The following is a 57,233-nucleotide window of genomic DNA, read 5'->3' on the forward strand; positions in this document are numbered from 1 at the left end:
GAGGTGGGGGAGGTGGAGGCGGTTTTGGCGGGGCATGCGGGGGTGGGGCATGCGGCGGTGGTGGTGCGGGAGGACGTGCCGGGGGAGCGGCGTCTGGTGGCGTATGTGGTGCCGGTGGCGGGTGTGGTGGTGGGGGGTGGTGAGTTGCGGGCTTTTGCGGGGTCGGTGTTGCCGGAGTACATGGTTCCGTCGGCTTTCGTGGTGTTGGACGTCATGCCGTTGACGGTGAACGGGAAGTTGGACGTGCGGCGGTTGCCGGTGCCCGAGGTGGCGGGTGTGGTGGGGGGTCGGGCTCCGAGGACGCCGCGGGAGGAGGTGTTGTGCGGGTTGTTCGCGGAGGTGCTGAACGTGCCCCGGGTCGGCATCGACGACAACTTCTTCGACCTCGGGGGCCACTCGCTCCTGGCCACCCGCCTGCTGAGCCGCATCCGGGAGACCTTCGGAACGGAACTCACCATCCGCAGCCTCTTCGAGGCCCCCACGCCGGCCCACCTGGCCGCGCAGCTGGAAGAGGGCACCGAGCAGGGCGGCCCACTGGACGTACTGCTCCCGCTGCGGCCCTTCGGCTCGCGTCCGCCGCTGTTCTGCGTCCATCCCGCCGGCGGCCTCAGCTGGTGCTACTCCGGCCTCATCAAGCACATCGGGCAGGAATACCCCGTCTACGGACTCCAGGCCCGCGGTCTGGACAGCGACGAGGCGCTGCCCGGGAGCATCGACGCGATGGCCGAGGACTACATCGCGCACATCCGCACGGTGCAGCCGGCCGGACCCTACCGCCTCGTCGGCTATTCCTCGGGAGGCGTCATCGCGCACGCCATGGCCACCCGCCTGCAGTCGTCGGGCGAGGAGGTCGACTTCCTCGGAATCCTGGACACGTACCCGGGACAACGCCTCCCGGACACCACCGAGCAGGCGATCCTCGCCGACCTGCTGCGCTGGGTCGGCTATGACCGCCGCTACCTGGGCAAGGGCCCGCTGACCCACGGACGGGTCACCCAGGTGCTCCAGCGCCTGGGCAGCGCCATGGCCAGCCTGGAGAAGCGCCACATCGAGGCGATCAGCCGGATCTACGCGAACAACAGCGCCCTGTTCAACGCCTTCGTCCCCGAACGGTTCACGGGCGACATCACGCTGGTCGTCGCGACCCTGGACAAGATCGACATCTCGCCGACCCCCGACACCTGGAAGCCCTTCGTCGACGGCGAGATCGTGACCCGCGACATCGACCGCAAGCACACCGACCTCATGAAGCCGGGCCCTCTGGCGGAGATCGGCCGCATACTCGCCGAGCGGCTGGAGACCATCGACGCCCGCCCGGCGCACCGGAAGGAAGACTGATGGAAGAGAACCGCCAGGCGGCCGCAGCGCACACACCCGAACCGGATGCGCAGTTCTTCGCGGAACTGCGGAAGATGCGGGAGGCGGAACCCGTCTTCTACGACCCGATGACGGGCCAGTGGGACGTCTTCCGGTACGCCGACGCACAGCACGTCATGTCCAGCAACCACATATTCCAGAACGACCTCACCGAGCTGACGCCGCCGCAGGAGGACTACGACCTCTTCTTCGTCGGCAACATCGCGGCCAAGGACCAGCCGCGCCACCGCCAGCTGAGGCAGCTCGTCGGCAAGGCGTTCAGCGCCCGCTACATGGCCGGCCTGGAACCCCAGGTCACCGCCATAGCCACCGGACTCCTGGACGAGCTCGGGGACAGGGAGGTCTTCGACCTCGCGGAGGACTTCGCCTCGGTCTTCCCGGTGTTGATGATCGCCGACATCCTCGGCACTCCCCGCGAGGACTCACGACTGTTCGCCCAGTGGGCCCACGCACTGCACACCGGAGTCCCCTCCATGAAGGGGATGCTGGACAACGCGAAGCACTACCGGGCCCTGAACTCCTACATGTACGACCTCATCCGGAAGCGGCGGACGGCCCCCAGGGACGACCTGATCAGCCTCCTCCTGGAGGCGCGCGTGGAGGGCGAGCGGCTGCAGGACGAGGACATCATCGGATTCGTCGGCATCCTGCTGCTGGGCGGGATCTCCACCAGCTCCGCCCTGGTGACCAACATCGCGCTGCTCTTCGACCGGGCCCCGGACGCCTGGCGCGAGGTGCGGGCCGACCGGTCGCTCGTGCCCGCCGCCATAGAGGAGGTCGTCCGCCTCAGGCCCTCCTTCACGAACGCCCGCCGGATGACCAGCCGAGAAACGGAACTGGGTGGCCACACCATCCCCGAGGGGGAGGTCGTCCGCGTGTGGATCCCCTCAGCGAATCGTGATGAGGCGCACTTCGAGAACCCGGACCGATTCGACATCCACAGGGCCGGAAACCGCCACATCGGTTTCGGCCATGGAATCCACTACTGCATCGGCGCCCCCCTTGCCAGGCTTGAAGGGAGCACCGCCTTCACCCTGTTGCTCGACAGGTACGCTGAACTCGAAGTTGTCCACGGCGACGGCGTCACCCTGCTCGACACCGGGAGCATGCTCGGCGCGGAGCGACTGCCGGTATCGGTGACCCGCGCCTGAGCGCGCGGCCAACGCCCGCTGCACACCGGGTTGTTGTCCTCCCGTAACGAGAGTTGGCACAGCATGACGGAGAAACTCCGTGGCCGAGCGGTGGCCAGATTCCGCACCTGGTTTCCTGTCTCGCTGTGGCACGGGTTACCCGCATTCATCGTGGGGGTGAATTTCCTCATCTATTCCACTTCCAAGGCGGTGTACGGAATGGAGGGGAAGCTGGGACTTCCCGGTGGCCCCGAAGTGACGGGCGACAACGGCCACACGAATCCGGCACTCGACCAGTTCGTGCTCGCCGCCCTCGGTTTTGCCGCCGCCGTCCTCGCGTTCGCCACCATTCACGCAGCCGGCCGCAAGGTCCCGCGCTGGCTGCTGCTGGCCGCCCTGCTCGCCGCCCTCGTGCCGATGGGCGCCGGCGAAGCGGCCATCGTCTACGACTCGACCCTCGGGGGCGGCGAGATCGGCTGGACCGCATCCGATGCCCTGACCTCGACCGTGCTCTTCGTCCTGTGGTGCGCGGTGGTCTGGGGCTACGTCCACCGCACCCGCCGACCCCGGACGGCGGCCGGACCGGTTGCAGACGCCACGGGCGTGCAGGAGGGGCGGGAGTGAGCGCGCCGACCCGGCGCGGGAGCGCCGGCGCCCGGTGGCGGCGCCTCGGCCTGCGGAGCACCCTCGCGTTCACCGGGCTCTACGGCGCCATGAAGGTCTACTGGGCGCTGGGCGGCTCACTGCTCCTGGCCCAGACCCCGGTGCCGGCCGAGGCCAGGAAGAAGCTCATCGCTCAGGACGCCGAAGCCATCACCAGCCACTGGCAGTTCGCGGCCCTGGTCGCCCTGGCGCTGGTGTACGCCGTTGCCGTCGCGGGCCCCTGGGGCCACCGACTGCGCCGGATACCCCGCTGGATCCTCCTCCTGCCCGCCGTCCTCGCCTTCCTCGCGATGACCGCACGGGCCGTGCTGCTCGCCGTCGGGGACGTGGGCGTCATCTGGTTCGGCTGGCAGGGCACGGTCCACCTGGCCTGGTGGGACCTGCTCCTGTGGTCCCCCTACTTCCTCCTATGGGGCCTGGCCTGGGGTCTGCTGGCGTGGGGCCACCGCCGGGCGGCTCCCGCATAGACCGTACGACCACCCTCCCGCGCACACCTCCCAGGAGCGGAGCACATGTCCCACATCGCACTCTTCAACATCCCGGGCCACGGGCACGTCAACCCCACCCTGGCCGTCGTCGCCGAGCTGGTGCGCAGCGGCCACCGGGTCAGCTACGTCATCACCGAGGAGTTCGCGCCGCAGGTGGAAGCGGCCGGCGCCACCGCGGTCGTCCACGAATCGACCCTGCCGCCCACCCACCGCGGCCAGGACTGGCCCCACGACGACATCGTCGCGATGTCCTCGCTCTTCCTCGAAGAGGCCGCCGCCGTGCTCCCGGCCCAGGAGAAGGCCTTCGAGGACGACCGTCCCGACCTCGTCCTGTACGACTTCACCGCCCACACCGCCCGGCTCCTCGCCCAGCGCTGGGGCGTCCCCGCGATCAGGCTCTCACCGACCCACGTCCCCTCCGAGGGCTACGCGGAACACCGCGAGCTGATGCAGGAGCTGATGGCCGAGGACCCCTCCTGGGTGGCCTACCGCCGCCGGTTCCGCGAATTCCTCGACCGGGGCGGCGTCACCATGTCGGTCAACGACTACACGGACGAGCCCGATCTGTGCGTGGTCACCCTGCCCCGCGCGTTCCAGTTCCGGGGGGACACGGTCGACGACCGGTACGTGTTCGTCGGCCCCTGCATCACCGAGCGCCCCCTGCAGGGAAGGTGGCAGGCGCCTGCGGGAGGCCGGCCCGTCCTCCTGGTCTCGCTGGGCAGCGTGCTCAGCGACCTGGAGTTCTACCGGCAGTGCATCGCCGCATTCGGCGGGCTGGACTGGCACGTGGTCATGGTCGTCGGCGGCCAGACCGACCCGGCCGAACTCGGGTCCCTGCCCGCGAACTTCGAAGTGCACCGCAGAGTTCCGCAGCTGGAGGTGCTCGCGCGCGCCGACGCCTTCATCACCCACGCCGGCATGGGATCGGTCATGGAAGCCCTCCACCACGCCGTCCCGATGGTCGCCGTCCCGCAGTCCGCGGACCAGCCCATGAACGCGCAGTCGATAGCCCGGCTGGGCCTCGGCTGCGTCCTGCCCCCCGAGGAAGTCGGTGCGGACACGCTGCGCGCCTCGGTGCTCACGCTGGCAGCCGACCGGGAGCTGCCCGGCCGGATGGCGCGGATGCAGGAGCAGGTGCGCGCCGCCGGGGGCCCGGCCGCCGTCGTGCGCCTGGTCGAAGAGCGGCTGCGGTCCGGCAGCTGACGGGCGCAGGGACCCGGGCGCAGCCGCCACCCAGGCGCAGCCGCCACCCGGGCCCCGCCGCCGCGGGCAGGTCAGCGCCGGTCGAAGCCCACGTTCCAGAACAGTTCGGCCCGGCCGGTGAGCCCGTGCGCGCGGGCGTGCCCGGCCGCATGCGAGTCGAAGACCGGCCGGAACTCGGGCTCGTTCGGCCAGAGCATGGTGAGCTGCGAATCGTAGGCCTCCACGGCGAGGTACTTCGCCTCCCAGGCCGGGTCCGCGGCGGTCCGGGCCACACTGCCGGTGAAGTGGACCCCGGGCGGCAGGGCGGGAACCTGCGCGGTGCGGTGCCCGTAGGGCAGGTCCTCCCAGCACAGGGTGGGTGTGCCGGGGCCGGCCGCGGCCAGGACCGCGTCGCGGGTGCGCCGGTGGTCCAGGTGGCCGCCGACCGCCGCGCAGGTGAGGACGGCATCGGGCCGGAGCTCGCCGACGAGGTCGGCGACCGTGCCCGCCAGCCGTGCGGCCAGTTCGGTTTCGTCCTCGCCCTCCGGAGGCGCGCCGTCCATCCCGATCAGCCAGCCGCTGCCGTCCGGCCTCGGCCGGTACACGGCGTCCAGGAAGGAGCCGTGCCGGGCGGTGGCTCCGAGCAGCGACACCGCTCGGCGGTCCTCGGCCTGGCGGTGCACGACGGGGGCGTCGCCCAGTCCCCACAGGCTGTGCAGGTAGTCGGCGACCGGCGAGAAGGGCGGCTGCGGCCGGCCGGCGAACACGGTGAACACCGTGACCTCGACGCCTTCCGAAGCCAGCTCGAACAGCCGCCCGCCGGCCGACAGCACGGCGTCGTCCAGATGGGGCGAGATGGCGAGTACACGACGCACGATGCTTGGTTTCCTTTGTCCTCTGCGCGGTTGCGGGCTGCCTGCCGCGGGTTGAGTGCGCATCATTCAAAGCCGCAACGGGCCCCGGACCGAGCCCGGTCATGGGATCTGGCAGGTTGCTGCGAGCCCCTTGAGCCCCGGAGCCCGGCCTTCCTAGGATCGGCGGCGGGGCACGGCGCGACGGGTGGTGGAAGAGATCGAAATGTTCTTCGGCGCGGCTTTCAGCGTCATCCTCTTCATCGTGGTCTTCGCTGCCGTGGCGCAGCGGCTGCTCGGCCTCCGGGTCGGCATCGTCCGTACCCTGCTCACCGGAGTCGTGGGCACGGTGGGCCTCGCCGTCTTCGGCGCCGCCATGCAGCGTCCCGAGCAGGGCGGCGCCATCACCACCGTGCAGATCGGCTGCACCTTCCTGCTGGCCACGGTCTTCCTGGCGGTCTCCGAGCTGGTCGTGCCGTCCGGCTCCTCGGGCTCGCCCGCCGGCTGGCTGCGGGCGGTCCGCTCCCGGGCGGCCAGGGCCTGCCGCTACTCCCACATCAGCACCATCGCCGTGCGCCACGGACTGCGTCCGTACCTGCGCCGCGGTCGGGACGCGGACGGGGCCCTCAGCACCGGCCGGGCCCGCCTCGCGCGGTCCCTGCGGCTCGCACTCGAAGAGGGCGGCGCGACGTTCGTCAAACTCGGCCAGGTGCTGTCGACCCGCCACGACCTCCTCCCCCCGGAGTTCATCACGGAGCTCAGCAGGCTCCAGTACCAGGTGCCGGAGGAGCCCTGGAAAGAGGTGGAGCGGCTGCTCACGCAGGACCTGGGCAGGACACCGGGAGAGGTCTTCGCCCATTTCGAGCAGAAGCCGCTGGCAGCGGCGTCGATCGCCCAGGTCCACCGGGCCCGCCTGCACTCCGGTGAAGACGTCGTCGTCAAGGTGCAGCGGCCGCACGTCCGGCCGCTCGTCGAGCGCGACCTCGACATCATCTGCCGGCTCGGCCGGATGCTGGAGGCGCGCACCTCCTGGGCCCGGGCCCTGGGGACGGCGGAACTCGCCGAGGGATTCGCCACCTCCGTCACGGAGGAGCTCGACTTCCGCACCGAGGCGCAGAACCTGGCGGCGGTGACCAGCGCCTGGGCCCGCCGGGACGAGCGCAGGATCGGGCTCCCCGTCGTGTACGAGGAACTGAGCGGCGAGCGGGTCATGGTCATGCAGCGCCTCCCGGGCCTGCCCATCAGCACCGCCCACAAGTCCATCGACGAACGCGTCACCAAACGGGCCGACATAGCCCGGGACCTGCTGTTCAACATGCTCCAGCAGGTCCTCGCCGACGGCATCTTCCATGCCGACCCGCACCCGGGGAACATCCTCCTCAGCGGCGACGGGCAGATCTCCCTGGTCGACTTCGGATCGGTGGGGCGGCTCGACGGACAGCTCCGTGCGGCGCTGGGCCGTTATCTGCTCGCCATCCACCACGGCGACCCCGCCGCCCTGTGCGACGCGCTGCTCGAACTGGTGGCCCGCCCCGACGAGATCAACGAGAGGGAGCTGGAGCGGGAACTGGGCCGCTTCATGGCCCGTCACCTGTCCGGCGGTTCGGTCCCCGACTTCCAGGTGTTCGCCGACCTGTTCCGGCTGGTGGCCCGGCACGGGATGGCCGTACCGCCGGAGGTGGCCGCCGTGTTCCGGGCGCTCGGCACCCTGGAGGGCACCCTTTCCAAGGTGTCACCGGGCTTCGACGTCATCGAAGCGGCCCGGGAGTTCGCGGACGGCGGGCAGACGGGCCGGGGGCGGTTCGGATGGGGGGACGGCCGGACGTTCAGCCCGAGTGCGGACCTGCACGCGGCGGTGACCCTGCTGCAGCGGCTGCCCCGCCGCCTGGACCGTGTCACCAGCGCGCTGGAACAGGGCCGGCTCGGCATGAGCGTCCGGCTGTTCGCCGATGCGCGCGACCGCACCTACCTGCGGTCGCTGGTGCACGAGGTGCTCATCACCTTTCTCGGTGCCACGAGCGGGGTGATGGCCGTCATCCTCCTGGCCATACCCGGCGGGCCGGACATCGCCGAGGACCTCAGCCTTTTCCGCCTGATCGGATACCACCTGCTGGTCATCAGCGCGGTACTCGTCCTGCGCATGCTCTTCACGGTATTCCGGGCCAAACGCTGAAGCCTCGGGCCCCGCAAACTCCCGCCTTTTCCGCCGCACTGCGGAATTCGCCCACCCGTGACAGGTTCCGGTCACGGCTCTGGGGCAGTGGCCGGGCCGCTGCCATCGTGGGGCGAAAGCCGACTTCTCTAGGCGGGGTACATGGACGCAGCAATAGAAGCTGAGGGAATGCGCAAGCGGTACGGGGACCACGAAGCACTGCGCGGAGTCGACCTCACGGTGCCGCGCGGTACGGTCCTGGGCGTCCTCGGCCCCAACGGCGCGGGGAAGACCACCACGGTTCGCATCCTGGCGACGCTGCTGCCCTCCGACGGCGGCCGGGCGAAGGTGGCCGGCTACGACGTGGCCGAGAAACCGATGGAAGTACGCAGGCGGATCGGACTGGCCGGCCAGTACGCGGCCGTGGACGAACGCCTCAGCGGCCGCGAGAACCTCGTGCTGATGGGCAGGCTCTACCGGCTCGGGAGGACCGGAGCCAGGAAGCGCGCCGTGGAGCTGCTGGAGAGGTTCGAGCTGTCGGACGCCGCGGACCGCGAGGTCAAGACGTACTCGGGCGGCATGCGCCGCCGCCTGGACCTGGCGGCGAGCCTGCTGGCCTCACCGGAAGTGCTGTTCCTCGACGAGCCGACCACCGGTCTGGACCTGACCAGCCGGATGACCCTGTGGGCCATGGTGCGCGAGCAGGTGGCCGAGGGGGTGACCGTCCTGCTCACCACCCAGTACCTGGAAGAGGCGGACCACCTCGCGGACCGCATCGCCGTGATCGACAAGGGGCTTCTGATCGCCGACGGCACGCCCGACGAACTGAAGCGCACCGTCGGCGGGGAAGTCCTCGAAGTGACGATGGCGGACCCGGACGACGTACCGCAGGCCGCACTGCTGCTGGAGAAGGTCGCCTTGGGCGCACCGGTGGTCGGCGCACAGGGCCGGAGCGTCAGCGCACAGGTGGAGTCGGGCATCGGCTCGATCGCCGAGGTGGCCAACGCCCTGCGCGAACACCGCCTGGACGTGGTGGATTTCGCGATGCGCCGGCCGTCCCTCGACGACGTCTTCCTCTCGCTGACCGGGCACGCACCCGGTACCGGGGAACCGGCGGACGCGACAGGGCGGCCCGTCACGGCCACGGCAGAGCAGGGAGCGTCCGCCGCATGAGCGAGCTCGTGAACGACACCATGGCCCTGACCGGCCGCCACATGCGGCACATCGTGCGCGTACCGGAGAAGCTGATCGGCGTGACCATCGCGCCGGTCGTCATGGTGCTGGTCTTCGGCTACCTCTTCGGCAGCGCCATGAGCGTGCCGGGAGGCGGGAACTACCGCGAATACATCATGGGCGGAATCTTCACCCAGGTCATGCTCTCCGCCGTCGGCACCACGGCCGCAGGTGTGGCGGACGACCTGCAGAACGGCCTGGTGGACCGGTTCCGCTCGCTGCCCATGTCGCGTTACGCCGTACTGCTCGGGCGTACGGTCTCCGACCTGGCCATGACGGCCCTCAGCTGTGTCGTGATGGCCGTCGTCGGCACCCTCATCGGGTGGCGCGCGCACAACAGCCTCGGCGAGACCCTGCTGGGCTTCGGCCTCCTGCTGCTGCTCGGCTTCACCATGTGCTGGGTGGGGGCGCTCATCGGCCTGGTGGTCCGCAGCCCCGAGGCCGTCAACACCCTGTCCACGCTGATGGTCCTGCCGTTCGCGTTCCTGTCCAATGCGTTCGTCCCCCCGGACGGCCTGCCGCGCTGGCTGCAGATCGTCACCGAGTGGAACCCCATCAGCGCGGTGGTCAGCGCCTGCCGCGAACTGTGGGGCAACCCCTCCCAGCCCGTCAGCGACGCCCTTCCCGCCCAGCACCCGGTGGCCGCGTCGCTCCTGGTCTTCGGCGTCCTGTTCTGCGTGATCGTCCCGCTGGCCGCCCGCGCCTACCACCGTGCGGCGGCCCGCTGAGCGAGGCGTGCGTTCCCGAACCAAATCCAAGAGGAGTGATCGGCTGTGAGCGGGATGGTCACCGCAGTACGTGGTCCTGTCATCACGGGATGGTCGGCGGTGTCGCCGTTCGGCATCGGCAGGGAGGCCTTCGCCGAAGGCGTCCGTTCGGGCCGCCCGGCCGCGACGGCGCTGGACGCCGAACAGTGGGGCGGCGCGGACGAACAGGCCTGCCTGGTACCGGATTTCGCGATCCGGGACGTCCTCGGGCGCAAGGGCACCCGGTCCATGGACCGGGTCACGGGTCTGGCGGTCACGGCCATCGGCCGGCTCATCGAGGAGTCGGGCGGGTCGGCCGCGGACCTGGGAGGCGAGAGCGCGGCCCTGGTGCTGGGCACCAACACCGGCAGCGCCCAGAGCATGATGGACCTGACCCGGGACACCTTCCTGCAGGAAAAGCCCTTCTACGTGGACCCGTCCCACTTCCCCAACACCGTGATGAACTGCGCGAGCGGCCAATGCGCCATCTGGTACGGGCTGAAGGGCCCGAATGCGACGGTGGCGGCGGGACGGGCCTCCGGTCTCATGGCGCTGAACTACGCCCGCCGGCTGCTGGCGGCGGGCCGGGCGCGCACGGTGCTGTGCGGCGCCGTGGAGGAGTATTCCGCGGCCCGGTCGTGGCTGGAGCTGCACGTGCGGGGCGCCGACGAGAGCGACACGGTCCTGGGTGAGGGCTGCGCGGTGCTGAAAGTCGAACCGGCGGACTCCGTCCCGCCCGGCGGCGGCCTGGCCGAGGTGCTGCTGGTGGAGGCCGGCATCGTGGGACCGCAGGGCGTGGCCGCCTCGCTGACCGCCTGCATCGAGCGGGCGGTGCGCCGCTCGGGGGTTCGCCCGGAGGACGTGTGGGCGGTGTCGCCGTCCTCACCTGCGGGTGCGGCCGGCGCCGAGGAACGGGCGGCGCTCCAGGCCGCTTTCGGCGCGCCGGCTCCCCGGTGGGTACCGCAGCCGGCCCGGATGGGCGACACGTCCGCGGCCACCGCCACCTTCCAGGTGGTATCGGTGCTGGCACTGGCCGCGGAGGACCCGGCAGCCCGCGGCCGTACGGCCGTGGTGACCTCGGTGGACCGCGACGGGGCGCTGGCCTGCGCCCTCCTGCGGCTGCGCTGACGGGACCGGCAGCGCCCGCTGCACCACCGGGAAACCGGTGGTGCAGCGGGCGCTTCGTGCTGCTGGCGGCCGCGGTGCGGCGCCCTAGGGGGCCGCACCGCCGGGAGGGGCCTTGGAGGGGTCACGCTCCGCGGACGGGGACGCGGACAGCAGGCCGAGTCGGGCAGCCCGTACGCCGGCCTGGAAACGGGAGTCCGCCCCCAGCATCGTCATGATCTCCGCCACGTACCGGCGGTAGGTGCGGACGGACACGGACAGCTCCCTGGCCGCCACCTCGTCGGTCAGCCCGAGTTTCAGGTACTTGAGCACCTGCCGGACGGTGTCGGAGTGGTCCCGGCGGCCGAATCCGCTCAGTCGGCTCGGTACGGCGGCGCTCCGCCAGATGCTCTCGAAGAGCAGCCGCAGCGTGCGGTTCACCGATTCGGCCCGGATGACCGAGGCCCGCCCGCCCACGGCCGACTCGGCACACACCAGGGCCGTCCGTCCGTCGACGATGACAGCCGTGAGCCGCGGCAGGTCGGACACCCGGACCCTGGGCGCGCCGGGCACGTCTTCTCCCTCCCCTTCGCCCGCTAAGCACCGCTGGTCGAGGGAGGCCCTCGTGCACAGGACGCGCAGGTCCATGCGCGGGCCGTGGCTGCGCATCCGTCCGGCGACGGCATTCCACACCGCCTGGGAGATCTCGGCCTCTCCCGCAAGGATGATCTCGACGTGCTCGGTCGCCCCGGCAAGGAGCGTGCGGACCTCGCCTGAAATGCTCTCCTTCTCTGCCTTGACTTCGGATATCAGCGTATTGCGCAGCTGACGGTCCCGCCGATTGGTGAGGGTGAATTCTATGAGTGCGCGCACTTCCATGAGTTCGAATTCGAACTCGTCCTGCATGCTCTTGAATCCAGTCTCCTCCTCGTCCTCCCGTGGACCACTGCTGCCGGCTGACTGTGATGAAGGCGTATCGTGCACAGCAATTTCCCCCGAAATGCGGCATGGTGATGTGTCTGCTATCCGCATTCGGGCAGCAGGCGGAGTTCCACGGCTCGGGCTCCTGCCTGGAACCGGGAACTCGCACCCAGGTCGCGCATGATCTCGGCGACGTGCCGGCGGTAGGTGCGCAGGGACACCTTCATCTCGCGCGCCGCGACCGCATCGGTGGACCCGGCGCACAGGCGCTCCAGGATGCGCTGGCCGAGGTCACTGCGGAGGCGGCCACCGAGCCGCAGGTAGTCCTTGAGGAGTACCGCCCGCCGCCATGCGCCGGCCAGGAGCAGTTCGAGGGTCCTCGCCGCGGCGGGGTCCTCCAGCATGACGATGCGGCCCTCCTGCGACCGGGGGCCGTTGTGGACGAGCGCTGTCCTCCCGTCCACCACCAGGGCTTCGACGAGATGGTCCTCGATGACGCGCACTTCCCACCCCGCAGAATGCGGGGCGACCGACCGGATGAGCCGCGTTTCCAGCGCCTTCGGTGTGCAGAGGAACCGGACGGCGAGCCCTTCCCCGGTCGTCTTGCTTCGCTCGATCAGCGCTTTGGTGACGGCCTCGGCCTGTTCCTCGTTTCCGGACAGGGCGACGCTGACCCGGTGCCGGGCCCCGCCGATGAGCTGCACGATGGAGTCCTCGGCGTCGCCGTTGCCGGACGTCATCCGTGCTGCGGAATCCGCCGGCGAGGCAGAGCGGTGCGTGAAGAGGGTCGAATTGATCAGATCCCGGGCCTGCAGAAGGGTTCGCTCGACATCGTCGGACCCTCCGACGGGTCCGAATATTTCAGCGGATATTTCCTGACCATTTTCCTGCTCCGCCAGCAGTGGCCTTTCCTGCATGACTGCATTCAACATCATTCCCCCGTTGCGGTCTTGCGAACTTCGGGCTCCCGCTGCAGCGAGGAACCCGGGCAGGCTGAGACAGCGGTGTCGGCTGGCTGCTCGAACCGTTGTCAGCAGTCGCCCTCAGGCGGGCGCGCCCCGTAGTGCGCCCGGGGCGAGATTAACAACCACGCGTCAATCGAGTCAAACAAAAGAGAAAGGTTAACGATCAACCTTCCGGTCCTGGATTGCCGGGCGTATGAGGCGTTCTCCACCACCTGCCGGGCAGCCGTCGCCGTCCTGTGGTGGCGGGAAATCGGACACCCGACTGGGAATGATCAATTCCGTTCGGAGGCCTGTTGCCTCATGGTGAAATTACGGTGGAAGTCGTGTGGAAGCGCCCCCGAGGTGCGAGGGGGCGTGCGGGCGACTGTGCCCGATTCGATGGGATGTGGGCCGCCCCCTCACGTCTCCGGTGCGGAACGCTGCTCGACGGTTCTCCGGCCGCCGTTCCGGGAGTACGGCTCGTGGAATGTGGGTGTAAATGCCATCGGAATGCGATTCCCGTACCCTGAATTCGCAATTTCCCGGCCCATGGTGCAGTCCTCGCGCCGCCCGCGGCCCGCGGGTGGCGCGGCAGGCGACGAATGCGGCCAACCTGGCCGGCTTGCGACGGGCGCCCGGGTCCTCCGCCCGTGGTGGTCGTGCCTACCAGAGCACCCCCGGCCATGTCGACGTATGTGGCAGCAAGCGGCCAAGGCGGAATACATTTCCCCGCCTGCCGGTAAGTCCCGAGCCCTCGCTGTCAGCAACCTGACATACGAGCCCGATTACTTCACCCTTTCCGGCTGACTGGTCCGGCCGTGCCGGCGTTTTCGCTGACGCCGCGCGGCTGGCCGAAAGGCGCCCCCTTGATGTGAGTACGTGCTGTCCTGTCGTCAGCCGGAGAGCAGCGAGGTCGTCCTGTCACGGTTATCGGACAGTATCGGAAATGATGGTGAAGGAGCTCCATGTTCGGACGAATAGGACGGTTCTCTGTCAACCGGCCATGGCTGACGATTATTGCGTGGATCATTGCGGCCGTTGCGCTGAGCGCCCTGGCGCCCACCTTGAAACCCACCAATGACCAGGCGGACTTCCTGCCCTCCCACTTCGAATCGGTCCAGGCAGCCAGAACAGCAGCAACCGCCTTCCCGCAAAGCGAGGAGTCGGCTGCCATCGCGGTGTTCCAGCGGGCCGACGGCGGCAAGCTGACGGATGGCGACAAGGCGGACGTCGCCAAGGTGGCGGCCGGGCTGCAGGACAAGAAGTACGAGAACATCAAGAAGGTGGAGACCAGCCCGGAAGCCGTCTCACCCAATGGCGAGATCGCCCTGGCCACCGTGGTCGCCTCCGTTGACGACCCCTATGACGAGGCCGTCATCGAGGCGGTCAAGAGCCTGCGGCAGGACGCCAGACAGCTCCTGGACGGAACCGCACTCACGCTGGGCGTCACCGGCCCGGCGGCGTCGGCACTGGACGCGGGCGAGTCCTCGGGCGACACGGACGCCATGATCATGATGGCCACGCTGCTGCTGATCATCGTGCTGCTCGCCGTCATCTTCCGCAGCCCGCTGATCGCCTTCCTGCCCGTCCTGATGATCGCGGTGATGTTCACCGTCGCCATGGCCCTGATCGCCATCGCAAGCGACGTGGCCGGGCTGCAGGCGGACAGCGGCATCTCCGCCATCCTGATCGTCGTGCTCTTCGGTGTGGGGACGGACTACATCCTCTTCCTGCTGTTCCGCTACCGCGAGCACCTGCGGGCCGGCCAGGAGCCCAAGGCCGCGCTGGCGGACGCCGTCGCCCGGGTGGGCGAGACCATCGCCTCGGCGGCCGGGGCCGTCATCGTGGCCTTCCTGGCCCTGCTGTTGTCCACGATGGGCAGCCTCAAGGCCATGGGCCCCTCGCTGGCCATTGCCGTGGCCGTCACGCTCGTTGCGGCGCTCACCCTGGTGCCGGCGGTCTTCTCGCTCCTGGGGACGAAGGCGTTCTGGCCCTCCCGGGCATGGAAGCGGACGCCGAAGAACCGGCTGGCCAACCGGCTGGGCGAAACGGTCTCGCGCCGTCCGGCCGTGGTCGCCGCCGTCTCCGCCGGCGTGCTGGTGGTACTCGCCGCGGGGGCGCTCGGATTCAAGGCCGAGTTCGACTCGGAGAGCTCCCTGCCGAAGAACCTCGAATCCGTCCAGGCGATGGAGGAGCTGCAGAAGGGCTTCTCGGCCGGCCAGACGGACCCGAGCCTGATCCTCGTCACCTCGCGGGGCGGGGCCAAGCTCGATGCGGCGGCCCTGGAGGACTTCCGCACCGAGGTGGCGAAGACCGAGGGCGTCGGCGAGGTGTCCCCGGCAGTCATGAGCGCGGAAGGCGACGTCGCCCAGTTCAGCGCCGTGCTGAAGCACCGGCCGGCCTCCGAGAAGGCGATCGCCCTCGTGTCCGGCGACCTCCGCGACACCGTCCACGAAGCGGCGCCCGAGGGGACGAAGGCGGTCGTCGGCGGGACCACGGCCGTACTGGCCGACATCGAGGTGGCGGTGAACCACGACTACAAGCTCGTGTTCCCGGTCGCCGGCCTGGCCATCATGATCATCCTCGGTCTGCTGCTGCGGAGCGTCGTGGCCCCCTGGTACCTGATGGTCTCGGTAGGCCTCGGCTTCGCCGCGACGCTCGGCGCCACGGTCTGGCTCTTCCAGGGCGTCAAGGGCGAGTCCGGGCTGCTCTTCATGCTGCCCGTCATCGTGTACCTCTTCGTCGTGGCCATCGGAACCGACTACAACATCCTCATGGTGGCGCGTCTGCGAGAAGAGGTGCGGCGGGGAACCTCCCCGAGGGAAGCGGTCAAACAGGCCGTCGCCCAGTCCGCGCCGACCATCGGTTCGGCGGCGGTCATCCTCGCCGGCACCTTCGGAGTGCTGATGCTCGCCAACAACTCCCTGCTGCAGCAGATGGGCTTCGCCGTGGCCTTCGGCATCCTGCTCACGGCCTTCGTCATGGCCCTGCTCCTCGTGCCGACGGTGACCATGCTGCTCGGTGCGAAGGCCTGGTGGCCCGGACACCGCGCCGACCCCGACGCCGGCCCCGGCAGCGGCGACGAGCTGCGGGAACCGGCCATGGCAGGAGATTCCGGCCCGTAGCGGAAGAAGGCGCGCGCCTCCCGGCTCACCTACCGGGAGGCGCGCGCCCCCGTCGCGTACCGCCCCCGGGCGGCCGGCGGCCGGGGCCGGGGGTCAGGAACAGCCGCGGACCGAGTTCCACCCGATGAAGGTGTTCCGCAGCGTGATGTCGAAGGTGCAGGAAGCCGTACCGTCGCCGTTCAGCCGCACCGTGGTGTCGTGCGTGTTCGCGTACCGGTTGCCCCCGAGGTCGAAGATCCCGCGGTAGCCGAATTCGGCATGCGCCGTGACGAGGGCGCCCGAATCCTGCTCGTCCTTCCGGGACGCGGTGAGCGACCAGCCGGCGTTCCACGGCTCACGGTTGGCCGCATGGCTCACCACGGTCGCCGGGTTGGCGACCTGCCCGCCCACGGTGTCCCAGGTGGACGTCGTGTAGAGGGCGGTCATCAGGATCTTGCAGCAGTCGTACATCTCCGACCAGCTGCGCACCTGGCGCGGGGTCGTCTCCGCGGCCCCCGGGACCGTGAGTGAGCGGGGCGTGTCCGCCACCGCGGGGACGTACCGCACCGGCCCCAGGACGGGAGTGCAGTCCGCCCCGATGCCGACCTCCTGCCGTGCGGACATCCCGGCCGGTGGTACCGGCAGCGTGCCCGACAGGGTGATGTCACCGCAGGCGCCCCTCCGCGGTGCGTCCTCGGATGCGGCCGCCGGCGCCGCGGTGGCGGCCAGTACGGCCAGGGAGGCGGCCGCGGCCGCGCAGAGCATTCGGTTCTTGCGCAAGATCCCATTCCTCTCGGTGAGTTCGCTGGGGAACGTAACAGAGCTGCACGGCAGGGCAGTTGGCGCCACCGCGCCGTGCAGGAAGATGCCACTGGCCCCGGCGGCGGGCGTCCGCCGGCACCTTCATGCCAATCAGTGGTGGCGCCGATCGGACGGCTGGGACAGTGGTATTGGTTCGAGCGGGTTTGTCTGACTCAACCCGTTCCGTGCAGGCGAGGGGGAGGCATGGCACCCGTGAAGACACTGGAAGCGGTGTACGGAGGGCCGGTGCCCTCACGTCTGCGCAAGGCGGGCATGCTCCGTCGCCTGGCCCTCAGCGACAGGGGACTGGAGCGGCGACTGCGCCACGGGCTCGAAGCGGCGGAGAAGGAGCTGGCCGCCCACGCGGAGGGCGCCGGGGATCCGAGGATCTCCGATCTGGCCGGCCATCTCGCCGCCGCCGGGGGCAAGCGGCTGCGCCCGCTGCTGGTACTGCTCGGGGCGGAGTTCGGCGACCCCTGGAAGGACGGCGTCACCAGGGCGGCGGTCATCGTGGAACTGGTCCACGTCTCCTCGCTCTACCACGACGACGTCATGGACGCTGCGGCCACCCGGCACGGTGTTCCGAGCGCGAACTCCCGCTGGGGCGAGCGACTCGCGGTGCTGGCGGGTGACCTGCTGCTGGCCAAGGCCGCCCGGCTGGCCGCCGACCTGGGCCCGGAGGCCACCTCCCTGAACGCAGAGGTGGCCGGACGGCTCGTCGAAGGCCAGCTCCAGGAACTCGTCGGCCCCGGCGCGGGCGACGACCCCCTGGGCCACTACCACCGGGTGATATCGGGCAAGACAGCCGCCCTGCTCGCCATGTCGCTGCGCATCGGAGCCCAACAGGCGGGAGCCCCGGAGCAGGTGGTGTGGGCCTTGGGGGAGTATGCCGAACAGCTGGGCTTCGCCTTCCAGATGGCAGACGACCTGCTCGACATCAAGACTCCGACGGAGCAACTGGGCAAGGAACAGGGCAAGGACCTCGCGGCGGGCGTCGCCAGCCTCCCGGTCCTGCTCGCGCTCGCCGACCGCACGGCCCAGGGCGCCGAGCTGCGCGAACTGCTGTCCGCCGGCTCGGTGGGTCCCGCCGAGCGGGGCCGGGCCCTGGCCCTCTTCCGCCGCTCCCCGGCCCTCGCCGAGGCCGAGGCGATGATGCACGGGCGGTTGGACCGAGCCCGTACGGCATTGCAGTCCCTTCCGCCCCGCCCGGCGCTTGAGGCGCTGCGCTCGCTCTGTGACGTCGTGGCCGGCCAGACGCGCTGAGCCGCGCAGGCCGACGGGACCCGCCGTTCCAGGAGCTGCACCTGCTGCGGCTACTCCGGTGCGCCGGGGTCCGGGGCGTGGGCGGACCGTACGAGGGTGAAGACCGCACCCTCCGGGTCGGCGACCGTCACCTGGCGTCCGATGGGCCCCTCGCGGGGCGGGGTGACCACGCGGCCGCCGAGGGCGGTGACCCGTTCGGCGGAGCGGTCGGGGTCCTCCGTCTCGAAGTACGCCATCCAGTGCGGGCCCCGGTCGTGCGGCAGGGCGCGTCCGACGCCGCGGACGGCGGCCACCGGGCGGCCCTCCAGGCGCAGGGTCAGGTAGTCGAACTCCTCGGAGGACGCCTCGTGGGACTGCGCTTCGTGGCCGAACGCGTGCTCGTAGAACTTGCCGACCGCCGAGGTGTCCTGGGTGATCAGCTCGTTCCAGACGGGGGTGCCCGGCGCGCCGTGCAGGCGCGTGCCCAGGTGTGTCGCCGCCTGCCAGAGGCCGAAGATCGCCCCCAGCGGATCGGAGCAGATCGCCACCCGCCCCGCGATGCCGGCGTCCAGCGGGCCCACCGCGACCGTACCGCCGCAGGAGCGGACCGTCTCGGCCGTGGCATCGGCGTCGTCGGTGGCCAGGTACGTCGTCCAGGCCACCGGCAGGTGCCGGTCCGGCGGTAGTTCGCCGATGCCCGCCACCTCGTTCCCGTCGAGCAGGGCCCGGACGTACGGGCCGAGTTGGTCGGGCCCCGGCGCGTACTCCCAGCCGAAGAGATCGGCGTAGAACTCCTCGGTGGTCCCGAGGCCGTGCACCATGAGGCTCACCCAGCACGGTGTGCCGGGCGGGCGCCGCACTGCTCCCGATGCCTCGGTCATGTCAAACGTCTCCTCCGTCGTGCCGGCCCCCGTGTGCCGCTGCCGATGCTTCCACCCCGCGGGTCCGGCGCGCCTCGACCGGGCCGCATCGACAGGCCGGTGCGGAGAGATGACCGGATCGGTGCGGCCGCCCATCACGGCCTTGTCACAGGGGTTTCGGGCGGGGAGGAAGATGGCTTCCATGACTGCGAAATCTGCGATCCTCTCCGCCGCCGAACTGGCGAGCGAGCTGTCGGGGGCGAGGCCACCGGTGCTGCTCGACGTCCGCTGGCAGCTCGGCGGCCCCGACCAGCGGCCCGCTTACGAGGCCGGGCACCTGCCGGGAGCCGTGTACGTCGACCTCGACCGCGAACTGGCAGGTCCGCCCGGGTCGGGCGGGCGGCACCCGCTGCCCGATCCGGAAGCCTTCGGCGCGGTGATGCGCCGGGCGGGTGTCGGGTCGGGCACACCGGTGGTCGTGTACGACGGCGGCCAGGGCTGGGCGGCCGCCCGGGCGTGGTGGCTGCTCCGCTGGACGGGTCACCCCGACGTGCGCGTCCTGGACGGGGGCCTGGCCGCGTGGACGGCGTCGGGCGGCGCGGTGACGGCCGAACGGGTGGCGCCGCAGGAGGGTGATTTCAAGCCAACTCCGGGGGCTCTCGGCCTGCTGGACGCGGACGGAGCCGCCGAGCTCTCCCGGGCCGGGGTGCTGCTGGACGCCCGGGCGGGGGAGCGCTACCGGGGCGAGGTCGAGCCGATCGACCCGGTCGGCGGCCACATCCCGGGTGCACTGTCGGCGCCGACCACGGAGAACGTGGGACCCGACGGGCGCTTCCTGCCGGCCGCGGAGCTGCGGGAGCGCTTCACCGCGCTCGGCGCCGCGGGGAGCGCCCCGGTCGGGGTGTACTGCGGATCGGGCGTCTCCGGCGCGCACCAGGTGCTCGCCCTCGACGTGGCGGGCATCCGCGCAAGCCTGTACGCGGGCAGCTGGTCGCAGTGGTCCGCCGACCCGGCCCGCCCGGTGGCCACCGGCCCGGACCCCGAGTAGGCACGACCCCGAGTAGGCACGACCGGACGGGCCCGCGCGGCGGGCCCGAAGGGTCTGCTACTCCTGCTTCTTGCGCCGGGTGCCGAAGACGATCTCGTCCCAGCTCGGCACGGCCGCGCGCCGGCCGGGGCGGACCCCGTCGGCCTCGGCCTGCCGGTCGGTGGTGCCGGTCAGCCGGTCGCGGTGGCCGGCCACCGTACGGGGCATCAGGACGTCGGCGTACGCGGAGCCCGCGCCCGCCGAAGCGGCCGGGGCCGGCGGTTCCACCACGTCCGGCTCCTCCGCCGGGGGCTCGCTCCGGTCCGTACGGTCCGTCCGGTCGCCGCGGTCGGTCCGGTCCGGGACGACCATGTCCCCACGGAAGCTCGGTACCGCTTCCAGCAGGCTGGTCAGGGTGTCCCGCTCCTCCTCCGGGTCCGGGACGGGGGCCGTGTGGGCGGCGTTGCGCTCCAGCTGGCGGTCCAGGGCGCGGTCCAGCGGCCGGTCGCGCGGCAGCCGGGCGATCCGGGGGACGAAGGGGAAACTCGGCTCCGGCGTGGCGGGCAGGTCGTCCGACTCGCCGATCAGGGAGCGGGCCTCGTCGTCGACGGCCACGACCAGCCGGCGCGGCGGGTCGTAGGTCCAGCTCGCCGAATGGGGCTCTCCGGCGACCAGGTAGACGAGCAGGACCTCCCAGGTCCCGTCGTCGCGGCGCCACGAGTCCCACTGCACGGAGTCCTTTTCGGCCCCGCGCAGGCCCAGCCGCTCCTGCACGGCCTCGCCGAGCTGGGGTCCGGTGTTCTCGCCCGGCCGGCGCACGGGCGTCTTGCGGGCCCGCTCGGCCATGAAGGCGCGCTCGGCGAGGACGGGGCCCTCGAAGCGGCGCACGCGGTCGACCGGGATGCCGGCGAGCTGGGCGACCTCCTCAGCGGAGGCACCGGCTCGTATGCGGGCCTGGATGTCGCGGGGGCGGAGGTGGCTCTCCACCTCGATCTCGATCTGGTTCAGCCGCGCACGGTCGTTGCGCACGGCGGCACGCAGCCGCTCATCGATCGGAAGCGTGTACTCCGTGCTGTCCCCAGCCTTGAGCACCAGTCGTGTGCCGTCATTTGAGACGGCCACGACACGCAGTTCGGGCATGGGGACCTCCCGGGTGGTGCCTGCCGACGTCACGTGCGTCGCTGCTTCCGCTAGTCGAGTGTGGCCTGCCCGGGTGCAGCCTGCCACAACCTTGCCGAGTTAAACCGGCGTGTCGGGCGTGTGCCCTTGATCGCCGTTATGGCACGGTTACCTGTTGGGCACACACAGTGACCGAGTGGTTACTGTGCGCAGCAGGAGCCCGTGCAATACCGCGGCATCACCGGTCTTGAGTGCCGTTTTTCCATCAGCCGGCCCCCTCTCCCGGGTCCGGACATCCGTAAGGAAGGACGGCCCCAGGGCTCGCCACAGTACTCCATTCGGGCCACCTGGGTGGACCGCCGCGCCGCCGAACTTGTCTCGGACGGCGGGAGTTGGCCTGCCCTCTGTCGGGCCCCACCTGCGGTCGAACACGTTTTCAGGTGTCCTGCTTCACAGAATCCCCAGAAATGGAACTTTCCGTTTCGCTCAGGTGTCAGTAACTGCTGGAGCGTCCGACGCGCGAGAGGCAGGAGACACGCAGGGGATGAGGATGGGTCAGAAGACGACGCAGGATGCCGAACCGGGGAAACCGGAGCCGAGGAAGCTGGACCTGAGCGCGGCTCAGGTGGCGGGCAGCTCCCTGGCCACCGTGGCCGCCGCCCTGCTCGCCTCGCAGCTGGGGGTCTACGGCACCATCCTGGGCGCGGGCGTCGTCAGCGTGGTGGCCACCGCGGGCGGACCCGTCATCGGGCACGTCTTCCGGCGCACCGGCGACCAGTTGCGCGAAAGCACCCGCCCGAGGACCCGCCGGGCCCCCGCCGGGGCGGAGCCCCGGACGTCCGGGGACGAGCCCGGACCGCCGGGGGAGGCGCCCGGACCGCCGGCGGACAGGTTCGGCGACGCCACCGTCCACGGCACCCGCGTCCGCGGCCGGCGGCGCACGGCGGTCGCCGCCGGTGTGGCCTTCGCCCTCTCCATGGGCGTGCTCGGCACCTACGAGGCGGTCGCCGGAACCTCCGTCAGCAGCGGCGGCGGCACCATCTTCTCCGGCGGCACCCGCACCGTGCAGCGCCAGGACCCCGCGCCGGCTCCGGAACGCCCCGGCGCAGACCGGAAGGACGGGAAGGACGGGAAGGACGGGAAGGCGGAGGAGGACGGCAAGGGCTCCGGTTCGGGGACCGCGACCCCGCCCCCCTCCGGCTCGCCCGGCACGGGCGGCGCCCGCAGCCCCGGCCCGAGCACCACCCCGTCGGACGTGCCGTCCACCGGACCGGCCCCCTCCACGTCCGCCCCGGCGTCCCCGCCCGCACCCCCGGCCTCCCCGAGTCCGCACGCCGCGCCGTCCACCGCCGGAACCGGCGGAGGCGCGGGCTCCGGCGGCGGCGCGGGCATGACGCGCGGTACGGACGGCGGCCGGTGACGGCGGGTCCGGCCGCGCCTCACTCGCCCAGGACGCGCCGCAGGTAGTCGTTGCCGAACAGCCGGTCGGGGTCCAGCCGGTCGCGGAGTGCGGTGAACTCGCCGAACCGCGGGTACACACGGGCGAAGTACTCCGCGTCCCGCGTGTGCACCTTGCCCCAGTGCGGGCGTCCCCCGTACTCGGTGAAGATGCGCTCCGCCGCGGTGAAATAGGCCTGGTACGGCGTGCCCCGGTACATGTGCACCGCGATGTAGGCGGTCTCCCGCCCCGATGCCGTGGACAGTGCGATGTCGTCCGCGGGGGCCGTGCGCACCTCCACCGGGAAGCTGATCCGCAGGCCGGAGCGGTCCACCACGGCCTTCAGTTCGCGCAGCGCCTCGACCACCCGCTCGCGCGGGAGGGCGTACTCCATCTCCACGAACCGCACCCGGCGCGGACTGGTGAACACCTTGTACGGGATGTCCGTGTAGGCGCGCGCCGACAGGGCCCGGCTCGCGATGCGGGCGATGGCGGGGACGGCCGCCGGGACCGCGCGGCCCAGGGAGTTGGCCACCTGGAAGACGCCGTTGGACAGCAGCTCGTCCTCGATCCAGGCGCTCACCGGCCCGGGCGGGGCGGCGGGGCCCTGGCTGCGGTTGTTGCGCTTGGTGTTGCAGTTGCCGGTGTGCGGGAACCAGTAGAACTCGAAGTGCTCGTTCTCCGCGACGTGCTGGTCGAACTCCGCGGTCACCCGGTCGAAGCCCATCGGCTCCTCGCGGGCGGTCAGGAAGAACAGCGGTTCCACGGCGAAGGTGAGCGAGGTGACGATGCCGAGGGCGCCGATGCCGATCCGGGCCGCCGCGAAGACGTCGGGGTTCTCCTTCTCGGAGCACGCGAGGAGCCGCCCGTCGGCGGTGACCAGCTCCATGCCGCGGATCTGCGCGGCGATGGAGGCCGAGTCGCGGCCGGTGCCGTGCGTGCCGGTGCTGGTGGCGCCGGACACCGTCTGCTCCATGATGTCGCCCATGTTGGTGAGCGAGAGCCCCTCCGCGGCCAGGGCCCGGTTCAGGTCTCCGAGCACCGTGCCCGCCACCACCGTGACGGTTCCCGCAGCCCGGTCGACCGACCGGATCCCGGCCAGCGCCTGCGGCCGTATGAGCACCCCGTCGGTGGCGGCGGCGGCGGTGAAGGAGTGTCCGGTGCCGACCGCCTTCACCCGGAGGCCCTGTTCGGCGGCCCGGCGGACCGCCTCCTGGAGCTCGCCGACCGAGCGCGGGGCCACCGTACGGGCGGGCGTGGCGGTCACGTTGCCCGCCCAGTTACGCCACGCGGCCGGACCGTTCTTCCCTGCTGTCCCCGCTGTCGTCCTCGTCGGTGTGTCCGCCATCGCTAGAGGGCTCCTCCCCTTGCGCCGGCCTCGTCAGCCGGCGGTATCCCGCGAACGCCACCGCCGCCGCGGCCGCCCCCGCCGCGAGCGAGACGACGTACCCGCTGCGCGCGCCGGCCGCGTCGATGACCAGGCCGGTCACCGCGGAGCCGATCGCGACGCCGACCGCGAGGCCGGTGCTGATCCAGGTCATGCCTTCGGTCAGCTTCGCGCGTGGGACGTGCGCCTCGATCAGGGCCATCGTGGTGATCATCGTGGGAGCGACGGCGAGGCCCGAGACGAAGAGCGCCACGGCCAGGATCGGAAGGTTCCCGGCCAGTAGGAGGGGGATCATACTCACGGCCATCGCACATACGCCCACCACCCAGCGCACTTCGGTCCGGCCCTTGAGATGGAGCAGGCCGAAGACGATGCCCGCCAGGCAGGATCCGCAGGCCCATACGGCCAGCACCAGGCTGGCGTACGACTTCTGGTGCTGCTCGTCGGCGAAGGCCAGGGTGGCCACGTCGATGGAGCCGAAGATGGCGCCGGTCGCCACGAACGTGCCCGCCAGGACCTGCAGTCCGGGGGAGCGCAGCGCGGAGCTGCGGTCGGTGTGCTCGCCGCGCGGGTGCGGCTCGGGCTCGGTGGACCGCTGCGCGGTGAGCAGCCAGACCCCGACCAGCAGGAAGCCGGCGGCGATCAGCGGCCCCGCCTCGGGGAACCAGGTGGTGGACAGTCCGATGGCCAGGATCGGGCCGAAGATGAAGCAGACCTCGTCCAGCACCGACTCGAAGGAGTAGGCGGTGTGCAGGTCGCGGGGCGAGTCGCGGTAGATCACCGTCCAGCGGGCCCGGATCATCGAGCCGACGCTCGGGACGCAGCCCGCGATCGCCGCGCACACGAACAGGGTCCAGTCCGGCAGGCCGTTGGCGGCGGCCAGCAGCAGCCCGCCCACCGCGGCCACGGACGTCAGGGTGGCGGGGCGCAGCACGCGCCGCTGCCCGTACTGGTCCACCAGGCGGGAGATCTGAGGACCGAGGACCGCCGCGGCCAGGGCGAGGGTGCCGGTGAGCGCGCTCGCCAGCGCGTAGCGGCCGGTGATCTCGGAGATCATCGTGAGGATGCCGACGCCCACCATGGATATGGGCATCCGGCCCAGCAGCCCGGCCGCGCTGAAGCCCTTGCTGCCGGGGGCCGCGAAGATGGCGCGGTAGGGACTGGGCAAGGGGTCTCCGTAAGGAACGTCAGTGGCCTGTACAGGTTACGGCCACCGGCCGGGTCGGTGCACGGCGGAGGCGGCGGCGCCCCGGGGCGGGGAGACCGGCGGGCTGCGGCCGGCCGGGCCGGTTCCCGCCCGGCGGCGCCGGGTGGCAGGATTCGATGCATGTCAGACCAGCTCTCCCCGCCGCCCGGCGGGCCCGCCGCCCCGTACGACGCCCTCCTGCTGCTGTCCTTCGGCGGCCCCGAGGGACCCGACGACGTCGTGCCGTTCCTCGAGAACGTCACGCGCGGGCGGGGGATCCCGCGCGAGCGGCTCAAGGAGGTCGGCCGGCACTACTTCGGCTTCGGCGGGGTCAGCCCGATCAACGGCCAGAACCGCCGGCTGCTGGACGCGCTGCGCAAGGACTTCGCGGAGCACGGCCTGGACCTGCCGGTGTACTGGGGCAACCGCAACTGGGCCCCGTACCTGACCGATGTGCTGCGGGAGATGGCGGCCGACGGCCGCCGCCGCATCGCGGTCCTGGCGACCAGTGCGTACGCCTCGTACTCGGGCTGCCGCCAGTACCGGGAGAACCTCGCCGACGCCCTGGCCGCACTGGCGGACGAAGGAGTCGCGGAGCTGCCGGCGGTGGACAAGCTGCGGCACTACTTCAACCACCCCGGCTTCGTGCAGCCGATGACCGACGGTGTGCTGGCCTCCCTCCGGTCGCTGCCCGCGGAGGTCCGCAGCGGCGCCCGCCTGGTCTTCACCACCCACTCCATCCCGGTGGCCGCGGCCGACACCTCCGGACCGGCCGGCGGGCACACCGCCGACGGGGAGGGCGGGGCGTACGTCAGGCAGCACCTGGACACCGCCCGGGTGATCGCGGACGCGGTGCGGGCCGCGACGGGCGACCCACTGCCCTGGGACCTCGTCTACCAGTCGCGCAGCGGGGCCCCGCACATCCCCTGGCTGGAGCCGGACATCTGCGACCACCTGGAGGCGCTGCACGCGGCCGGGACCCCGGCGGTGGTCATGGTGCCCATCGGCTTCGTCTCGGACCACATGGAGGTGCTGTACGACCTCGACACCGAGGCCACCGCCAAGGCGGCCGAACTGGGGCTGCCGATCGCCCGCTCGGCGACCGTCGGCGACGACCCGCGGTTCGCCGCGGCGGTACGGGAACTGGTGCTGGAGCGGGCCGCGGCCGAGCGGGGCGAGCCCGTGGAGCGGTGCGCGCTGGGCCGGCTGGGCGCGAGCCACGACCTGTGCCCCGTGGGCTGCTGCCCGGCCCGGGCGCCCCGCGCGGCGGCCGCGGGCGCGGACAGCCCCTACGCCTGAGCGGACCCGCCCCCCCCCGCAGCGGACCGGACCGGAACCACCCCGAGGAGCAAGAGCCGTGATCCCTGAAGAGCTGAAGGCCGAACTGCTGGACGTGGGCCTGGAGGCGGCCCGCCGGGCCGGGGCCCTGCTGCGCGACGGCCGGCCGGCCGACCTCGCGGTGGCGGCGACCAAGACCAGCCCCATCGACGTGGTCACCGAGATGGACATCGCGGCCGAGAAGCTGATCACCGGCCTGCTCGCCGAGCGGCGGCCCGAGGACGGGCTGCTCGGTGAGGAGGGCTCGGACACCCCGGGCACCAGCGGGGTGCGCTGGGTGATCGACCCGCTGGACGGCACCGTGAACTACCTCTACGGGCTGCCCAGCTGGGGCGTGTCCATCGCGGCCGAGTACCGGGGCGAGACCGTGGTCGGCGTCGTGGTGGCGCCGATGCGCGGGGAGACCTGCCACGCGGTGCTCGGCGGCGGGGCCTGGAGGGACGGCGTCCGCCTCTCCTGCCGGGCGGCCGCCCCGCTCGACCAGGCGCTGGTGGGCACGGGGTTCGCCTACGTCCAGACCCGGCGGGCCCACCAGGCAGACGTGGCGCAGCGGATCATCCCGCTGGTCCGGGACATCCGCCGGGGCGGGTCGGCGGCGCTGGACCTGTGCGACGTGGCGGCCGGGCGGCTGGACGGGTACTGGGAGCGGGGGCTCAACCCCTGGGACCTGGCCGCGGGGGAGCTGATCGCCCGGGAGGCGGGCGCCCTGACCGGCGGCCGCCCCGGCCGGCCGGCCTCGGGGGAGCTCGCGCTGGCGGCGAGCCCGGCGGTCTTCGCCTCCCTGCAGCCGCTGCTGGAGGAGGCCGGGGCCTGGCACGACTGAGTGCGGGCCGGGGCGCCGGCGGAGCCGGACGTACGAGAACCCCGGCCGCCCCGGGGAGGGGCGGCCGGGGTTCTCGGCCGATCTGCAGGTCAGGCGGCCGGGACCGGGGCCGGTACGGAGGCGGAGACCGGAACGCCGTGCTCGGCGGCCAGGCGCTGGAGGTCCTCCAGCTCCGCCTGTTCCACTTCCGCGAGGAAGTCGTCGCCCGACTCGCGGGCCTGCCTGAGGTCCGACTGCGTGGCCCTGATGCGCTGCAGGAGACCCGCGGTGAATGCGTCCATGATGGGGTTCGCCCCCTCTTCGTGGGTCGGCGGCGTGACGTGGCAGTCCGCCGTCAGGGAGTGGATGGGGTGTGCTCTCGTCCTCCCCGGCACCCTGGGCGCAGAAACCTCGCAGGACCGGGGAATCCTCACTTCCGCCCCGCCCGTCCCCCACGGGTGACGCCTTACAGCCGGTTTACGGCTGAAACCGGCAGGATGGGCGGCGCACCAGACGTCTGCCCCGAGGGGCTCGGAGGAAGGAAACGACGTGCGCGTACTCGTCGTCGAGGACGAGCAGCTGCTCGCCGATGCGGTGGCCACCGGCCTGCGCCGGGAGGCCATGGCCGTGGACGTCGTGTACGACGGCGCCGCCGCCCTGGAGCGTGTCGGGGTGAACGACTACGACGTGGTCGTGCTCGACCGGGACCTCCCCCTCGTGCACGGCGACGACGTCTGCCGGAAGATCGTCGAGCTCGGCATGCCCACCCGCGTGCTGATGCTGACGGCGTCCGGGGACGTGAGCGACCGGGTGGAGGGTCTGGAGCTGGGAGCCGACGACTACCTGCCCAAGCCCTTCGCCTTCACCGAGCTGACCGCCCGCGTACGGGCGCTCGGGCGGCGGACCACCGTCGCCCTGCCGCCCGTGCTGGAACGGGCCGGGATCAAGCTCGACCCCAACCGGCGCGAGGTGTTCCGGGAGGGCCGGGAGGTGCAGCTGGCACCCAAGGAGTTCGCGGTGCTGGAGGTGCTGATGCGCAGCGAGGGAACCGTCGTCTCCGCCGAGCAGCTGCTGGAGAAGGCCTGGGACGAGAACACCGACCCGTTCACCAACGTGGTGCGGGTGACCGTCATGACCCTGCGCCGCAAACTGGGCGAGCCGCCGGTCATCGTGACCGTGCCCGGCTCCGGATACCGGATCTGAGAAGCATGGCTGCAATCCCGGCGCCACCCGCGACGCCACCGAAACCGACCTGGGACCCCGGCCAGCCCGAGGGTCCCTTCCCGTGGCTGCGGCCGACCATCCGGATACGCCTGACGCTGCTGTACGGCGGGATGTTCCTGATCGCGGGCATCCTGCTGCTGTCGATCATCTACCTGCTCGCCGCGCAGGCGCTGCGGGAGGGGTACGCGCCGCAGTTCTCCATCGTCGGCGGCGGTCCGATCCAGGTCACCAGCACCACCTGCCCCGCGCTGTCCAACGGCACCGGCAACGGCAACGCGCTGCCCAGCGACACCTTCCAGGCAGCGATCAGCCAGTGCGCCCTGGAGCAGCGCCGGCACGCCCTGGACGACCTGCTGAGCCGTTCGCTGATGGCCCTGCTGGGCCTGAGCATCATCGCCTTCGCCTTCGGCTACGCGATGGCCGGACGGGTCCTGTCGCCGCTCGGCAAGATCACCCGGACCGCGCGCCGGGTGGTCGGCTCCGACCTGACCCGGCGGATCGAGCTGGACGGGCCGGACGACGAGCTCAAGGAGCTCGCCGACACCTTCGACGAGATGCTCGACCGCCTGGAACGGGCCTTCACGGCCCAGCAGAGGTTCGTGGCGAACGCCTCGCACGAGCTGCGGACACCGCTCGCGATCAACCGCACGCTGCTGGAGGTGCACCTGTCGGACCCCGGGGCACCGGTCGAGCTGCAGCAGCTCGGCAAGACCCTCCTCGCCACCAACGAGCGCAGCGAGCAGCTGGTCGAGGGCCTGCTGCTGCTGGCCCGGAGCGAGAACCAGATAGTCGAGCGCAAACCGGTGGACCTCGCGGAGGTCGCCACCCGGGCCATCGAGCAGGCGCGCGTCGAGGCGGAGGCCAAGGGCGTGCAGATCCGCGGCGAGCGGGCGCTCGCCGTGGTCCAGGGCAACGGCGTCCTGCTGGAGCGGATCGCCCTGAACCTGGTGCAGAACGCGGTGCGCTACAACGTCCCGGAGGAGGGCTGGGTCGAGGTCACCACCGAGGTCCAGCACGGCCAGGCGGTGCTCATGGTGTCGAACACGGGTCCCGTGGTTCCCGCGTACGAGGTGGACAACCTCTTCGAGCCCTTCAGGCGGCTGCGTACCGAGCGGACGGGGAGTGACAAGGGGGTCGGGCTCGGCCTCTCCATCGCGCGCTCCGTGGCGCGCGCACACGGCGGCCGGATCCAGGCGACCCCCCGAGAGGACGGTGGCCTCGTGATGCGTGTCACTCTTCCCTTGTGACTCCTCCGCCCCGTGTTCGCTGATGGCTGAACCCGTGGTCCATGAACATGGCCGTCCCTGTGTGATCGATCACAGTGGCGAGTGTCGGTCCATGTGCGTTCTGTGACCCCCAGGCGGCCGGAACGCCCGGGAAGTCCGGGTTTCCGGCCCCCCTGATGGCGGTAAATGCACGGGGTGGCGTTTGTGCAAGACGGCCCCCGGACCGTGTACGGTCCCGGTCGTCATCCCAGCCAATCGCGCCTGATGGTGAGCGGCTGGGTGTCGATTCAGTAACAGACCTTGATGTGAGGCAAAATCTCCGCCTCAGGTCGGGCACAAGTCCGGCCTCTCGCGCGTTACGTGCGCTGAGACACCGCTAACACCCAGAGGGGGAGAGCGAACAATGGCAACGGACTACGACACCCCACGCAAGACAGACGACGACGTCGACAACGACAGCATTGAAGAGCTGAAGGCCCGACGCAACGAGAAGTCGTCCTCGTCCGTGGACATGGACGAATTCGATTCGGCCGAGAGCCTTGAGCTTCCCGGTGCGGACCTCTCCAACGAGGAGCTGGCCGTCCGGGTCCTGCCCAAGCAGGCCGACGAGTTCACCTGCATGAGCTGCTTCCTGGTGCACCACCGCAGCCAGCTGGCACGTGAGAAGAACGGTCAGCCGATCTGCCGCGACTGCGACTGAGAGGCGTCGGCCGTGGCTGGCTCGACACCCTTCCGCAAGCGCCGCTTTCGGAAATCTGGTGATCCGGCGGAGACGCAGGTGGCCACCACGGGCCCGGAAACGGGTCCTGGAGCCCCCGGCGTAGCCGCCGTGCCCTCAGACACCGCCCCGGCGGTGCCGTCGGCCACAGAGGCCGAGGAGGGGTCCCGGCAGAGGTCCGGGGCTCGTCGGCTGCACGCCGTCAGACACGGTGTGCGCAAGGGCGGCGAAGGCGTCAGGGCCGCCGCCCTGTACGTCACCGAAGTCGTCATCGAGAACGCACCGCGCGTTCCGGTTCGGGACCTCGCGACCCTGCGCGCGCAGTTCCCGGGCCTCGGTCCCGATCAGCTTGCCGACAAGCTGATCTCGGGCGCCGCCAACGCCACGTCGACCGTCGGTGCGGGCATCGGCGCAGCGGCCATGCTGCCCGTTCCGCCCGCGATGCCGGCGGAGCTGGCCGCGGAGGTCACCGGCGTCGCCGCGATCGAACTCAAGCTCATCGCCGAACTCCACGAGGTCTACGGCCTGCGCCCGCCCGGAAACCTCAAGGACCGCAGCGTCGCCTACCTGACCGGCTGGACGGAGGAGCGCGGGGTCGACCTGACCAAGCCGACCACGCTGAACGCGGCGCTCGGCGGCCAGATGAAGCGCGAACTGCGCCAGCAGATCACCAAGCGCATGGTCCGCAACCTGCCGAACCTCATGCCCTTCATGGTGGGGGCGGCCGTCGGGGCCGTCATGAACCGCCGCGACACCCGCAAGCTCGCCGAGAAGGTGCGCGCAGACCTGCGCTCCCGCGCCGTGCCCTGGGACGCCCTCGGCACGCTGCCGCCCCTGGAGCAGCCCTCCCGGCCCCTTCCCGAGGACGTCAGGGCCGCCATCGAGGGCCGGCCGCCGGCCCTCTGACGAGCCGGCCCCGCTCCGCCCTCCCGTCAGGCGGCCGGAGCGGCCTGCGCCGCGAGGACGGCCGCCCGCAGTGCCTCCGGCTCCCGGGTGGAGACGTAGACGTACGGCGTCGGATCGGCCGGATCGGTCACCTCGATGCGGACCGCCGTCGGCACGTAGCTGCGCATCAGCATGAACGCGCGGGTGTCGGCCTTGTACGTCCGCCAGGCGCGCGACTCCTGTGCGTCCAGGATCTCGGGCTCGCCCAGCGCCGCCACCGGGATCCGGGCGTCACCCGCGGCGAGCGCACCGCCCACCACGCGCACGCGCGCGGACCCGTACGAACTCACCAGCAGCCCGCCCAGCGCCGTCCCCCCGACCAGGCCGGCCAGCAGCGGCAGCGTGCCCAGCGGCAGCAGCATCAACGCGCACGCGAGGCCGACCAGCGCGGCGATGCCCCACCAGGAGCGGGGGGCGGTCAGACGTTCGTCGTGGTGCGCGGGGGAGAGCTGCATGCGGCCAAGCCTGCCACGAGGCGACCGGCGGGTGGCGGCGCGGGTAAGGTCTGCGGCTGTGAGTGGACGAAACACAGCGTTGACGCCCCCGGCCGATGCCACCGCGCCGGTCCGGCACCCGGATGCCCCGGCACCCGGCGAGCTCCTCGGTGCGCACTACGAGCACTGCTTCGGCTGCGGCGAGGGGCAGCCCCACGGACTCCACCTGGAAGCCCGTGCCGCAGAGGGCGTCCGGGTCACCGCCGAGTTCACCGTGAAGGCCGCCCACCAGGGAGCGCCCGGCCTCGCCCACGGCGGCGTCCTGGCCACCGCGCTCGACGAGACGCTGGGCTCGCTGAACTGGCTGCTGCGCGTCATCGCGGTCACCGGGCGGCTGGAGACCGACTTCGTGCGGCCCGTCCCCGTGGGCACCGTGCTCTCCCTGGAGGCCGAGGTCACCGCGGTGGCCGGCCGGAAGATCTACTGCACGGCCGTGGGCCGGATAGGCGGCCCGCAGGGCCCGGTCGCCGTGCGCGCCGACGCCCTCTTCATCGAGGTGAAGGTCGACCACTTCATCGACAACGGTCGGCCCGAGGAGATCCAGGCGGCGATGGCCGACCCGGACCAGGTCAGGCGCGCACGCGCCTTCGAGGTGAACCCCTGATGTCCCTGAACGACAACGCATCGCGGCACGGCGTGGACGTGCTGATCCGCCGCATCGACCCGGCCGTGCCGATCCCGGCGTACGGCCACCCCGGCGACGCGGGCTGCGACCTGGTGACCACCGAGGCCGCCGAGTTGGCGCCCGGCGAGCGGGCCGTGCTGCCCACCGGGGTGTCCATCGCCCTGCCCGACGGCTACGCGGCCTTCGTGCACCCCCGGTCCGGCCTGGCCGCCCGCTGCGGGCTCGCGCTCGTGAATGCCCCGGGGACGGTGGATGCCGGGTACCGTGGGGAGATCAAGGTGATCGTGGTCAATCTCGACCCTCGCGAGAGCGTCCGGTTCGAGCGTTTCGACCGCATTGCCCAGCTGGTTGTCCAGCGAGTCGAGAGGGTGCGCTTCCACGAGGTGGCGGAACTTCCCGGCTCGGCCCGGGCCGAGGGGGGTTTCGGCTCCACCGGCGGTCATGCGGCCGTGGCCGGATCCGGCGCTGGTCAGCAGGGTGGGAATGGCTACGCTTCGGTCGTAACCGACCGGGAAGGACAGTGACGTGTTCGGACGTCGCAAGAAGAACGACTCCGTCAAGGACGGCGGCGCGGCCGAGCAGGTCGTCGACGGCGTCAGTGCCGACGAGCTCGACGAGGCCGAGGGACAGGACGACGCCGCTGCCAAGCCGCGCCGGGTGAACCTGCCGCCGGCCCCGCGGCCCGACGGCCCCTGGGACGTCTCCGAGGTCCTCGGCAACCCGGAAGACGGCCGGGTCGACCTGGGCGGCATCCTCGTACCCGGTGTCGAGGGCATGGAGCTGCGCGTCGAGGTCGCCGGTGACGCGATCGTGGCCGCCACCGTGGTCCTCGGCGACAGCGCGGTGCAGCTGCAGGCCTTCGCCGCGCCCAAGAAGGAAGGCATCTGGGGCGAGGTCCGCGAGGAGATCGCCTCGGGCATCACCCAGCAGGGCGGCATCATCGACGAGGTCGAGGGTCCGCTGGGCTGGGAGCTGCGCGCTCAGGTGCCCGTCCCGCTCCCGGACGGGCAGACCGGCTACCAGCTGGTCCGCTTCGTCGGCGTCGACGGCCCGCGCTGGTTCCTGCGCGGCGTCATCTCCGGCCAGGGCGCGGTGCGCCCGGAGTCGGCCGGCGTGCTGGAGCAGATCTTCCGGGACACCGTCGTCCTGCGCGGCGACGGCCCGATGGCCCCCCGCGACCCGATCGTCCTGAAGCTGCCCAACGACGCCCAGATGGTGCCGGACGGCGTGCAGACCGACGAGCAGGAGGGCTCCCGCTTCGGCGGGGGCATGGGCCAGCTGGAGCGCGGCCCGGAGATCACCGAGGTCCGCTGACCCCGCACGGCCTCGCCCCGGCGGGGGCGGGACGCAAGACCGTCGGCCGGTGGGCCTCACCCCTTTCGGGGGTGGGGCCCACCGGTCTTTCCCGCCGCGCGCGGGCGCGTCAGGAATCCGTCAGGGATGCGCCCGCCGGCCCCCGCCGGCACGTGGCGGGCCCGGACGTCCCCGAGAATGGGCGCATGGGACGCGGCAGGCTCAGGATCTATCTCGGCGCGGCACCCGGTGTGGGCAAGACGTACGCGATGCTCTCCGAGGCCCACCGCAGGGTGGAGCGGGGCGCGGACTGCGTGGTCGGCTTCGTCGAACACCACGGGCGGCCGCGCACCGAGGTCATGCTGCACGGCCTGGAACAGGTCGAGCGCCGGGAGCTGGCGTACCGCGGTGCGCTCTTCACCGAGATGGACGTGGACGCGGTGCTCGCCCGCAGGCCGGCCGTCGCGCTGGTGGACGAGCTGGCGCACACCAACGTGCCGGGCTCGCGCCACGCCAAGCGCTGGCAGGACGTCGAGGAACTGCTGCGGGCCGGCATCGACGTGGTGTCCACCGTCAACATCCAGCACCTGGAATCGCTCGGCGACGTGGTCGAGTCGATCACCGGGGTGCGCCAGCGGGAGACGGTGCCGGACGAGGTGGTCAGGCGGGCCGACCAGGTCGAGCTCGTCGACATGTCCCCGCAGGCGCTGCGCCGCCGCATGGCGCACGGGAACATATACCAGTCCGACAAGGTCGACGCGGCCCTGTCCAACTACTTCCGGCCCGGCAACCTGACCGCCCTGCGCGAGCTGGCCCTGCTGTGGGTGGCCGACCGGGCGGACGAGTACCTCCAGCAGTACCGCGGCGAGCACGGCATCCGCTCGACCTGGCAGGCGCGGGAGCGGATCGTCGTCGGCCTGACCGGCGGGCCGGAGGGGCGCACCCTCGTCCGGCGGGCCTCCCGGATGGCCGCCAAGGGCTCGGGCAGCGAGATCCTGGCCGTCTACGTGGCCCGCAGCGACGGCCTGACCGCGGCCTCGCCGAAGGAGCTGGCGGTGCAGCGGACCCTGGTCGAAGACCTGGGCGGAACGTTTCACCATGTGATCGGCGACGCGGTCCCCGAGGCCCTGCTCGCCTTCGCCCGCGGGGTCAACGCCACCCAGATCGTGCTCGGCTCCAGCCGCCGCCGCTCCTGGCAGTACGTGTTCGGGCCCGGGGTGGGCGCCAGCGTCGCCCGTGACTCCGGGCCCGACCTCGACGTGCACATCGTCACGCACGAGGAGGTCGCCAGGGGGCGGCGCGGCCTGCCCGTGGTGCGCTCGGCCGCCCGGCTCGGACGGCCCCGCATCATGGCGGGCTGGCTGGTGGGGGCGGTCTTCCCGGTCCTGCTGTGCCTGCTGCTCACGCACATCGACGCGGACCTCGGGCTCGCCAACGACATGCTGCTGTTCCTGGCCCTGACGGTCGCGGCCGCCCTGCTGGGCGGCCTGTGGCCGGCCCTGGCCTCGGCCGCCCTCGGCTCGCTGCTGCTCAACTACTTCTTCGCGCCGCCGCTGCACCGCTTCACCGTCTCCGACCCGAAGAACATCGTGGCCATCGCCGTCTTCTTCGGGGTCGCCGTCTCGGTGGCCTCGGTGGTGGACCTGGCCGCCCGGCGCACGCACCAGGCCGCGCGGCTGCGGGCCGAGTCCGAGATCCTGTCCTTCCTGGCCGGCAGCGTGCTGCGCGGGGAGACCGCCCTGGACGCCCTGCTGGAGCGGGTCCGCGAGACCTTCGCCATGGAGTCCGTGGCCCTGCTGGAGCGCGACGGCGAGGTCGAGCCCTGGCAGCCGGCCGGCAGCGTCGGCCCGAACCCCGTGCTGCGCCCCGAGGACGCCGATGTGGACATGCCCATCGGGGACCACATGGCGCTGGCCCTGTCCGGCCGGGTGCTGCCCGCCGAGGACCGCCGGGTGCTCGGCGCCTTCGCCGCCCAGGCAGCCGTCGTCCTCGACCGGCAGCGGCTGGTGGGCGAGGCCGAGGAGGCCCGGCGGATGGCCGAGGGCAACCGGATCCGGACCGCGCTGCTGGCCGCCGTCAGCCATGACCTCCGTACACCGCTCGCCTCCATCAAGGCCTCGGTCACCTCCCTGCGCTCCGACGACGTGGAGTGGTCCGAGGAGGACCGGGCCGAACTCCTCCGGGGCATCGAGGAGGGCGCCGACCGGCTCGACCACCTGGTGGGCAACCTGCTGGACATGTCCCGGCTGCAGACCGGCACCGTCACCCCGCTGATCCGGGAGATCGACCTCGACGAGGTGATCCCGATGGCGCTGGGCGGCGTACCCGAGGACAGCGTGCTGCTGGACGTGCCCGAGACGCTCCCGATGGTGGCCGTGGACCCGGGGCTGCTGGAACGCACCGTGGCCAACGTGGTGGAGAACGCCGTCAAGTACAGCCCCGCGCAGCAGCCCGTCCTGGTGGCCGCCAGCTTCCTCGGCGACCGGGTCGAGGTACGGGTCGTCGACCGCGGACCCGGCGTGCCCGACCCGGCCAAGGACAAGATCTTCGCCCCGTTCCAGCGGCACGGGGACGCGCCCCGCGGGGCCGGGGTGGGCCTCGGGCTCGCGGTCGCCCGGGGCTTCGCCGAGGCCATGGACGGCACCCTGGCCGCCGAGGACACCCCCGGCGGCGGACTGACCATGGTCCTGACCCTGCGGGCCGCGGCCCGGACGGCCGCCCCGCCCCCGGACAACGGGGACCGCGGGGACGGCGGCGACACACGGGAAGGCGGCCGCGACCGCGGCCGCACCGAGCGACAGAAGGCAGGACCCCAATGACCCGGGTGCTCGTGGTGGAAGACGAGCCGCAGATCGTCCGAGCCCTCGTCATCAACCTGAAGGCCCGCAGGTACGAGGTCGACGCCGCGGCCGACGGGGCGGCCGCCCTGGAACTCGCGGCCGCCCGCCACCCCGACGTGGTCCTCCTGGACCTCGGCCTGCCCGACATGGACGGCATCGAGGTGATCAGGGGGCTGCGCGGCTGGACCCGGGTGCCGATCCTGGTCCTCTCCGCCCGCCAGACCTCCGACGAGAAGGTGGAGGCCCTGGACGCCGGCGCCGACGACTACGTCACCAAGCCCTTCGGGATGGACGAGCTGCTGGCCCGCCTCCGGGCCGCCGTGCGCCGGGCCGAGCCGCCCGCGGGCGCCGGCGGGGAGGAGGTGGTCGTGGAGACCGACGGCTTCACGGTGGACCTGGCCGCGAAGAAGGCCGTCCGCGAGGGCCGCGACATCCGCCTCACGCCCACCGAGTGGCACCTGCTGGAGGTCCTGGTCCGGCACGGCGGCAAGCTGGTCAGCCAGAAGCAGCTCCTGCAGGAGGTCTGGGGGCCCTCGTACGGCACGGAGACCAACTACCTGCGGGTCTACATGGCGCAGCTGCGCCGCAAGCTGGAGGCGGACCCCTCGCACCCGCGGCACTTCATCACCGAACCGGGCATGGGATACCGCTTCGAGAGGTAGCGCGGGCGCCGGTACGCTTCCTGTATGAGTGCTGAACCGCGTCCCGTGAAGTCCGCCAAGCCGGTCAGGCCGGCGGGCCGGTTCCGCCGGATGATCGAGCGGCTGTCCACCTCGCAGGAGGAGCTGCATTCCGCGGAGCTGCAGTCGGACGCAGAAGCCGCGGGGTGCACGCGGATCTGTGACTGCGACGACCGCCAGATAGTCAAGGTGACGGGAACCCTGCGTACCGTCACCCTGCGGCCCCGCGCAGGAGTGCCCGCCCTGGAGGCCGAGCTGTTCGACGGGTCGGCCGCGCTGGACGTGGTCTGGCTCGGACGTCGCTCGATCGTGGGAATCGAGCCCGGGCGCCGCATGATCGCCTCCGGGCGCATCTCCATGAGCCACGGCCGTCGGGTGCTCTTCAACCCGAAGTACGAACTCCGACCGCTCGGACAGGAGCAGTAACCGGTGACGTCATTCGACAAACCGACCACCCCGGACCCGGCCGCCGCGCCGGCCGAGGACCAGAACGCGGTGACCCAGGCGGCGCTCTTCGACGCCTTCGGCGGCATCCGCGGCACCGTGGAGACGATGCTCCCCGGACTGCTCTTCGTGATGATCTACACGATCAACAAGGACGTGAAGCTCTCCGCCATCGCGGCGGGCGCGGTCGCGGTCCTGCTGGTGGTCGTCCGCCTCGCCCGCAAGGACACGGTCAAGCACGCCTTCAGCGGAGTCTTCGGCGTGGGCGTGGGCGTGGCCTTCGCCCTCTTCACGGGCAGCGCGAAGGGCTTCTACCTGCCCGGCATGATCTACGGCGCCGGCCTGGGCGTGGCCTTCACGCTCTCCGCCCTGGTGGGCTTCCCGCTGCTGGGGGTGATCCTCGGGCCGGTGTTCAAGGAGAACCTGTCCTGGCGCACCCGCAACCCGGGGCGCAAGAAGGCCTACGTCAAGGCCAGCCTGGCCTGGGGGCTCATCTTCCTCGCCAAGTACGCGATCCTCTTCCCGCTGTACTGGTGGGGTGACGCGACGCAGCTGGGCTGGGTCCTGATCGCCCTGAAGCTGCCGCCGATGGTGCTTGCGGTGTACTTCACCTGGCTGTTCCTCGCCAAGGCCCCGCCGCCCATCGACGTGATGGCCGAGTACGAGGCCCAGGAGCAGGCCGAGAAGGCGGCCAAGGCGGCCAAGGCGGCCACGAAGGAGCCCGGCCTCTGACGCACCGGCCCGCGACACCAGCGGACGCACGCAGCGCCACCGCCGCGCAGCAGGGCTGCGCCGACGACGGAAGGGCCCGACGACACCGGTCGTCGGGCCCCTCCGTCGTACGTACGGCCGCTGCGCGGGGTCAGCGCCGCGCCTGGAGGAGGACCTCCAGCTGCTCCTCACGGGCCTGGGCGGCGACGAAGAGGAGTTCGTCACCCGGCTCCAGGGTCTCCTCCGCGTGCGGGGTGAGGACCCGGTTGCCGCGGATGATGGTGACCAGCGAGGTGTCCTCCGGCCAGCTGATGTCGCCGATCTGCGTGCCGGCCACCGAGGAGTCGGGCGGCAGCGTCAGCTCGACGAGGTTGGCGTCGCCGTGGCTGAAGCGCAGCAGCCGGACCAGGTCGCCGACGCTCACGGCCTCCTCGACCAGGGCCGACATCAGGCGCGGGGTGGAGACGGCGACGTCCACGCCCCAGGACTCGTTGAAGAGCCACTCGTTCTTCGGGTTGTTGACCCGCGCCACCACGCGCGGGACCCCGTACTCGGTCTTGGCGAGGAGCGAGACGACCAGATTGACCTTGTCGTCGCCCGTGGCCGCGATGACCACGTTGCAGCGCTGCAGTGCGGCCTCGTCCAGCGAGGTGATCTCGCAGGCGTCGGCCAGCAGCCACTCGGCCTGCGGGACCCGCTCGACCGAGATGGCGGTCGGCGCCTTGTCGACGAGGAGGACCTCGTGGCCGTTCTCCAGCAGTTCACCCGCGATGGAGCGGCCCACCGCGCCTGCTCCGGCGATAGCGACCCTCATGCGTGTGCCTCCTCGGGGCCTTCGGCGAAGGCCGCCTCGACCTTGTCGATCTCGTCCGTGCGCATCATCACGTGGACGAGGTCGCCCTCCTGGAGGACGGTCGCCGACGTCGGGAGGACGGCCTCGCCCAGGCGGGTGAGGAAGGCGACCCGTACGCCGGTCTCCTCCTGCAGCTTGCTGATCTTGTGTCCGACCCAGGCCGTGGAGGTGTGCACCTCGGCGAGCTGCACCGCCCCGCTGGGGTCGCGCCACAGGGGCTCGGCGCCGGACGGCAGCAGCCGGCGCAGCATCTGGTCGGCCGTCCACCGCACGGTGGCGACGGTGGGGATGCCCAGGCGCTGGTAGACCTCGGCGCGCTTGGGGTCGTAGATGCGGGCGGCGACGTTCTCGACGCCGAACATCTCCCGGGCCACCCGCGCGGCGATGATGTTGGAATTGTCACCGCTGCTGACCGCGGCGAAGGCTCCCGCGTCCTCGATCCCGGCCTCGCGCAGGGTGTCCTGGTCGAAGCCGACCCCGGTGACGCGGCGCCCGCCGAAACCGGCACCCAGCCGGCGGAATGCGGTGGGGTCCTGGTCCACGACGGCGACCGTGTGCCCCTGCTGTTCCAGGGTCTGCGCGAGGGCGGAACCCACTCTTCCGCAGCCCATAATGACGATGTGCACGGCCGTCCTTCCGGCTGTCAGCGACTCGCTGGTTTCCAGCCTCATTGCATGCTCTGGCATAACAGGGTCTCAGACCATGGCCCAAGCTACACACGGGCGGTCACGCGTGTGACCTCATGCGGCCCAGTCGGGGGGCCCGCGGGGACGAATTGCGCGGAGAACGTGCCGGTACGGGGTGCGGGGTTCGTCAGTCCGATTTCGAACGCTTACGATCCTCTCCGTGTCCAAACTGACCGACGTGCCCAAACGGATCCTGATCGGCCGGGCCCTGCGCAGCGACCGCCTGGGAGAGACCCTCCTCCCCAAGCGGATCGCCCTGCCCGTCTTCGCCTCCGACCCGCTCTCCTCCGTGGCGTACGCCCCCGGCGAGGTCCTGCTGGTCCTGTCGATCGCAGGCGTGTCGGCCTACCACTTCAGCCCCTGGATCGCCCTGGCGGTCGTCGTGCTGATGTTCACCGTGGTCGCCTCCTACCGGCAGAACGTCCACGCCTACCCGAGCGGCGGCGGCGACTACGAGGTCGCCAACACCAACCTCGGACCCAAGGCCGGCCTCACGGTGGCCAGCGCCCTGCTCGTCGACTACGTCCTGACGGTCGCCGTCTCGATCTCCTCCGGAGTCGAGAACCTCGGCTCCGCCGTGGACTTCGTGATCGAGCACAAGGTGCTCTCGGCCATGGTCATGATCCTTCTGCTGACGCTGATGAACCTGCGCGGCGTGAAGGAATCCGGGAACCTCTTCGCCATCCCGACGTACGTCTTCGTCGGCGCCGTCTTCGTCATGATCGCCTGGGGCGCCTACAAGGGACTCGTCCTCGGCGACACCATGCAGGCCCCCACCGCCCATCTGGAGATCAAAGCCGAGCACCAGGGGCTGGCCGGCTTCGCGCTGGTCTTCCTGCTGCTGCGGGCCTTCTCCTCCGGCTGCGCCGCCCTGACCGGCGTCGAGGCCATCAGCAACGGCGTGCCCGCCTTCCGCAAGCCCAAGAGCAAGAACGCGGCCACCACGCTCGCCCTGATGGGCGGCCTGGCCGTCACCATGTTCTGCGGCATCATCGCCCTGGCCATGGCCACCGACGTGAAGATGGCCGAGCAGCCCGCGGCCGACCTGCTGGACAACGGCGTGCCCGTCGGCCCCGAGTACGTCCAGCACCCGGTGATCTCCCAGGTGGGCGAGGCCGTCTTCGGCAACGGCAGCTTCCTGTTCATCCTGCTCGCCGCCGCCACCGCACTGGTCCTGTTCCTGGCCGCCAACACCGCGTACAACGGGTTCCCGCTGCTCGGCTCGATCCTCGCCCAGGACCGCTACCTGCCGCGCCAGCTGCACACCCGCGGCGACCGCCTCGCGTTCTCCAACGGCATCGTGCTGCTCGCCGGGGCCGCCATGCTGCTGGTGTGGATCTACGACGCCGACTCGACCAAGCTGATCCAGCTCTACATCGTCGGCGTCTTCGTCTCCTTCACGCTGAGCCAGATCGGCATGGTCCGGCACTGGAACCGCCACCTGCGCAGCGAGCGGGACCCCGCCGCACGCCGCCGGATGCACCGCTCGCGGGCCATCAACACCTTCGGCGCCTTCTTCACCGGCATGGTGCTGGTCGTCGTCCTCGCCACCAAGTTCACCCACGGGGCCTGGGTGGCCCTGCTCGGCATGGTGATCTTCTACGGCACGATGTCCGCGATCCGCAAGCACTACGACCGCGTATCCGCCGAGATCGCCGCCGCGGAAGGCCCCAGCGACGACAGCGTGCGGCCCTCCCGCGTCCACTCCATCGTCCTGGTCTCCAAGGTCCACAAGCCCACCCTGCGCGCCCTGGCCTTCGCCAAGCTGACCCGCTCCGACACCCTGGAGGCGCTCAGCATCAGCGTCGACCCGGCGGAGACCAAGGCCCTGCGGGAGGAGTGGGAGCGGCGCGGGATCAACGTCCCGCTCAAGATCCTCGACTCCCCGTACCGCGAGATCACCCGCCCCGTCGTGGAGTACGTGAAGGGCCTGCGCAGCGAGAACCCGCGCGACGCCGTCAGCGTGTACATCCCGGAGTACGTCGTCGGCCGCTGGTACGAGCACCTGCTGCACAACCAGAGCGCACTGCGGCTCAAGGGCCGGCTGCTCTTCACCCCCGGTGTGATGGTCACCTCGGTGCCCTACCAGCTGGAGTCCTCGGAACTCGCCAAGCGGCGGGCGAAGAAGCGGCAGGACTGGAACGCGCCGGGCGCGGTGCGCCGCGGCCCCGTCGACACCCCCCGCCCGCCGAAGAACACGGCGGCGAAGTAGCCCGGGACGCACGCGGGTCCGGGCGGGGAAGCGGCCCGGGGCGCGGAGGCGGCGCTGGCGGCCTCTGAACCGGTTGGTGAACGGCGGCGGCGGGGAGGCCGGCCCCGGCGGCCGCTGGACCGGTTGGTGAACGGCCGGACGAGATCCACGTAAACTGGTGGGTCGGTCGTCCGGCCGTTCCCTTTTCTCTTTTGGAGTCTCCCCACCATGACCGAGCAGAACGAGAAGCAGTCACTGGTCGGGGAGGAGTACGAGGTCGAGGTCGGCCCCGTCGCACACGGCGGACACTGCATCGCCCGTACCGAGGACGGCCGGGTCCTGTTCGTCCGCCACACCCTGCCCGGCGAGAAGGTCGTCGCAAAGGTCACCGAGGGCGACGCCGACTCCCGCTACCTGCGCGCCGACGCCATCACCGTGCTCGACGCCTCCAAGGACCGCGTCCCCGCCCCCTGCCCGTACGCCGGCCCCGGCAAGTGCGGCGGCTGCGACTGGCAGCACGCCAAGCCCGGCGCCCAGCGCCGGCTCAAGGGCGAGGTCGTCGCCGAGCAGCTGCAGCGGCTCGCGGGCCTCACTCCGGAGGAGGCGGGCTGGGACGGCACCGTCATCCCGGCCGAGGGCGACAAGCTGCCCGCCGGCGAGGTACCGCAGTGGCGCACGCGCGTCCAGTTCGCCATCGACGAGGACGGCAACGCGGGCCTGCGCAAGCACCGCTCGCACGAGATCGAGCTGATCGACCACTGCATGATCGCGGCGCAGGGCGTCTCGGAACTCGGCATCGAGAAGCAGGACTGGCCCCAGATGGCCTCGGTGGAGGCCATCGCGGCCTCCGGCTCCGGCGACCGCCAGGTGGTCCTCACCCCGCGCCCCGGCGGCCGCCTGCCGCTGGTGGAGCTGGACAAGCCCGTCTCCGTGCTCCGCGTCGAGGAGAAGGACGGCGGGGTCCACCGCGTCCACGGCCGCCCCTTCGTACGGGAGCGCGCCGACGGCCGCACCTACCGCGTCGGCATGGGCGGCTTCTGGCAGGTCCACCCGCAGGCCGCGGACACCCTGATCAAGGCCGTCATGCAGGGCCTGATGCCGCGCAAGGGCGAGATGGCCCTCGACCTCTACTGCGGCGTCGGCATCTTCGCGGGCGCGCTCGCGGAACGGCTCGGCGAGACCGGCGCGGTGCTCGGCATCGAGTCGACGAAGCGCGCGGTGGAGGACGCCCGGCACAACCTGGCCGACTTCCCCCGGGTGCGGGTGGAGCAGGGCAAGGTCGAGCAGATCCTGCCGAAGACCGGCATCACCGAGTGCGACCTGGTCGTCCTGGACCCGCCCCGCGCGGGCGCCGGCAAGCAGACGGTCCGCCAGGTGGCCGCCCTCACCCCGCGCCGCATCGCCTACGTGGCCTGCGACCCGGCAGCCCTGGCCCGCGACCTGGGCTACTTCAAGGAGAACGGCTACAAGGCCCGCACACTCCGCGTCTTCGACCTGTTCCCGATGACCCACCACATAGAGTGCGTGGCGATCCTTGAACCGGCCGCAAAGGGCCTCTGACCTGCAGGTTAGGGCAGGGTGCATTATGTGCGCTGTGGGCGTCAAGGGCAGGGGCCGGACTGCTGGACGCATGGGTGTGTCCCGAGGGCGAGGTCCTCGCCGCGGACGACCACGACGCCCTCCTCGACCCGGTGAGGGGGCCGGTCGACGGACCGTCGCTCGCCGATGTCCTGTGCCCGGCAGTCGACCGCGGCGATACCCGGTCCGCTGCCGTGGGCGAAGGAGTGGCGTCCCGCTTGCTCGCGGCGATCGGCTTCGGTACGGCGGGCGCAGACGCGGCAGGGCGCGCGGGAGCGGCGGGTGCCGTGCGGGGGAGCACGGGGGCGGCCGGAGACACCTGGGCCGCGGTGGACGGAACCTACCGCGTCGGCGCCCTCACCGGCCGCTGGGCCAAGCAGGCCGCCGAGTACATCGGGGAAGGTGCCCGGGAGGCGCGCGCCGTGCCCGTGCCCACGACCTGCGCGCCGAGCTGGAGATCCTCCGGGCGGAGTCGGCGTCCGCCGCGGCCGAGCTGCAGGCGCTGGCTGCCCGCCGCCGTACGCTCGCTGCCGAATTCGGCGCCCTGCCGGACGAGACCGGGCTGACCCGCTCCCACGCCCGTGCCGCGGCCGCCGCCGAGAACTGCCGCCGGGCCGGGCTCCGTCGTGAGGAGCGGGCCGCCGAGGTGCTGGCCGCGGCCGAGCGGGCCGAGCTGGCGACCGCCGGCCTCCACGAGGCCGCGGCCGATCTGGGGCTGCCCGTGGACCGGTCCGCCCTGGACGGCGTACGACAGGCCCTCGGCGAACTCACCGCCGTACTGGCCGCCCTCTGGCCCGCGCTGCGCGAGCGGTCGGAGGCGGCCGAGCAGGTGGAGGGGGAACGGGAGGAAGCCGGCCGGGCGGCGGCGCGCTCCGCCGCACTCGGGCTTCGCACACAGGAGACCGAACGGGAGGCGGCAGCCGCCGAAGAGCGGCTCGCCACCCTGCGCTCGACTGTGGGAAGCGCCGTGGCCGAGCTGGAGCGCAGGCTCGCCGAGACCGCCCAGGCCCTGCGCGCCTGTGCGGCTGAGAAGCGCCTGTCCCAGGACCGCCGCACGCAAGCGGACGGTCGGGCCAACTGGGCCCAGGGACGGATCGAGCAGTTGGAGAAGGACGTCACCGGTGCCGCAGCCGCGCGTTCCGAGGCCATCGCCGCGCTCCAGCGTTTCGCGGACCACAGGGCTCATCACGGTCGCGCTCCCCGAGATCGCCGTACCCGCGACGGGGGACGGACCGTGGGCGGCCACCCCGGCCATCGCGCTGTCCCTGCCCTGGAGTCGGAAACTCGCGGCCACCGACGACTCGGACGGCGCCTGGGAGCGGATGCAACGGCGCCTGAGCGAGGAGCTCGTCACCCTCGACGAGGCGTTCGCCGGTGTCGATGACGACTCCCGCGCCAAGTGCCTCGGACTCCTGCACGCTTTCGACCTGGACGTGGTCATGACCAATAGGCGGGAATGGGCGTGCTACCCGCAGGTTCCGGGCATCGCCATCGCCCAGCTCTCCCGCGTCGACGAGGTGGCAGCCGTCCTCGTCACCCGCTGGGAGTGGGACGGCACAGCTCGAACCCGAGGGGGGGATCCCGTGCGGCGGGCGGATCAGAAAGCGGACCTCCTGTGGACGTGAAGGCGGCACCCGTCGACGAGGACCGCCTGCACCGGCTCCTGGGGGGTGCCGATCTGGCCTGGCTCGTAGAGCGCGTACGCCGCCGGATGGAGCGCGGTCAGCCACTCGCCGGACCGGTGTGCCTCGTCGCGCCCGCCCCCGCCCAACGCGCCCCGGCGGAACGGCTGCTGGGACGGGCTCCCGGCGGTGGCGCATCGCTGACGGTGCGGCTCTATGCGGTGGACGCCGTATTGCGCAGATCCGGGATCAGCCCCGGCGGTTTGGAGGCGGCCGTCGCCTCACTCACCGGCCCCGTCGTGCTCCTCGACGAGGCCCGTCGGATGGAGGGACGGGCCTGGGAGGAGGCGTACGGGCCGCTCACGCTGCTCGCAGAGGAACTGCCGGACCACGCCGAGTGGGCCGCGCGCGTGCGCGACGGCGGTCTTGCCCGGCGTCTCGCCGGCACGCCCGCCTCCGTTCGCCTGCTGCTCGATCAGGGCGTCCGGGCGCTTCCGGGAACTGCCAGCCACACCGGCGCGTTCACTTTCAGTGTTCGCCGCGGATACTCCGGGAAGTGCCCAAGTGCTCGCCCACGGCACGCCGGTTGCCACCCTCGTCCTGTCCGGCGTCCGAGCTCTGACCGGTCATCCCGACGGGCAGGGAGCGGCCTGGCGAAGGGCGGCGTGGGCCTCCGTCGGCCTGCTGCCGGACGATGTCTCCTCGACAGTCCTCACGCTCAATCTTCGCGGGACTCCGGCTCTGGCCTGGATGGCCGACGCGGGCGAGCCTTGCGTACTGACCCTCCGGCAGCTCGCCCACCGTCCGCCGCGCACGGTGCCCCCCGTGGTCCACATCTGCGAGAACCCCGCCGTCCCCTCGGCTGCGGCGGACACTCACGGCCCGGACGCCCTTCCGCTGCTCTGCCTCAAGGGGCAACCCTCAGCCGCCGCTCTCACGCTGCTGGACCACTTGAACGCGCTCGGTGCTGTATTCCGCTACCACGGCGACTTCGACTGGGGCGGTCTGCGCATCGCCACAGCACTGCTGCAGCACGTGCCGTGGCGACCCTGGCGCTACACGGCGAACTACCGGCAGGCGGCGGCAGCGACTGGGACCGGTTCTCGGCCACTCTCCGGTAGACCGGACCCATCGTCCTGGGACCCGGATCTGGCGCTTGCCCTGGCTGAGCACGAGATGTGTATAGAGGAGGCGGTGCTCGACGTGCTGCTGGCGGACCTTGCGGGAGGGGATGTGTATCCGGCCGTGACGCACGTTTGACGCATGCCCGACGCATTTCCTGATGGGTCGGCAGCATGAAAAGGCCGCCTCACGCACCGGGGTACAACCCCGGCGCGTGAGGCGGCTTTCTGGCGGTGCGCGCTGCTTCGGGCTGATACGCCGTTACACCGGGATGGACTGGGCGAAGGTGAAGAAGCCGTACGGGTCGTAGCGGCGCTTGATGCTGCTCAGGCGCGGGAGGTTGGAGCCGTAGTAGGCGTCGGCCCAGTTCTGGAGTTCGGGGTCGGGGAAGTTCACGTAGGAACGGGAGTTGGAGTACGGGTCAACCGCGTTGAAGACGCCGTCGAGCCACTGGCCGCCGGCGGCCTTGTCCTCGTCCGTCATGAAGGACGGGCTGAGGGTGGTCGTGATGGTCGCGCTGTACTGGGCGTCGCGGTGCACCCACGCCGTGGATGCCACGGCGGGGATGTTGGCGTTCTTGCCCAGGCCCAGCAGGCTGATGACTCGGGCCTGGCCGGCCCTGCGGTCGGAGTCGAACGCCGCCAGCATCTGGTCGATGCCGGTCTGCGGCATGGTGCGGTTGAAGAAGCGCCCGCGGTTCTTGATGTACGTCGTGCGCGGAAGCATCGCGTCGGGGCTGCTCCCCGTCGTGTGGCAAGCGTCGGCCGTCTTGTCCTCGCAGCCGAAGACACGCATCATCGCCTTGTCGTAGGACAGGTCCTGGACTACGCGGGTCGCGGGAGCGGTGCCGATCAGACCCGTGAGCGCCGCCAGCTCGCCCTCGAGCGCCGCCATCGTGCCGAAGTGCACGCCGGAGACGATGATCATCGGTACGGCGCCCGGGCGGGCGTCGGCCATGCGGATCAGTGCGCCGCACGCGAGATCGGCGGACGCCTGGGCCGCCCAGTCCAGAAAGCCCGCGACGGCGCGCTGCGCGTCGTTCCAGGTCCAGGTCAGGGTGTAGTGGCCGACACGCTGAATGGACGTCGGTGCCATACGGAAGTCGGTGACCACGCCGAAGTTGCCGCCGCCACCGCCGCGGAGGGCCCAGAACAGGTCCGCGTTGTAATTCGCCGAGGCGGTGACCGCACGGCCGTCGGCCAGCACCACCCGCGCGGAGCGCAGCCGGTCGGAGGCGGGTCCGAACTTGCGGAACTGCCAGCCGGTGCCACCGCCGCTGATGAAGCCACCGGGAGAGACGGTCGGGCAGAAGCCGCCGGGTATGGTCAGCCCGTGCGGGGCCATCTGCTGCACGACGTCCACGAACTGAGCTCCGGGGCCCACGCGGACCTCGCTCGCGCCGGCGACGACGTGCTTCATACGGGTCAGGTTCAGGACCAGGCCCTCGGTGGTGGACCAGCCGCCGTAGCTGTGGCCGCCGCTGCGCACCGCCAAGTGGATGCCGTTGTCCTGGGCGAACCGGAGGCAGGTGCTGACGTCCTGCTCGGTCTCGCAGTAGGCGACGGCCTGCGGGTAGATGGAGTCGAACTGGGCACTGGCGAGCTTCCGGGCGCCCTCGTAGCCGGTTTCTCCAGGAAGCATCAGGTCGCCGGTGAGGGCCCGCTCGAGGCTGGCCCAACTGGTGGAGGTGCTCGGCACGAAGGAGCGGGCACTGGCCGTTCCCGAACCCAGCAGGCCCGCCGCGGCCGCGGCGAGTCCGGTGGTCGCTCCGAGGACGTTTCTGCGATTGATCACGTCTTCAATTCCTTTGCTCGAGTAAGAGACGGAACGGGGGACCGGAGCCCGTGAGGACCCGCGCGCCCGCGTTCACCCGCGGACCGGCAGGCACCACAGATCAATCCGGCCGGCGAGCATCTGGGATTCGACTTGTCCGGGCCGTGAGCTGAAGCCGCTCAGCATGGTCCGGACCGGGAGGGCGCTGGAGACGATGTCCGCCTCCTCCAGCGCCGCGAGCAGTTCGTCGGCCGTGCCCGCGCGGCCAGGCGGAGCCGCGAGGTCCACGACGGCGCACAGGCCCGCGTGGTGCAGCACGGTCAGCCGGGCGAGGAGCCCGGCGGACGGCTCGTACGGAGACTGCTCCGGGGCAGGGGGCAGTGGGGTCCGGATGGCGATCGGCGCACCTCCGGCCAACCCCGCTTTCCGGATGAGGGCCGCCAGCTCCTCGGCCTCGCGGGCCGCGAGGGCGGGATCCACCGGACAGGGCCCCGCATCGATCACGGTCAGTCCAGGGCGATCGAGGGCTGCCTGTGCGGACAGCTTCCGCCCGCCGACGACCGTGCCGACCGTGCCGACCGCGCTACCGGGGCCGGGAGCCGCGGCCGGGAACAGCTCGAGTGCGCGGGGAAGGCCCGCGTACAGATCGGACTGCGCGGTCGTACCGGTGTCTCGTACGTCCGTGTGGTCGGCGACGAGGCGGCCCGGGAGCCGTACCGTCCCGAGGTCGAGCGGCAGCGCGAAGACGCTGCCACCGCTCTCCAGACTGCGGGCCGCGTCGGCCACCAGCTCCGGCGCGTCCGCCCCGATCTGATCGAGGTCGGGAAGGGCGGTACGGCCGAGCAGGTGCAGGGAGAACTGAGCGACGGGTTTGTCGAGATACTCCGGCACCCGCTCGAACCAGCGCATGCTCCGCTCACCCGCGGTCTGCAGATTTCGGGAGCTCGGCAGCCGTCGGCGCTCGTACTCGGCGAGCGCACTGGGCACATCGCCGTGCCGTTCCAGCGCACGGGCCAGGTAGAAGCCGTCCTCCAGCGCCATGCGGGTGCCCGAGCCCACCGAGTAGTGCAGGGTGTGCGCGGCGTCGCCGATGACCACCACGTTCTCGTACACGCAGCGGTCGAGCCTGATCGAGGGGAAGTGGGCCCAGTTCAGGTCCTTGGCCTGGAGCGGATGGCCCTGGAGGTGCTCCGCGAACACGTCGGACCAGGCAGCGAGCACGGCCTGCGGCTGCTCCGGGCTGAAGTCGTCCGCCGTCCCCGGCACGGCGGCGGCCCGATCCGGGCCGCCGGCATGCGCGGGCACCTCGACGACGAAGGTGCTGACCCCGTCCCCGTGAGGGTAGCCGTGGGCGACGGCGACGCCCTGGTCGGTCTCCTCGAAGATGAACGTCATGGCGTCGAATTCGGCTGTCGTACCGAGCCAGGCGTACCGCGACCGTCCGCGTCCGACCCGTGCGCCCAGCTCGGCCGCCAGCGCCTGCCTGGTCCGGCTGTTCGCGCCGTCGGCCGCGACCACCAGGTCGTACTGTCCGCGCAGGTCATCGAGGTGTACGGGGGTCTCGTAGCGGAGTTCGACGCCGGCGGCCTGCGCCTGGTCCGCCAGCTCGTCGAGCAGCCGGTGGCGGGATACGGCGGTGTAGCCGTGCCCGGGGATCCGGTACCGCCGGCCCCGCGCCCGCACCTCGACATCGGACCAGGCCACCTGGGAGGCGAGCATGGCCCCGAGGGCGGGCGCCATGTACTCGACGGTCCGTACGGCGACATCAGAGAACACCACGCCGTATCCGTACGTCGCACCCCGCGGCGAGCGCTCGTACACCACGACCTGCCAGTCGGGTCGGGCGGTCTTGATCCCGGTAGCGGCCAACAGGCCGGCCGGACCGGCCCCGATGCAGGCGACCGTCCGGTGCCGCGAGCCCGTGGGCAGCGTCCTCACCGCTGCTCGCCGGCCCGCTCCGCCAGTACCCTGCGCAGGATCTTCCCGGCGGCGTTCCGCGGGATCTCCGCGATCGTCCGTACTTCCTTGGGCAGCTTGTACGAGGCCAGCCGTCCGTGCAGGAAGGCCAGCACCTCGTCGGAGTCGATCGTGGCCCCCTCCTCGGGAACCACGTAAGCCAGGGGGGTCTCGCCCCAGTGCTTGTCCGGGACTCCGAGCACGGCGACGTCGTTCACGCCCTCGAACTCGGCGATGGCCTTCTCCACCTCGGCGGGGAAGACGTTCTGGCCGCCCCGCTTGATGAGGTCCTTCTTGCGGTCCTTGAGGTGGATGAAGCCGTTTGCGTCCATCCAACCGAGATCCCCGGTGCGCACCCATCCGTCCACGATGGTCAGGGCGGTCTCGGCCGCGTCACCGACGTAGTGGGACATCCGCCCCGCGGCTAGGACGCAGACCTCCCCGATCTCGCCGGTCGGGACCGGCCGGTTCTCCTCGTCGTGGATCTCGACGCGGATGCCGGGCACGCCGCGGCCGCTCGACTCCAGGGGGACGGCGCTCTCGGCGCCCTCCGCCGCCGGGCCGGTCACCCAGGTGGCGAAGGTGCCGCCGGCCTCGGTCATCCCGTAGATGTTCCGCAGGTCGCAGCCGAAGGCGCGGTGCGCGTCCCGGATCAGCTCGCGGCTGATCGGCGACGCCCCGAACATGATCTCCCGCAGGTCGCTCTCGACCTCGGTGTCCTTGCCGAGCACCATCATCAGGAAGCGCAGCGTCTGCGGAACCATCCAGATGTGGGTGATGCCGCGCTCGCGGATCTCCCTGAGGACGGAACGCGGCTGGAACTCCCGCATCATGTGCAGCGTGGCGCCGGCGGCTATGTAGTGGAACGTGACGGTCACGCCGCCGTGCGACAGCGAGTTCAGGTTGAGCAGCCGTACGGTGTCGTCGGCCTTGGCCTGGGCGAGCCAGGACATGCTCATGAGCCGCAGCGCTCCGGCCGTCTGCAGCACACCCTTGGGCTTGCCGGTGGTGCCGGACGTCAACAGGATCGCCAGAGGATCGTCCATGCCGGCGGCCATCGGGGGCGCGGGGACGTCGGCGGCGAGCGCCTTCTGGAACTCGCCGGAGTCGAAGACGGTCGTCCGGTCGGCGGGCAGGCCCAGCCGCTCGACCGGGCGCTGCTCGCCCATGACGTGTACGACGCCCAGCCGTTCCGCGACGTCGGAGAACTCCGACGGCGACATGGCGTGGTTCGCCGGTACGAACGGCGCTCCGAGGTGGGCCAGCGCGAAGTAGCTCACGATCACTTCGAACCTGTTGCGCGAGTACACGGCGACGCGGTCGCCCTTGCGTACTCCGCGGTCGCTCAGGTGGGCGGCCACGGAATGTGCGGCCTTCCTGAGCTCCAGCCAGGTCAGGCTGCGCTCCCCCTCGACAACAGCCGGCTGGTCGCCGCGCTGCTGACAATGCCGGTCAAGGACCTCACTGAACCACATTGAACTCTCCGAGAATCTCGATGTTTCGCTGACAGGCCGGTGTCAGCTGCCGAACTCGCCGCTCTCCGCTAGCAGGCGCAGCGCCGCGACCGCGTCGAAGACGTCGGTGTACGTGACGTAGAGACTGTTGATGCCGAAGCGCATGAGGTTCGGCGGGCGGGTGTCACCGATGACGCCGCGCTCGGCGAGCGTGTCCATCAGCCGGCCTGCTGCCGGGTGCCGAAGGGTCACCTGGCTGCCGCGTCGTCCGGGGTCGCGGGGGGTGACCAGTTCGAAGCCCAGGCCCGCCAGTTGGTCGTCGTAGCAGGCGAGGAAGAACTCGCTCAGGGCCAGGCTCTTGGCGCGGATCTGTTCCACCGTCGCCTCGTCGAACACGTCGAGGGCCGCATCGAGGGCCGTGAGCGACAGCACGTGCGGGGCGCCGATCCGGAAGCGGGAGATCCCTTCGGCCGGCTGGTACTCGGAGGTCATGTCGAAGGGTGCGGAGTGGCCGAGCCAGCCGGTCAACGGCTGGTCAGCGACCGGGTGGTGGCGCTCGGCCGCGTAGAGGTAGGCCGGTGCTCCAGGACCGCCGGAGAGGAACTTGTAGCTGCACCCGACGGCGAAATCGACCCGGTCCTCGTCGAGGGCGAGCGGCAGGGCGCCCGTGGCGTGGCAGAGGTCCCACACGGTGACCGCGCCCGCGTCGTGGGCAGCCTTCGTCAGAGCGCGCATGTCCCACAGTTCACCGGTCCGGAAGTCGACGGGGCTGGCCGCGACCACGGCGACCTGATCTGCATCGGACGCGAGGGCCTCGGCCAGTCCGCTCATGGGGACTTCGCGCAGGGTCAGTCCGAGCAGCCGTGCGACGGAGGACGCGAGATAGCGGTCCGTGGGGAAGCCGTCGGCGTCGACGAGCAGCACGGTGCGGTCCGTGCGCAGCCGGGCGGCGGCGGTCAAGGCGTTGAAGAACTGCACCGAGGTGGAGTCACCGACGATCGTCTGCCCGGGAGCCGCACCGAGCAGTCGTCCGATGCGGTGGCCCACACGAAGCGGGGCGTCCAGCCAGCCATCGTCGGTCCAGCCCTTGATCAGGTGCGGGGCCCACTGCTGGTGGATGGTGTGCTCGAGGGCATCGGGCGTGCCCGTCGGCATGGGCCCGAGGGAGTTGCCGTCGAGGTACACCACGCCGTCCGGCAGCATGAATCGCTTGCGCAGGGGGGCGAGCGGGTCGGTGCCGTCGAGTCGCTCGGCCGCCTCGCGAGTGGGTGTCAACGCTCTACTCCAAACAGGTCTGTCATCGGTCGTTCTCGGGTGGCGCGGAGGGCCACGGTTCTCATGACGCCCACGTGTGGTATCCGCGTCTGCCGTAGAGCAGTGGAGAGCGCAGGTCGTCCCGTGAGACGTGGACGACCTCGCCGAAGACGATGACGTGGCTGCCGCCGTCCACGGTCCTGGTCACCCTGCAGTCGGCGATGGCATGGGCGTGTTCGGTCAGGTGGGGGCCGGTGGCACCGGCGGACCAGGTCACTTGGTCGAACCGGTCCGTCGCTCCGGAACTGAACAGTTCGCCCACGGCGCGGGCGTCGCCATGCAGCAGGTTGACCGCGAAGGTGCCCTGCCTCAGGAGCGCGCCCAAGGTCGGGCTCTCCGCGCGCAGACAGACCAGCAGGGTCGGCGGAGACACGCTGAGGCTGCAGAGGGAGGAACAGGTCATCCCCCACGGCTGGCCCTCGTCGATGGTCGTCACGACGGCGACTCCGGTGGGGAAGTCCGACATGAGCGACCGGAACTCGTCGGGCTGGACGGGTTCGGGGTGGGTGAGGTGGGGGGTGGGGTGTCCGTGGGTCACCGCAGGTCTCCTCTCTCGGCCATGACCGGCCCGGGCACCGGTGGCCGGGACCGGAATTCGGCGCGGTCCACGAGTCGAAGGGCGGGGCCGGTCAGTGCGGTCGTCACCAGTGCCATGACCACGAACGCGAGGTAGAGAGGGGCGGTGAGCACGCCCGCGCTGTAGCCCACCTGGAGGACCACCAGTTCGGTGAGCCCCCGCGTGTTCATGAGAACGCCGATGCGCAACGCGTCGAACGGGGTGTGCCGGCCGATGCGCGCTCCGAGGTAGCCGCCGCCCGCCTTGCCCACGACACCGAGGGCGAGGACCAGCACGACCAGGGTGACCGTCGCCGTACCGAACCCCTTGGTGAGTACGGTGACTCCGCTCACCACGAAGAAGACGGGCATCAGGAAGAGCCCGACTCTCGAAATCGCGTCCACCACCGGCGCCCACAGTGCCTCCTGCCGGGTCGGGACGGCCAGACCGGCGAGGACGGCACCTATGATCGCCGTCATGCCCTGCTCCTTCATGGTGAAGGCCATGGCGATCGCGACGGCGCCGATCAGCACCGCGGTGCCCGTGGGGAACCGTGCGCACAGCCGGCTGCTCAGGCGGGTGCTCAGCAGTCCGCGCAGCGCGAGTGCCGTCAGCACCGCGGCGCCGAGAACGGCGACGGCTCGCAGGAAGCCGCTGAACTGGCCCGAGTTCAGGCCGACCGCCACCAGGAGCAGCAGCCATGCGATCGCGTCGATCACGAGGGAAGAGAGGAGGGCGGTGCGGCCCGCCTCGGTATCGGTCATGCCGCGGTCGGCGAGGATCCTGGCCAGCACGGGTACCGCTGTGATGGACAGCGACACCGCCGTCATCAGCATGAAGGAGGGCGTCGGGGCGCTCCCGCGTACGTCGGCGCCGCCGGCCCACATCACCCAGCCGGCGAGCAGCAGTCCGGTGGCGAAGGCGGGGAGGAACGAGCCGAGGACCACCCAGCCGTTCGATCCGGCCTTAGATCCGGCCTTCGGGGCGGACGCGCCGCGGCGGAGTTTGCCCACCAGGCTGACCATGAACAGTACGAGCCCTGCCTCGGCCAAGAATCCGAGGTCCTTAAGTACGTGGGCGGGCAGCAGGGCCGCGAACCGGTCGCGGCCGAGCAGCCCGATGAGGAGCGGCCCGACGAGCAGGCCCGCCGCGAGTTCCCCGATGACCTCGGGCTGACCAGTTCTACGCGCCACGAGCCGGCCCGCCACGACCACGACGACTGCCGCCGCGAGGGCCATCGCCACATGGGGCAGGTTGAGTAGATGATCAGAGAGGGGCATGGACGTCCTGACGTCGACGGTGGCCGGCCGCCCGGGTACACCCGGGCGGCCGGCGGTGATCACTTCCCGTGGAGGTGGCGCAGGTAGTCGTACGTGGACGGCAGCGTGTTGATGAGCTCATCGCGCCGCTGCTTGATCTCGGCGAACTTCATCTCAGCAGCCGCAACGGCCTCCGGCCGGTGCTCCAGTGCGGGCAGCGAGTGGTCCGGCAGGTAGTCGAGTCCGGCGAACACGCAGTAGTAGTTCGCGTTGCTCCAGAAGTTGCGGAACTCCGCCTCGAAGTTGCCGTAGTAGTTGCTCTCGTCGGTGACCGGGAGGTTCACGCCGAGGCCGGACTTGTAGAGGGCGACCTTCTCCTTGAAGCCCTCCGCGAGTTCCAGCTCCTTGCAGGCGCGCCAGAACGGCGTGTCGTTGCGCGGGGCGAAGCTGAAGTGGGCCTGGATGAAGTCCCGCGTGTCATCGAACATGGTTTCGATCTCGCGGTTGAACTGGTTGACCAGAACCGGGTCGAAGCGCTTGTCCGGGAAGTTTTTCACCAGCTGGAACAGCGCCGCGTACACGAAGTAGATACCGGTCGACTCGAGCGGCTCGAGGAAGCACGAGGACAGGCCTATGCCGACGACGTTCTTGACCCAGGCGCGGCGGTTGCGGCCGACGCGGAACTTGATGTGGTTGAGCGGCTGCGTCTCGGGGTCGAGGTTCCACATCCGGCAGAACTCCTCGGTCGCCTCGTCCTGCGAGGTGAACCGGCTGGAGTAGACGTAACCGGTGCCGAAGCGGCCCAGCATCGGGATCTTCCAAGACCAGCCCGAGGACATCGCGATGGCCGAGGTGAAGGGCTCGACGCCGTGCGCCTCGTCGTCGTGCGGGACCTGGGTGGCCACGGCACGGTCGTTGAGGAGGTGGTCGCTCATGTCGATGAACGGCTCCTGCATGGCGCCGTTCATGAGCAGGCTGCGGAAGCCGGAGCAGTCGATGAACAGGTCGGCCTCGAGCGTCAGGCCGCCCTCGGTCTGGATCGAGGTGATGTTGCCGTCCGCGTCAATCTCGGCGCCGACGTACTTGTCCTCGATGTGGATCGCGCCCTGCTTCTCCGTGGCGAAGCGGCGCAGGAACTGGGCGACCAGGTTCGCGTCGAAGTGCCAGGCATAGCTGGCCCACTTCGTACCGTCCATGAAGCGCGGGGAGAGCTTCTTGTCGAAGGTCGAGGGCTGCGGGTAGCAGGCGTAGTCGAACGGCTCGTCGGTCTGGCCGAGCAGCTTCTTGCGCGTCCAGTAGTGCGACAGCGGCAGGTTGTCGTGCTCCGGCAGCAGACCGAAGAGGTGGTCGAAGTGGTCGTGGCCCGTGCCGTGCGGACGGCTTTCGGCCTCACCGGCGCCGGGGGTCCGCCAGTTGACGAACCGGATGCCCATCTTGTAACTGGCGTTGCACTCGGGCATCCACTCTTCCTCCGACAGGCCGAGGAAGTCGAAGAACACCTTCTGCAGGTTCGGGATCGTGGCTTCGCCGACGCCGATCTTCGGTATCGCCGGCGCCTCCAACACGGTTATTTTCACGGAAGGACCGAGCGCCTTGCCCAGGTACGAGGCGGACATCCAGCCGGCCGTACCGCCGCCGAGGACGACGATGTTCTTGATTCTCTGGTCACTCATGAGTGATGGCACTCCTGTTACGTGAAGCGGATCTGATGGAGTACGGCTTCTCCGAGCGTCGAGGCCGGGTCGCCGAGGTCGAATGTGATGTCGAAGTGGTTCCGGTGCTGGATCCGCAGGTCCCGTACCTCGAGTGCGCGGGAGAGGGCAGCCTCGACGAGCTGGTCGTGCTGACGGCAGAACTCGTCGGTCTCCGCGCCGCCTCGGGCGACGATCAACCGGGGGAGCCGGTCCGGCAGATGATGGATCGGGCTCATCCTGTGGGCCGCGGTCTCGTCGAGGCCCAGCGGTTCGTTGACGTAGGTGAGCCTGAGGGGCTCCAGGTCGTACACACCGCTGAGCAGGGTGGCTCCGGCGAATGCGTCAGCCGGGTGCAGGCCGCCGGGCCGCCAGTCCCCGAGCAGCGCCATGAGCACCAGATGTGCTCCCGCGGAGCTTCCGCTGAGGTGGATGCGGCGCTTGTCCACACCCAGTTCGGCGGCATGGCCGATCAGCCAGTCCAGCCCGCGGCGCACCTGGCCGACGATCTCCTCGAGCCGGTAGTGCGGTGCCAGCCCGTAGTCAAGCGCGGCATAGGCGACGCCGGCCGGGACCAGTCCGCCGGCTGGGAAGGACGACTCGTCTTTGCTCAGTTCCTGCCAGTAACCCCCGTGGATGAACACGAGCAGCGGGGCGTCCGGATAGTCGACCGGGAAGAAGTCGAGCGTCTCGCAGGGCTCCGTACCGTAGGCGAGCCCTCTGCGCGCCGACAGCTCACCTCTGGTCTTCCTGCTCTCCTCGGCATATTGGTCCAAGAAGAGCGAGATGTCAGCGACGCAGGAACTCGGCGAATACTGGCGGTCGAGTTCTTCCTGACCGTAATTGCGGTAGACAGCCGTGGCCATTCGCTGCCCTCTCGTTG

Annotated in this window: 51 protein-coding genes and 2 pseudogenes; 32 read left to right on the forward strand and 21 right to left on the reverse strand. The window is 71.2% G+C overall.

Features of this window, described 5'->3' with window-relative positions:
* Positions 1-63: 63 nt before the first annotated feature.
* From ACLJTM_RS30270 to ACLJTM_RS30295, 6 genes and pseudogenes are all read left to right on the forward strand, one after another.
* Positions 64-177 (forward strand): annotated as a pseudogene (locus ACLJTM_RS30270) (hypothetical protein); the annotation flags it as partial.
* Positions 178-348: 171 nt separating this feature from the next.
* Positions 349-1,338, forward strand: coding sequence for an alpha/beta fold hydrolase (locus ACLJTM_RS30275; RefSeq protein ID WP_411107210.1), 990 nt, complete (start codon positions 349-351; stop codon positions 1,336-1,338).
* Entirely contained in the window at positions 1,338-2,528 is a 1,191-nt protein-coding gene (locus ACLJTM_RS30280) for a cytochrome P450 (protein ID WP_411106964.1), read from the forward strand. Before ACLJTM_RS30275 ends, ACLJTM_RS30280 begins: the two co-directional genes overlap by 1 nt.
* A 198-nt stretch (positions 2,529-2,726) precedes the next feature.
* On the forward strand, positions 2,727-3,131 hold the full coding sequence (locus ACLJTM_RS30285; protein ID WP_411106965.1) for a hypothetical protein: 405 nt from the start codon (positions 2,727-2,729) through the stop codon (positions 3,129-3,131).
* Positions 3,128-3,637: a DUF3995 domain-containing protein gene (locus ACLJTM_RS30290; RefSeq protein WP_411106966.1), complete on the forward strand. Its 510-nt coding sequence runs from the start codon at positions 3,128-3,130 to the stop codon at positions 3,635-3,637. The genes ACLJTM_RS30285 and ACLJTM_RS30290 overlap by 4 nt, the downstream gene beginning before the upstream one ends.
* Positions 3,638-3,682: 45 nt before the next feature.
* The gene (locus ACLJTM_RS30295; RefSeq protein WP_411106967.1) at positions 3,683-4,861 is read left to right on the forward strand and encodes a macrolide family glycosyltransferase; all 1,179 of its coding nucleotides are present in this window, start codon (positions 3,683-3,685) and stop codon (positions 4,859-4,861) included.
* Positions 4,862-4,932: 71 nt separating this feature from the next.
* On the opposite strand, the gene ACLJTM_RS30300 is transcribed toward ACLJTM_RS30295, so the two are convergent.
* Entirely contained in the window at positions 4,933-5,715 is a 783-nt protein-coding gene (locus tag ACLJTM_RS30300; protein ID WP_411106968.1) for a PIG-L deacetylase family protein, read from the reverse strand.
* A gap of 187 nt (positions 5,716-5,902) precedes the next feature.
* Between ACLJTM_RS30300 and ACLJTM_RS30305 the strand changes: the two genes are divergently transcribed.
* The 4 genes from ACLJTM_RS30305 to ACLJTM_RS30320 all read left to right on the forward strand — a co-directional run bounded on the left by ACLJTM_RS30305 (position 5,903) and on the right by ACLJTM_RS30320 (position 10,950).
* The gene (locus ACLJTM_RS30305) at positions 5,903-7,864 is read left to right on the forward strand and encodes an ABC1 kinase family protein (RefSeq protein ID WP_411106969.1); all 1,962 of its coding nucleotides are present in this window, start codon (positions 5,903-5,905) and stop codon (positions 7,862-7,864) included.
* A 141-nt stretch (positions 7,865-8,005) separates the two neighbouring features.
* Positions 8,006-9,016: an ATP-binding cassette domain-containing protein gene (locus ACLJTM_RS30310; protein ID WP_411106970.1), complete on the forward strand. Its 1,011-nt coding sequence runs from the start codon at positions 8,006-8,008 to the stop codon at positions 9,014-9,016.
* Entirely contained in the window at positions 9,013-9,804 is a 792-nt protein-coding gene (locus tag ACLJTM_RS30315) for an ABC transporter permease (RefSeq protein WP_411106971.1), read from the forward strand. The genes ACLJTM_RS30310 and ACLJTM_RS30315 overlap by 4 nt, the downstream gene beginning before the upstream one ends.
* 54 nt (positions 9,805-9,858) lie before the next feature.
* Entirely contained in the window at positions 9,859-10,950 is a 1,092-nt protein-coding gene (locus tag ACLJTM_RS30320) for a beta-ketoacyl synthase N-terminal-like domain-containing protein (RefSeq protein ID WP_411107211.1), read from the forward strand.
* 84 nt (positions 10,951-11,034) lie between these two features.
* Here the strand turns inward: ACLJTM_RS30320 and ACLJTM_RS30325 are convergent, their stop codons facing one another.
* Complete coding sequence (locus ACLJTM_RS30325) at positions 11,035-11,832, reverse strand: LuxR family transcriptional regulator (protein WP_411106972.1); 798 nt, start codon at positions 11,830-11,832, stop codon at positions 11,035-11,037.
* Positions 11,833-11,948: 116 nt separating this feature from the next.
* Positions 11,949-12,587 carry a DNA-binding response regulator gene (locus ACLJTM_RS30330; protein WP_411106973.1) on the reverse strand — a complete coding sequence of 213 codons (639 nt, stop codon included), beginning with the start codon at positions 12,585-12,587 and terminating at the stop codon, positions 11,949-11,951.
* 1,169 nt (positions 12,588-13,756) lie between these two features.
* Between ACLJTM_RS30330 and ACLJTM_RS30335 the strand changes: the two genes are divergently transcribed.
* The gene (locus ACLJTM_RS30335) at positions 13,757-15,916 is read left to right on the forward strand and encodes an MMPL family transporter (RefSeq protein WP_411106974.1); all 2,160 of its coding nucleotides are present in this window, start codon (positions 13,757-13,759) and stop codon (positions 15,914-15,916) included.
* Between the two features lie 93 nt (positions 15,917-16,009).
* Here ACLJTM_RS30335 and ACLJTM_RS30340 read toward each other — a convergent pair whose 3' ends face one another.
* Positions 16,010-16,675 (reverse strand): hypothetical protein, encoded by a 666-nt coding sequence (locus ACLJTM_RS30340; RefSeq protein WP_411106975.1) that lies wholly within the window; start codon positions 16,673-16,675, stop codon positions 16,010-16,012.
* A 225-nt stretch (positions 16,676-16,900) separates the two neighbouring features.
* On the opposite strand from ACLJTM_RS30340, the gene ACLJTM_RS30345 reads away from it, so the two are divergent.
* Positions 16,901-17,959: a polyprenyl synthetase family protein gene (locus ACLJTM_RS30345; protein ID WP_411106976.1), complete on the forward strand. Its 1,059-nt coding sequence runs from the start codon at positions 16,901-16,903 to the stop codon at positions 17,957-17,959.
* A 50-nt stretch (positions 17,960-18,009) separates the two neighbouring features.
* On the opposite strand, the gene ACLJTM_RS30350 is transcribed toward ACLJTM_RS30345, so the two are convergent.
* Positions 18,010-18,819, reverse strand: a complete 810-nt coding sequence (locus ACLJTM_RS30350; RefSeq protein ID WP_411106977.1) for a VOC family protein — start codon at positions 18,817-18,819, stop codon at positions 18,010-18,012.
* Positions 18,820-19,000: 181 nt separating this feature from the next.
* On the opposite strand from ACLJTM_RS30350, the gene ACLJTM_RS30355 reads away from it, so the two are divergent.
* On the forward strand, positions 19,001-19,846 hold the full coding sequence (locus tag ACLJTM_RS30355) for a sulfurtransferase (RefSeq protein WP_411106978.1): 846 nt from the start codon (positions 19,001-19,003) through the stop codon (positions 19,844-19,846).
* Between the two features lie 57 nt (positions 19,847-19,903).
* Here ACLJTM_RS30355 and sepH read toward each other — a convergent pair whose 3' ends face one another.
* On the reverse strand, positions 19,904-20,998 hold the full coding sequence (sepH, locus tag ACLJTM_RS30360) for a septation protein SepH (protein WP_411106979.1): 1,095 nt from the start codon (positions 20,996-20,998) through the stop codon (positions 19,904-19,906).
* 496 nt (positions 20,999-21,494) lie between these two features.
* On the opposite strand from sepH, the gene ACLJTM_RS30365 reads away from it, so the two are divergent.
* A complete protein-coding gene (locus ACLJTM_RS30365; protein WP_411106981.1) occupies positions 21,495-22,364 on the forward strand; it encodes a hypothetical protein in 870 nt (289 codons plus the stop codon).
* Between the two features lie 19 nt (positions 22,365-22,383).
* On the opposite strand, the gene ACLJTM_RS30370 is transcribed toward ACLJTM_RS30365, so the two are convergent.
* Both ACLJTM_RS30370 and ACLJTM_RS30375 read right to left on the reverse strand, forming a co-directional pair.
* Positions 22,384-23,730 (reverse strand): D-arabinono-1,4-lactone oxidase, encoded by a 1,347-nt coding sequence (locus ACLJTM_RS30370; RefSeq protein ID WP_411106982.1) that lies wholly within the window; start codon positions 23,728-23,730, stop codon positions 22,384-22,386.
* Positions 23,663-24,937, reverse strand: a complete 1,275-nt coding sequence (locus ACLJTM_RS30375; RefSeq protein WP_411106983.1) for an MFS transporter — start codon at positions 24,935-24,937, stop codon at positions 23,663-23,665. The genes ACLJTM_RS30370 and ACLJTM_RS30375 overlap by 68 nt, the downstream gene beginning before the upstream one ends.
* A gap of 159 nt (positions 24,938-25,096) precedes the next feature.
* Here ACLJTM_RS30375 and ACLJTM_RS30380 point away from each other — a divergent pair, with 159 nt between their 5' ends.
* Both ACLJTM_RS30380 and ACLJTM_RS30385 read left to right on the forward strand, forming a co-directional pair.
* Complete coding sequence (locus ACLJTM_RS30380; RefSeq protein WP_411106984.1) at positions 25,097-26,254, forward strand: ferrochelatase; 1,158 nt, start codon at positions 25,097-25,099, stop codon at positions 26,252-26,254.
* Between the two features lie 58 nt (positions 26,255-26,312).
* Positions 26,313-27,116 (forward strand): inositol monophosphatase family protein, encoded by an 804-nt coding sequence (locus ACLJTM_RS30385; protein ID WP_411106985.1) that lies wholly within the window; start codon positions 26,313-26,315, stop codon positions 27,114-27,116.
* 89 nt (positions 27,117-27,205) lie between these two features.
* Here ACLJTM_RS30385 and ACLJTM_RS30390 read toward each other — a convergent pair whose 3' ends face one another.
* Positions 27,206-27,397, reverse strand: coding sequence for a hypothetical protein (locus tag ACLJTM_RS30390; protein ID WP_411106986.1), 192 nt, complete (start codon positions 27,395-27,397; stop codon positions 27,206-27,208).
* 247 nt (positions 27,398-27,644) lie between these two features.
* Here ACLJTM_RS30390 and ACLJTM_RS30395 point away from each other — a divergent pair, with 247 nt between their 5' ends.
* From ACLJTM_RS30395 to ACLJTM_RS30410, 4 genes are all read left to right on the forward strand, one after another.
* Positions 27,645-28,298 (forward strand): response regulator transcription factor, encoded by a 654-nt coding sequence (locus ACLJTM_RS30395; protein WP_030036265.1) that lies wholly within the window; start codon positions 27,645-27,647, stop codon positions 28,296-28,298.
* A gap of 5 nt (positions 28,299-28,303) precedes the next feature.
* Positions 28,304-29,566 (forward strand): sensor histidine kinase, encoded by a 1,263-nt coding sequence (locus ACLJTM_RS30400; RefSeq protein ID WP_411106987.1) that lies wholly within the window; start codon positions 28,304-28,306, stop codon positions 29,564-29,566.
* Positions 29,567-29,948: 382 nt separating this feature from the next.
* Entirely contained in the window at positions 29,949-30,245 is a 297-nt protein-coding gene (locus ACLJTM_RS30405; protein WP_030036261.1) for a DUF4193 domain-containing protein, read from the forward strand.
* Between the two features lie 12 nt (positions 30,246-30,257).
* Positions 30,258-31,169 (forward strand): hypothetical protein, encoded by a 912-nt coding sequence (locus tag ACLJTM_RS30410; RefSeq protein WP_411106989.1) that lies wholly within the window; start codon positions 30,258-30,260, stop codon positions 31,167-31,169.
* Between the two features lie 26 nt (positions 31,170-31,195).
* On the opposite strand, the gene ACLJTM_RS30415 is transcribed toward ACLJTM_RS30410, so the two are convergent.
* Positions 31,196-31,663, reverse strand: coding sequence for a DUF3093 domain-containing protein (locus ACLJTM_RS30415; protein ID WP_411106991.1), 468 nt, complete (start codon positions 31,661-31,663; stop codon positions 31,196-31,198).
* A gap of 58 nt (positions 31,664-31,721) precedes the next feature.
* On the opposite strand from ACLJTM_RS30415, the gene ACLJTM_RS30420 reads away from it, so the two are divergent.
* The 7 genes from ACLJTM_RS30420 (at position 31,722) to ACLJTM_RS30450 (ending at position 38,316) form a co-directional block, all read left to right on the forward strand.
* Entirely contained in the window at positions 31,722-32,306 is a 585-nt protein-coding gene (locus ACLJTM_RS30420) for a PaaI family thioesterase (RefSeq protein ID WP_411106992.1), read from the forward strand.
* Positions 32,306-32,851, forward strand: coding sequence for a dUTP diphosphatase (dut, locus tag ACLJTM_RS30425; protein ID WP_411106993.1), 546 nt, complete (start codon positions 32,306-32,308; stop codon positions 32,849-32,851). The genes ACLJTM_RS30420 and dut overlap by 1 nt, the downstream gene beginning before the upstream one ends.
* A gap of 1 nt (position 32,852) precedes the next feature.
* Positions 32,853-33,641, forward strand: a complete 789-nt coding sequence (locus ACLJTM_RS30430) for a DUF3710 domain-containing protein (RefSeq protein WP_411106994.1) — start codon at positions 32,853-32,855, stop codon at positions 33,639-33,641.
* 185 nt (positions 33,642-33,826) lie between these two features.
* Positions 33,827-36,439, forward strand: coding sequence for a DUF4118 domain-containing protein (locus ACLJTM_RS30435; protein WP_411106995.1), 2,613 nt, complete (start codon positions 33,827-33,829; stop codon positions 36,437-36,439).
* Positions 36,436-37,122: a response regulator gene (locus ACLJTM_RS30440; protein WP_411106996.1), complete on the forward strand. Its 687-nt coding sequence runs from the start codon at positions 36,436-36,438 to the stop codon at positions 37,120-37,122. The genes ACLJTM_RS30435 and ACLJTM_RS30440 overlap by 4 nt, the downstream gene beginning before the upstream one ends.
* Positions 37,123-37,146: 24 nt before the next feature.
* Entirely contained in the window at positions 37,147-37,566 is a 420-nt protein-coding gene (locus tag ACLJTM_RS30445) for an OB-fold nucleic acid binding domain-containing protein (protein WP_411106997.1), read from the forward strand.
* 3 nt (positions 37,567-37,569) lie between these two features.
* Complete coding sequence (locus ACLJTM_RS30450) at positions 37,570-38,316, forward strand: DUF3159 domain-containing protein (protein WP_411106998.1); 747 nt, start codon at positions 37,570-37,572, stop codon at positions 38,314-38,316.
* A gap of 130 nt (positions 38,317-38,446) precedes the next feature.
* Here the strand turns inward: ACLJTM_RS30450 and ACLJTM_RS30455 are convergent, their stop codons facing one another.
* Complete coding sequence (locus ACLJTM_RS30455; RefSeq protein WP_411106999.1) at positions 38,447-39,109, reverse strand: potassium channel family protein; 663 nt, start codon at positions 39,107-39,109, stop codon at positions 38,447-38,449.
* Positions 39,106-39,774 carry a potassium channel family protein gene (locus ACLJTM_RS30460; protein ID WP_411107000.1) on the reverse strand — a complete coding sequence of 223 codons (669 nt, stop codon included), beginning with the start codon at positions 39,772-39,774 and terminating at the stop codon, positions 39,106-39,108. Before ACLJTM_RS30460 ends, ACLJTM_RS30455 begins: the two co-directional genes overlap by 4 nt.
* A gap of 220 nt (positions 39,775-39,994) precedes the next feature.
* On the opposite strand from ACLJTM_RS30460, the gene ACLJTM_RS30465 reads away from it, so the two are divergent.
* Positions 39,995-42,046 (forward strand): APC family permease, encoded by a 2,052-nt coding sequence (locus ACLJTM_RS30465; protein ID WP_411107001.1) that lies wholly within the window; start codon positions 39,995-39,997, stop codon positions 42,044-42,046.
* Between the two features lie 207 nt (positions 42,047-42,253).
* A complete protein-coding gene (locus ACLJTM_RS30470) occupies positions 42,254-43,585 on the forward strand; it encodes a class I SAM-dependent RNA methyltransferase (protein ID WP_411107002.1) in 1,332 nt (443 codons plus the stop codon).
* Between the two features lie 358 nt (positions 43,586-43,943).
* Here ACLJTM_RS30470 and ACLJTM_RS30475 read toward each other — a convergent pair whose 3' ends face one another.
* Positions 43,944-44,663 (reverse strand): hypothetical protein, encoded by a 720-nt coding sequence (locus ACLJTM_RS30475; protein ID WP_411107003.1) that lies wholly within the window; start codon positions 44,661-44,663, stop codon positions 43,944-43,946.
* Between the two features lie 61 nt (positions 44,664-44,724).
* Here ACLJTM_RS30475 and ACLJTM_RS30480 point away from each other — a divergent pair, with 61 nt between their 5' ends.
* The 3 genes and pseudogenes from ACLJTM_RS30480 to ACLJTM_RS30490 all read left to right on the forward strand — a co-directional run bounded on the left by ACLJTM_RS30480 (position 44,725) and on the right by ACLJTM_RS30490 (position 46,485).
* Entirely contained in the window at positions 44,725-45,228 is a 504-nt protein-coding gene (locus ACLJTM_RS30480; protein WP_411107004.1) for a hypothetical protein, read from the forward strand.
* A gap of 86 nt (positions 45,229-45,314) precedes the next feature.
* A pseudogene (locus ACLJTM_RS30485) lies at positions 45,315-45,659 on the forward strand (TIGR02679 domain-containing protein); the annotation flags it as partial.
* Positions 45,660-45,756: 97 nt separating this feature from the next.
* On the forward strand, positions 45,757-46,485 hold the full coding sequence (locus ACLJTM_RS30490) for a TIGR02679 family protein (protein WP_411107005.1): 729 nt from the start codon (positions 45,757-45,759) through the stop codon (positions 46,483-46,485).
* A gap of 123 nt (positions 46,486-46,608) precedes the next feature.
* On the opposite strand, the gene ACLJTM_RS30495 is transcribed toward ACLJTM_RS30490, so the two are convergent.
* The 8 genes from ACLJTM_RS30495 to ACLJTM_RS30530 all read right to left on the reverse strand — a co-directional run bounded on the left by ACLJTM_RS30495 (position 46,609) and on the right by ACLJTM_RS30530 (position 57,126).
* A complete protein-coding gene (locus tag ACLJTM_RS30495) occupies positions 46,609-48,141 on the reverse strand; it encodes an FAD-binding oxidoreductase (protein ID WP_411107006.1) in 1,533 nt (510 codons plus the stop codon).
* Positions 48,142-48,213: 72 nt separating this feature from the next.
* Positions 48,214-50,058 carry an FAD-dependent monooxygenase gene (locus ACLJTM_RS30500; RefSeq protein WP_411107007.1) on the reverse strand — a complete coding sequence of 615 codons (1,845 nt, stop codon included), beginning with the start codon at positions 50,056-50,058 and terminating at the stop codon, positions 48,214-48,216.
* On the reverse strand, positions 50,055-51,551 hold the full coding sequence (locus tag ACLJTM_RS30505; RefSeq protein ID WP_411107008.1) for a class I adenylate-forming enzyme family protein: 1,497 nt from the start codon (positions 51,549-51,551) through the stop codon (positions 50,055-50,057). The genes ACLJTM_RS30500 and ACLJTM_RS30505 overlap by 4 nt, the downstream gene beginning before the upstream one ends.
* 42 nt (positions 51,552-51,593) lie before the next feature.
* A complete protein-coding gene (kynU, locus tag ACLJTM_RS30510) occupies positions 51,594-52,805 on the reverse strand; it encodes a kynureninase (RefSeq protein ID WP_411107009.1) in 1,212 nt (403 codons plus the stop codon).
* A 61-nt stretch (positions 52,806-52,866) separates the two neighbouring features.
* Positions 52,867-53,382: a flavin reductase family protein gene (locus ACLJTM_RS30515; protein ID WP_411107010.1), complete on the reverse strand. Its 516-nt coding sequence runs from the start codon at positions 53,380-53,382 to the stop codon at positions 52,867-52,869.
* Positions 53,379-54,680, reverse strand: a complete 1,302-nt coding sequence (locus tag ACLJTM_RS30520; protein ID WP_411107011.1) for a cation:proton antiporter — start codon at positions 54,678-54,680, stop codon at positions 53,379-53,381. Before ACLJTM_RS30520 ends, ACLJTM_RS30515 begins: the two co-directional genes overlap by 4 nt.
* A gap of 59 nt (positions 54,681-54,739) precedes the next feature.
* Complete coding sequence (locus ACLJTM_RS30525; protein ID WP_411107012.1) at positions 54,740-56,332, reverse strand: tryptophan halogenase family protein; 1,593 nt, start codon at positions 56,330-56,332, stop codon at positions 54,740-54,742.
* A 17-nt stretch (positions 56,333-56,349) separates the two neighbouring features.
* The gene (locus tag ACLJTM_RS30530; protein ID WP_411107013.1) at positions 56,350-57,126 is read right to left on the reverse strand and encodes an alpha/beta hydrolase; all 777 of its coding nucleotides are present in this window, start codon (positions 57,124-57,126) and stop codon (positions 56,350-56,352) included.
* Between the last annotated feature and the right edge of the window lie 107 nt (positions 57,127-57,233).

The sequence above is a fragment of the Streptomyces sp. cmx-4-9 genome (assembly GCF_046548835.1).
In the GTDB taxonomy this organism is placed as follows: domain Bacteria; phylum Actinomycetota; class Actinomycetes; order Streptomycetales; family Streptomycetaceae; genus Streptomyces.

Excerpts from the sequence above, each read along its gene's own strand:
- ACLJTM_RS30280 (WP_411106964.1), top strand. The coding sequence starts at position 1,338 with ATGGAAGAGAACCGCCAGGCGGCCGCAGCGCACACACCCGAACCGGAT.
- ACLJTM_RS30285 (WP_411106965.1), top strand. The coding sequence starts at position 2,727 with ATGGAGGGGAAGCTGGGACTTCCCGGTGGCCCCGAAGTGACGGGCGAC.
- ACLJTM_RS30295 (WP_411106967.1), top strand. The coding sequence starts at position 3,683 with ATGTCCCACATCGCACTCTTCAACATCCCGGGCCACGGGCACGTCAAC.
- ACLJTM_RS30310 (WP_411106970.1), top strand. The coding sequence starts at position 8,006 with ATGGACGCAGCAATAGAAGCTGAGGGAATGCGCAAGCGGTACGGGGAC.
- ACLJTM_RS30315 (WP_411106971.1), top strand. The coding sequence starts at position 9,013 with ATGAGCGAGCTCGTGAACGACACCATGGCCCTGACCGGCCGCCACATG.
- ACLJTM_RS30320 (WP_411107211.1), top strand. The coding sequence starts at position 9,859 with ATGGTCACCGCAGTACGTGGTCCTGTCATCACGGGATGGTCGGCGGTG.
- ACLJTM_RS30325 (WP_411106972.1), bottom strand. The coding sequence starts at position 11,832 with ATGCAGGACGAGTTCGAATTCGAACTCATGGAAGTGCGCGCACTCATA.
- ACLJTM_RS30330 (WP_411106973.1), bottom strand. The coding sequence starts at position 12,587 with ATGACGTCCGGCAACGGCGACGCCGAGGACTCCATCGTGCAGCTCATC.
- ACLJTM_RS30335 (WP_411106974.1), top strand. The coding sequence starts at position 13,757 with ATGTTCGGACGAATAGGACGGTTCTCTGTCAACCGGCCATGGCTGACG.
- ACLJTM_RS30345 (WP_411106976.1), top strand. The coding sequence starts at position 16,901 with ATGGCACCCGTGAAGACACTGGAAGCGGTGTACGGAGGGCCGGTGCCC.
- ACLJTM_RS30350 (WP_411106977.1), bottom strand. The coding sequence starts at position 18,819 with ATGACCGAGGCATCGGGAGCAGTGCGGCGCCCGCCCGGCACACCGTGC.
- ACLJTM_RS30355 (WP_411106978.1), top strand. The coding sequence starts at position 19,001 with ATGACTGCGAAATCTGCGATCCTCTCCGCCGCCGAACTGGCGAGCGAG.
- ACLJTM_RS30365 (WP_411106981.1), top strand. The coding sequence starts at position 21,495 with ATGGGTCAGAAGACGACGCAGGATGCCGAACCGGGGAAACCGGAGCCG.
- ACLJTM_RS30370 (WP_411106982.1), bottom strand. The coding sequence starts at position 23,730 with ATGGCGGACACACCGACGAGGACGACAGCGGGGACAGCAGGGAAGAAC.
- ACLJTM_RS30380 (WP_411106984.1), top strand. The coding sequence starts at position 25,097 with ATGTCAGACCAGCTCTCCCCGCCGCCCGGCGGGCCCGCCGCCCCGTAC.
- ACLJTM_RS30390 (WP_411106986.1), bottom strand. The coding sequence starts at position 27,397 with ATGGACGCATTCACCGCGGGTCTCCTGCAGCGCATCAGGGCCACGCAG.
- ACLJTM_RS30400 (WP_411106987.1), top strand. The coding sequence starts at position 28,304 with ATGGCTGCAATCCCGGCGCCACCCGCGACGCCACCGAAACCGACCTGG.
- ACLJTM_RS30405 (WP_030036261.1), top strand. The coding sequence starts at position 29,949 with ATGGCAACGGACTACGACACCCCACGCAAGACAGACGACGACGTCGAC.
- ACLJTM_RS30415 (WP_411106991.1), bottom strand. The coding sequence starts at position 31,663 with ATGCAGCTCTCCCCCGCGCACCACGACGAACGTCTGACCGCCCCCCGC.
- dut (WP_411106993.1), top strand. The coding sequence starts at position 32,306 with ATGTCCCTGAACGACAACGCATCGCGGCACGGCGTGGACGTGCTGATC.
- ACLJTM_RS30435 (WP_411106995.1), top strand. The coding sequence starts at position 33,827 with ATGGGACGCGGCAGGCTCAGGATCTATCTCGGCGCGGCACCCGGTGTG.
- ACLJTM_RS30440 (WP_411106996.1), top strand. The coding sequence starts at position 36,436 with ATGACCCGGGTGCTCGTGGTGGAAGACGAGCCGCAGATCGTCCGAGCC.
- ACLJTM_RS30445 (WP_411106997.1), top strand. The coding sequence starts at position 37,147 with ATGAGTGCTGAACCGCGTCCCGTGAAGTCCGCCAAGCCGGTCAGGCCG.
- ACLJTM_RS30455 (WP_411106999.1), bottom strand. The coding sequence starts at position 39,109 with ATGAGGGTCGCTATCGCCGGAGCAGGCGCGGTGGGCCGCTCCATCGCG.
- ACLJTM_RS30470 (WP_411107002.1), top strand. The coding sequence starts at position 42,254 with ATGACCGAGCAGAACGAGAAGCAGTCACTGGTCGGGGAGGAGTACGAG.
- ACLJTM_RS30505 (WP_411107008.1), bottom strand. The coding sequence starts at position 51,551 with ATGTGGTTCAGTGAGGTCCTTGACCGGCATTGTCAGCAGCGCGGCGAC.
- ACLJTM_RS30520 (WP_411107011.1), bottom strand. The coding sequence starts at position 54,680 with ATGCCCCTCTCTGATCATCTACTCAACCTGCCCCATGTGGCGATGGCC.
- ACLJTM_RS30525 (WP_411107012.1), bottom strand. The coding sequence starts at position 56,332 with ATGAGTGACCAGAGAATCAAGAACATCGTCGTCCTCGGCGGCGGTACG.